This window comes from Qipengyuania profundimaris (genome assembly GCF_030717945.1).
In the GTDB taxonomy this organism is placed as follows: domain Bacteria; phylum Pseudomonadota; class Alphaproteobacteria; order Sphingomonadales; family Sphingomonadaceae; genus Qipengyuania; species Qipengyuania profundimaris.
Genome location: NZ_JAVAIM010000001.1, coordinates 2,752,300 through 2,809,110, shown reverse-complemented (window position 1 = coordinate 2,809,110; position 56,811 = coordinate 2,752,300). Strand labels below are relative to the sequence as shown.

Below are 56,811 nucleotides of genomic sequence, written 5' to 3'. Positions count from 1 at the left end.
AAACCAGCTTCAAAATTGCGGGCAAGACGAAGAGGGTCAGAGCGGTAGCGGTGATCAACCCTCCGATGACCACTGTCGCCAAAGGACGCTGCACTTCCGCGCCGGTCCCCGTCGCAATCGCCATCGGCACGAAGCCGAGCGATGCAACGAGCGCGGTCATGAGAACCGGCCTCAGGCGCGCCAGGCCACCGGCCACGATGGCGTCATCGAGCGCCATGCCCCTGTCGAGCCGCTGACGGATCGCAGTCACCATCACGAGCCCGTTCAAGGTCGCTACGCCCGACAGGGCGATAAAGCCTACCGCCGCAGAAACCGAGAATGGCATCCCGCGCAGGGCCAAGGAGAATATTCCGCCTGCCAGGGCCAGCGGGATCGCGCTGAACACGGCGAATGCCGGCACCCAGCCCCCGACCGCCATGTAGAGCAACAGGAGAATGACCGCGAACGCGATGGGAATGACGATCTGAAGTCTTTCCTGGGCAGCCTGGAGGTTCTGGTATTGACCGCCCCACTCGATAAACGCGGCAGCGGGCAGTTCGACCTGCGCCGCAACCCTTTCCTGCGCCTCTTCGACGAAAGACCCGAGATCGCGCTCCCGCACATTGGAGGAGACGATGACCAGTCTGCGTCCCTGTTCCCGGCGTACCTCCGCGAGACCATCCACCACACGGAACTCGGCAACCGAGCGTAGCGGTATGGTTGCCCCGTTCGGGAGAAGCACCGGCAAAGCACCGAGCTGGTCGAAATCGTCGCGGGTCGCGTCCGACAACCGCACAACCACATCGAAGCGGCGATCGCCTTCGAAAACGAGGCCCGCAGGCCGACCGCCCAGTGCGATCGCCACCGATTGCGCAACGTCTTCGACCTTCAGCCCGTAACGGGCAATCGCTGGCCGATCGAAGGCAATATCGAGGGTGGGGAACCCGGTCACTTGCTGGACCTTGACGTCCGCGGCGCCGTCGACATTGCGCAGCACGCCCGCAACCTCGTTCGCCGCCGAGGTCATGGCGCTGAGATCGTCTCCGTAGATCTTGACGGCAACATCTCCGCGAACGCCTGCGATCAATTCGTTGAACCGCAATTCGATCGGTTGGCTGAACTCGTAAAGGTTGCCGACGAGACTGCTGAGGGCGCTCTCCATTTGCGCGACCAACTCGTCCTTGGCGAGGTCGGGATCGGGCCATTCCTCACGGGGTTTGAGGATCACGTACGCATCGGAAGCGTTCGGCGGCATCGGGTCACTGGCCACTTCCGCCGTGCCCGTCCGCGAAAAGACGAGCTCGACCTGCTCAAACTGCTCGAGCCGGTCCTCGACCCGCCTTTGCATCGCGAGCGAACGTTCGAGCGATGTCGAAGGAATACGCAGCGATTGCACGGCGATGTCGCGCTCGTCCAATTGCGGTGTGAACTCGCTCCCGAGGAAGCTGAACACGAAGGCCGCAAAGGCGAAGATGCCGACGCCCATGCCGATGACCGGCCAAGGGCGGGTGATCGCCCTGCGGACCAGCGGTCCGTATCGCTCCTTGGCGATCCGGATCGGCTTGACCTCCTTTTCCGTCAGCTTCTTGTTGAGCAGGATGGCGATCATTGCCGGGACGAAGGTCAGCGACAACACGAACGCCGAGGCGAGCGCGAGCATGACCGTGATCGCCATGGGCGAGAAGGTTTTGCCTTCGACCCCGGTAAAGGTCAGAAGCGGTGCGAAGACGAGAAGTATGATCGCCTGCCCGTACACAGTCGGCTTGATCATTTCCTGCGCGGCAAGCCGCGTTTCCGTCAACCTTTCGCCCAGTGTGAGAAGCCGGCCTTCGTGTTCCTGCCGGGCCGCGAGCCTCGCGACGCTGTTCTCGACGATGATGACGGCACCATCGACGATCAGGCCGAAGTCCAGCGCACCCAGGCTCATGAGATTGCCCGACACGCCGAGCCGGTTCATTCCGATCGATGCCATCAGCATGGAAAAGGGAATGACCAGCGCCGCGATGATCGCTGCCCGGATGTTGCCCAGCAGCAAGAACAGGATCGCGATCACCAGAAGCGCGCCTTCAACGAGATTCTTCTCGACGGTCGCGATCGTCGCATCGACCAGCGAAGACCGGTTGTAGACGATCTCCGCGACAATTCCTTCCGGCAGGGAGCTGCGAACTTCCTCGAGCCGTTCGGCCGCCTGGGCCGACACGGTGCGGCTGTTCTCGCCCGCGCGCATGAGCACGGTGCCCACGACCGCTTCATCGCCGTTCAGCGACGCCGCGCCCGTTCGCAGGTCGCCACCGATGCTGACCGTGGCGACGTCTCCTACGCGAATGGGGACTCCTTCGCGTGTAGAAACGACCGCCTGCTCGATATCCTCGACACTGCCGAGGCGCGCATCAACTCGGGCGAGGAGGGCTTCGCCTGCCCGCTCGACGAAATTGGCCCCTTCGGCGAGATTGGCCGCTTCCAGCGCATCGATCACTTCGTCGAACGATAAACCGTACCCGGTCAATCGCGCGGGATCGGGTTGGACAAGGTATTGCTTTTCGAAGCCGCCGATCGAGTCGACACCCGCCACACCGTCGACCGACCGCATGAGGGGGGCAACCACCCAGTCCTGGATGGTTCGCAGATAGGCAGCCTTGGCAACATCGCTGTCGAGCCGGTCGCCACGTTCGGTCACAAAGCTCCCGTCGGACTGCCAACCGACCGCTCCGCCCAGCGGTGCTTCCTTGCCGTCAGGAAACTCGTACTCGATGGTATACATGAGCACTTCGCCCAAGCCGGTCGAGATGGGTCCCATCACCGGTTCGGCACCCTCGGGTAGGGAGGCACTTATGGGCGTCAGCCGTTCGTTGACCTGCTGACGCGCAAAATAGATGTCGGTCCCTTCCTCGAAAATCGCGGTCACCTGGCTGAACCCGTTGCGCGATATTGAGCGGGTCATCTCCAGACCCTCGATACCGGCAAGCCCGGTTTCAACGGGATAGGTGACCTGCGTTTCGACTTGCGAAGGCGACAGGGCTGGTGCCTCGGTGTTGATCTGCACCTGTACATTGGTGATATCGGGCACGGCATCGATGGGCAGGCGCAGCAAATTCACCACGCCATAGATTGCCACACCGAGCGTCAGTACGACCATCGCCCAGCGAAAGCGCACGGCGACGTCGAGGATCATGCCGATCAGGCCATGGCGGTGGGAGCGATCCGCGTCCTGCATGTGATCAGTGTCCATGCTCGGCCTCCTCCTTCTCGAGTTCAGCCTTCAGCAAAAAGGCATTGGCGGTGGCGATCCGCCACTGCGCTTCGAGACCGGACTCGATGACCACGCGTCCTCCCGAACGCGCACCGGTGACCACCGGACGGGCTTGAAACCCGCGGCGCGTGCGAACGAAGACCACTTCTGCGCCATCGATTGTCTGGACGGCACTTTCCGGCACCGACATGCGGCCTGTATCGACCTCACCCGAGGGGCGGATACGTGCCTGCAGGAAGGCCCCGGGTTGCAGACCGGGGATCGGTCTTGCCAGCGACAGGACCGCCGTAGCGCTGCGGCTTTCGGGATCGAGCGAGGGAGTGACAGACCGCACGCGCGCACCCACTTCCCGGTTGTCCGCGATTTCCAGCGTCGCCTCGTCGCCAGGCTGGATGCGGCTTGCTTCAGCCGACGGGAGGGCAACCTCGACCTGCATGCCGCTCGGATTCACGACCTGATAGAGTTCTTCCCCGGCATCGACGAAGGAGCCGAGAACGATAGGCGCCGAGGTCACTCGGCCTGCGAGCGGGCTCGTGACCGCAAGGGAGCGCCCGTCGCCGCTAACGCCCGCCGCGGAGACTGCCGCCTGGGCGCGCGCAAGTTCCGACTGGGCGACCTGCAGATTTGCTCGCGCGGCCTCGAGATCCTGCCGTGCGGTGACATTGGCCTCGAACAGGCGGCGCTCCCGATCGTAGGCAGCGGACAGTTCGTTGACCCTCACGCGCGCTGCGCTCAACTGCGCTGCGAGAGCAGCCGCGTCGGCGCTCTCGATGCGGGCAATCGTCTCGCCCTGCCTCACGTAATCGCCCAGCGTTTTGCCGACACTGCGGACCACGCCCGCCGCGCGGGCATCGATGCGGGCACTTGCCGTCGGGCTTGCCGCGACGGTGGCCGGGAAGACCAGCTCGACCGCCGATCCCTGGCCGACGGTTTCGACCACTATCTGGGACGCTTCAATTTGTTCGGCGCCAAGCAGGACAAGGCCTTCGGGAAGCTCGACCTCCTCACTCGTTTCCTCAATGTGCTGGTCGGCACTGCCACTTGGCCACAGCATAAACACTGCAGCGGCGATTGAAACGATCACGCCGATAAAAACGGCCAGACGTCTACGGTTCATTTGGAAATACCTCATTGTGCGCCGAGCCAGATCAGCGTCGCCGCCAGGCGGCCACGATCTTCCTGGGCTTGAATCAATGCTTCACGGATGGTGTCGCGCGCTTCGGCCGCAGCCAGAACTTCGATCAGCGGAAATCTGCCGTTGCGGTAGCCAATCCGAACGAGGCGCAAGGCTTCCTCGGCTTGGGGCAAGGACGTCTCCGCGAGGGTCTCGACCCGCGCTTCGGCTGCCAGAAATTGTCCGCGAGCCTGCGTGACCTCGAGTTCGAAATCGGTGCGGGCAATCGCCTCCCGTGCCGTCGCGGCGCGAAGCCGCGCCTCGGCAGCAGCGATGTTTCCCTGGTTGCGATTACTGAACGGAAACGGGATCGAAACGCCTACGAGGAACGCCTGGTCTCTGCTTTCCTCGAACCGTCGGACACCGGCGGATATCGCCGGATCCGGAATGCCTAAAGAGCGTTCCCGGGCGATCGCGGCATCTGCAGCCTCGCGTTCGGCACGGGCGACCTGAAGACGTAAGGCCGAAGGCGAGGCGAGCAGCGTCGCCGGAGGTTCGATCTCGGGGAACACCGAAGGCACGTCCGTAGCAGGTGTTGCCTCGCCCCAAAGCGCGGCGAGCGCAGTCCTCGCCGCACGGTCGGCGGCCAGGGCCGCTTCAAGCTCCGCGAGCGCCTCCGCAAGTGCCGCTTCGGCACGAAGCGAGCGCAGGGGAGGCTCCCGTCCGACATCGACCAGTACGCCTGCGATCCTGGCAAGCTCGCGATTGCGCTCGACTATGTCCCGCGCGAGTTCCAATCGGGCTGCCGCGGAGACGGCTTCGACATAGCGTTCGCGTACCGATCGCCCTAGCTGAGCAACCGAGAGCGCTCCTGAAAGGGCCGCGACGCGCGCTTCCGCCTGGGCGGCGCGGACGCGCGCTCCCCGTTTGCCGCCCAATTCGAGCCGCTGGCTCAGGGACAAAGTGTACTCGGTGGCCTGCAATCCCGAAAATGCGCCGCTTCCGGCAATGTTTTCGGCTTCGAAAGCAATTTCGGGGTTGGGCCGCAGCCGCGCCTGGTCGACCAGGGCCCGCGCCGCGTCGGCTTCGGCCCGCGGTCCGATCAGGCGCGGATTTTCTGGGGGCTCATCTGCGCTGTCGACGATGCCCGCACGAGCGAGCGCAGCTTCGAGCGTCAGAAGCTCACGCTCCTGCGCCGCCACGGTCGTGGCTTGAGCGGCGAGGAACAGCCCTCCAAGGAGGACCCCTCGCCAATGAATGGCTGACATTTTTCGAAAATTCCTCTGCTGACGATCCGAACTGCGCTGCGGCATGCAGCGCGGTGACGGTCGTCAGGCGCGAGGGGGGCGCTTCAGTCGGTCGGCAATTTCGGAAGCGAGCGCTTCGGCGGGAGGCGCATCGGGAACCACGACCAAGTGAGGGACCGAATTCTTCTGCACGGTGCCGGCAAAGCTCGCCCCGTGATGGCAATGGCCGTGTCCACACACGCCGTGTTGCTCGGCCGGCGCATCCGGATCGCCCGGCACTTCATCGGCGGCTGCGGATGACGCAGACGCGCTATCGAGCGAAGCCAGAACGGGCGTGCTTCCGGGCGCCACTTCGGCACCGCAAGCAGCAGCATCCGCCGCCGTCACGAACACCATCGCGACCAGCATGAGCAGGACGACGAAAGGGTGCAGGGCAAGGCGACGATAGCTTGTAGTCATGGATTCCAATGGCTCCTAGCAAACCGCATCAAGATTGCAAGTTCCGTAACACGATGAAGTATAAGTCTTTTGTTATAGTATAACAGTCCTCGAATACTGTTTCGGTCTTTTAGAACGGCGCGATCAGGCCGCGCGAAGCTCGGGATGCGGATGCTCGCAGCGATGAACTTCGATCGTGACGTGCACATATTCTGCATGCTCTGAAAGTCGGCTGGCATAATTGTCGGGCGCGAGCGGATCATCGGCGATGAGCGAGGCGATGACTGCATACTTGCCGGGACCGATCCGCCAGATGTGCAGATCGCCGATCGCGGCGTCCCGGTCCTCGAGCGCCTCGCGCACCTCTGTGTACCGTTCAGAGGCCGCTTCGGCGTCGACAAGCACGGCAGCGGTATCGCGCAGCAGTGACCATGACCAGCGCCCGATCACGAATGCACCCACCAGCCCCATTGCCGCGTCCATCCATGCCCAGCCGAGGTACATGCCGGCGAGAAGGGCCACGATAGCCAGGACCGAGGTCAGGGCATCGGCAAGCACGTGGAAATAGGCGGAGCGCAGATTGTTATCGGCATGCGCATGGTCGTGGTGATGATGATGGTCATGATCATGCCCATGGTGATGATTGGCACCAAGCAGCCAGGCACTCGCGAGGTTCACCACGAGGCCGAGCACGGCGATCCAGATCGCCTCGGTATAGGCAATCGTGAGCGGACTGACGAACCTTTGAGCCGATTCAACCGCGATCCCGATTGCGAAGATGGCGAGGACAAGCGCGCTCGCGAAGCCGGCGAGGTCGCCCACCTTGCCGGTACCGAATGTGAAACGCGGGTTGTTCGCATGGCGCTTGGCAAACCAGTAGGCGAAGGCCGCGACGCCCAAGGCACCTGCATGGGTCGCCATGTGGATACCATCGGCGAGAAGCGCCATCGATCCAGTCCACAGCCCCGCAACAATTTCGATCACCATCATCGCGGCGGTCAACGCGACAACATAGCGCGTGCGCTGCTCATGCGCGTCGTGCGAAGCGCTCAGAAAGTTGTGATCATGGGCGAGCGGTTTAGAGTCGGCGTGGTGCATGCGAGGCTGATAATCGGTATTACGGAAGGGCGAAACCTGAATGGAGCTTTCGACTCCGAGACCGAGGTGAATTTCGGACCTAGTAATTCCTTCCCGTCAGTCAGACCGAGAATCTGGTATTGCGAAAAGTAGGACCTCACTTCTCGCGATATCCGCTGCATTTACTCTCAATCCTACCTGTGCGATGAGCGTCAGCGTTTGAAAATCAACAAGATACGACAGGTATCCTATCGGTCCGATTCTGTTCATCCCGGGAAGGTCACAAGCTGGCCATGAATGCAAAAGTCATCACGAATTTCCAGCTTGGCAGCCGCGAATCCTCCTCGGCGCCGGATGTCTTGCCCTTGGCTACAGAGCATGCGCTGCAATCCGCCGGAGCTGCTTTCCATGCGCTCGCCGACACCATGCCGCAGATGGTTTGGTCGACTCTTCCCGACGGCTCCCACGATTATTACAATGCGCGCTGGTATGAATTCTCGGGTGTCCCTGTCGGATCAACCGACGGCGAAGGATGGGCCGGGATGTTTCATGAGGATGACCAGGCCGATGCATGGAATAAATGGAACCACAGCCTCGCTACCGGCGAACCGTACGAGGTTGAATATCGCCTGAGGCATCACAGCGGTGATTATCGCTGGATGATCGGTCGTGCGCTGCCGATCCTCAACGAGCAGGGTGAGATACAGCGCTGGATCGGCACTTGTACGGATATCGACGAGCAGAAGCGCACCGCCCTCCAAAACTGTTTGAAAGCGTCCAGGTCCTCAACGGCGCCAGCGCCTTCCTGAACGGTGCAGCACCGGGCGGATCGGGACTTGGCGGAAGCGTCAATCTGCAGCTCAAGAGGGCCGGAGACACCGACCTCAATCGCGTAACCGTTTCAGCCAGCGAGAATGCCCACTTCGGCGGCAGCTTCGATGTCGCTCGCCGCTTTGGCCAGAACGGCGAATGGGGCGTTCGCCTGAATGCAGCCTATCGTGACGGCGAAACGTCGATCGACCGTGAAGATCGCCGCACTCAGGTCGTGGGCGGTGCGATCGATTATGACAGTGGCCCGCTACGGGCAGCTCTCGACCTGGCGTTCCAGAATGTCCGGATCGACGCCTTGCGGCCGAAGGTCACCGTCGGAAGCGCAACGATCCCCGCCGTTCCCGATGGCGATGCGAACTATGCGCAGGATTTCACCTACACCGAACTGCGCGATGTTTTCGGCGCGCTGGCCGTGGAATACGATCTTGCCGACAATGCATTGGCATACTTCAGGGCCGGTGCGCGCGACGGGCGCGAGGAAGGCATTTACGGCGGCATTACCGTTCTCGATGCCGGTAGCGGTGCTGCCGGCGGCACGGCGCTGTTCGTCCCGCGGACCGACAATAACGAAGCGGTCGAAGCTGGCATCCGCGTGAAGTTGGGCGAAGCGATCACCCACGAGTTCAATTTCGGCGGCAATGCCAGCTGGCAGGTGAACCGCAACGCCTATGATTTCCGTTACGGGCCTGGTTTTGCCGGCTACGCCACCAATATCTACGACGCCCCGCAGGTCGAACTGCCGTCTTCGGCCCTCGTCGGCGGCGACCTTGAGGATCCCTTCCCGATTTCGCGGACGCGGCTCTGGAGTGCTTTCGCATCGGACACGATCGGGATGATCGAAGACCGTTTGCAGGTCACGGCGGGCCTGCGCCTGCAATCCATCAATGTGAAGAGCTACAGCTATTTCGGCGGCGACCTGGCGACCGAATACGATGAAAGCGCAGTCACGCCCGTAATCGGCGTGGTCCTCAAGCCCTTCGATGGCCTGTCGCTATATGGCAACCGGATCGAGGCGCTCCAGCAAGGTCCGACAGCGCCCCTCGATCCGGCGCTCGTCAGCAATCCGGGAGAGGTGCTCGCGCCCCGCAAGTCGCTGCAGTACGAGGTTGGAGGCAAGCTGGCACTGGGCGATGTCTTCGTCGGTCTCGGCGCCTACCGCCTTGAGCGACCGGGAGAGGGTGTGCTTGCCGACGGCAGCTTCGGATACCTCGGGGATCAGACGCACCAAGGCATCGAGTTCACGGTCAACGGCGATCTGACACCCAGCCTGAGACTGATCGGCGGCGCAGCTCTGACCGATGCGAAGCTCGTCAGCGGCAACGAGGTACCTGGCGTTTCCGAATACACCGCCAATGCAGACTTGGAGTGGGACTTGGGCTTTGTGCCTGGCGCGACGATCACAGCGCGTGCAGTGCACACGGGTCCGCAGTGGGTCGATGCCGCCAACACGCTCGAACTCGATAGCTGGACGCGTATCGATCTCGGTGCGCGCTACGTCTTCGCGGCGGACGACACGCCGGTCACGCTCCGCCTTTCGGCCGATAATATCACGAACGAAAAGTACTGGGCCAGCGCGTTCGACGTCTTTTCTGCCGCACTGCTGCAAGGAACCCCGCGCACAATCAAAGCCAGCATCTCTGCCGACTTCTAAGTTGGGCTGCGATGGGTCCGCTAGTGGTCAGTCCGGTCCTGGTCGACAAGGCGCAGATAGCGGACATTCGGCTTGCGACCCGTGAGCGGACATTGGTCGCATTACACCGCTGTGTGAAAGCAGTCGTTGGGTTGGAATGGAGAGAACTCCGGCGATCGGGTGCTGCTCAACCCAACATAGATCCGGCGTCGGAGGCAGCTGTAGGGTAAGCAAACATAGTCGATTTAATATCGTCCGCATTAAGCCCATGTCGGATGGCTAAGCCGAAGATATTGATCAGTTCGTCAGCGTCAGGGCCGACCAGGTGAGCCCCAAGGATGCGTCCTGTTCCAGTTTCGACCAGCACCTTGTGGCCGTAGATCTCTTCGTTCAGCCGCCTTGCCGAAAACCAACCTGGGTGCGATCCAGCATTCACCGTGAAATCCAAACCTGCCTCGTGCGCCTCGCTTTCCAGCATTCCGACCCGCGCCGCCGGCGGCTCCGTGAAAAGTGCACTAGGAACCCCACAATAGTTCGGAGCTCGGCCGCTATCTTCGAGTATGTTCTCAAGAACCACTTTGGCATCATGACTGGAGACCGGAGTCAGTGGCGGACCATTTGCAGCAGCGTCACCCGCCGCGAAGACTTTGGGGTTGCTTTGGCTTCGTAGTTGAGCGGTAAGCACCAAGCGACCCTCGTCACAGGCGACGTCTCCCGCCCCCAGATCGAGCGAACCGATCGCAGGGACTCTTCCGGCAGCGTGCACCACCAAGTCCCCTTCGATCCTGCGGTCGCCAGCATGGACGGTCAGAACGCCGCCTCTCTTCGCTACGCTGTTCACCTCGGCGTCCACGATTTCAATGCCGAGATCGTCGAAACTCGGCATGAGCCAATCGACCGTGTCAGGGTCGAAGGCTTTCAGAATGCGGCCTCGTTGGATGATGGTCACCTTTGCACCTGCCCGCGCCGCGAGGTGGGCAAATTCCGCAGCTATGTATCCACCGCCGACGAATACGATCCGATCTGGAAGGGTTTCGAGTTCTAGGAATGCATCGCTGTGGGTCAGCAACGGCTCGCCTTCGATGCCAAGTGATCGAGGCTCCGCCCCCGTCGCGATAAGAGCGTGGGAAAAACACAGTTCGGTCTCGCCTATCACGATCCGGCCGGGGCCAGCGAAGCGAGCCGTGCCGTGGAAGGTCGCGACGCCCTTTCGCTCGTAGCGAGCTTCCTGCTTTTCAGGGACGGGGTCGGTGAAGCTGCGCTTGAATGCCTGGAGGTCACCCCAGTCAATCGAAACAGAACCTTCGATACCCTTCCCCTTCAATCGCCTGTGTGCAGCGAGCGCTTCCTCTCCACTCACCATCATCTTTTTCGGATCGCACCCTCGGAGCGCGCATGTGCCACCGTAGGGCCTGTAATCGATAACCGCGCAACGCTTCCCGGCGTCGGCCATCTGGTGGACCGCGACCTGCGCAGCCGTTCCCGATCCGATCGCAATGAAATCGAAAGCCTCAGCCATTGCAGCAGTCCCCTTCCTGTATCGGAGGACAGCGAACTGTGCCGTAGGAGCAGAACACGCAGCAATCGCCGTGGAGCGGCTTGAGACGCACGCCGCAGCCCGTGCAAGTGTAGAAGAACATGCAGGCGTTGGTCGGCATTTCCATGTCTTCTTCATGACCGCATTCGGGGCAGCGCAAGCGCGAGATCAGGATCGGATCAGCCATAGAGGAAGGCACCTGTCAGCAGCGCAGCACCGATGGCAATCCCTATGGCGGTCAGCGCTCGATAGGTCGGTGATCCGCATGCACTGTCCGCCGGGCATGTTTGTGCCTGCCTAAACTGCCAGAGCAAACGGAGGGTCGCAGCGAGGAGAAGAGCCGACGCGAGGGTCAGCAGGGGGAGGCGATAGGGGGCTACGACAGGCGAGATGCTGCCAAGCCACGCGGAACCCACACCAACTGACGTAAGCGTCAATGGGAGTGCACAGCAAGCAGCTGCTCCGAAGGCAGCAAAGACACCGCTGCCCGCCGCTAATCCGTTCCACCATGTGCTGAAGCTGCGCACCAGTCGTCCCTTTCCAAAACCCGATTCCCGCAATTATTTACAGTCTGTAGCAACTACAGACTCAAGGGGTTTCGTGTGAAAATCGGTGATGTATCGAAACAGACCGGATGCAAAATCGAGACAATCCGATATTATGAGCGGATAGGAGTCATCGACCCGCCTCCACGAAGGGGCGCTTACCGCGACTACGGTCCTCGGGACATCGAGCGGCTGCGTTTCGTTCGGCGTGCGCGCGAACTCGGCTTCTCCCTTGAAGAGGTGCGGGCGCTGCTCGACCTCACACCGGGGCCCGATGTGCATTGCGATCAAGTGCAATCAATCGCGGAACAGCATCTCGGGAACGTCCGCGCCAAGCTGGCGGACCTCGCGCGCATGGAAACTGCTCTGACAAAATTGATCAGGCAGTGTGGCACTACCAGTGATGATCGGTGCCCGGTATTGGAAAGCTTAGCCGGCGAAGGCTAATCCAGCAGATCCAAGCTACGGACCAACGTTCCATCCAACACTCACAATTGACTCAGCCTGCCAGAGCAGAAAAGCAAGCGGTCCGCTTTCGGGCACCTTGCTATGCGCGGGCTACGTCCAGAATCCGGGCGTATTGTGTTGAAAAACTCTGCCACCCGTTTTGGTCGGTAACACTAGAACTTTGGCACGCCTCGTAGTGTAACAATGATTCAAGCGGCAAGCTCACTCTGAATTTTTGTTGCCCGAAATTAACCTCCGGCGCGGCGGGGCCGACTTTTTCAACACAATACGGGCGTAAAGCTGACATTGATATCGCCAACTCGCATAGGGAGAAATTGAATTTGGAGTCCCGAAAAAGGCATCGAACCAATGCATTAGACGGCTTTTGAGGGCCTTTTGAGGGCTTTTTGGAGACGACCGAATTCCTAGCTATCTGATAACACGTAAAAAATTATTTCGAATGTGATGCCTCTTCTGGGGCAGGTCAGTAACCTGCATCCTCCGGGATGGTCAGGATATTCTTGCCATCTCGCTGCAAGACCCGCGGCAGGACAGGCAAGATCGTGCGCGCCAGCGCGCGATCTACGCAGTCCGCAGCACTGTTCGCCTTGGACAACAGTTCCAGGTTCAGTCGGGTCGGGAAAATGACCGTGCGCTCGCCCGATTTGCCCATCTCCAGAGCACGATTGGGTGACAGCCATTCTGCATCCACCGTCTCATAGCCATCGCACGCGGCAATCTGGCGTTCGGGGGCTCGAGCGACGTAGAACCAGGTGTCAAACCGTTTCTTCATGAAGACCGGGGTAATCCACCGGGCAAAATCGGTGAGACTGTCGAGCCGCAAGATCACATCGGACTGCCGGACGACATCGAGGAACGATCTTTCGCCCTGTTCGACTGCCCTGCGGCTGTCCGGGTCACAGGCCCCTTCGAAAGGGCTGCCATCGCGGTTGACCGCCAGCAAAATGCCAGCCTCCTCGTAAGCTTCGCGGATCGCAGCGATCTTTAAAATTCTCTGGGTCGTATCGACCTGATCCCACCCGTCAGAGTAAGCGGCCCATTCCTCCAAAGAATCATCTGAATGGGGTTTCCCGCCAGTGAAGACCAGTGCTCCAGATGCGAAGTCGATCTGATGATGTCGCTTCACCATGAGAACCTGAAACTCCGGTTCATCCCGCACCAGCAGCATGGTGGCGGCAGGCACCGCCTCGGCAGGTTTCTGCTCGGTCATTTCCACTCTTCTCCCCGGATGTAGCCAATATCGGTGCCGGGCGGCCGTGATCGAAGCGTTTCCAGCGTATGGTCTTATCAGTTCCATCTAGGAATGAGTGCTAATCCCGCGCAAGCCAGAACAATTCCTGCCAGTAACAACGATTGGTCGGCCAGCAAAGCGGCAGAGACGATCAACGCGCCGACCACGGGACCCTTGACGGGGGTGCTGCGGTGCCCTTCCCGCGTCAGATGGTTCAGACTGGCTGGGTCGATGGAAACCTGAATCGTACCCGATCGAGCGACCGAGGTAACGTTCTCGATTAGCTCGGGCAGCGATGCCGAGAAATCCAGCAGGCCACTGCGGACCTTGGCCAAATGATCCCGCGCGGCTCCGATCGAAAATCGCTCGGCAAACAATTGCATCACGATCGGCTTCGTTTCTTCGGCGATATTGTAGTCCGGCGCCAAAGAGCGAACGAAGCCCTCTGCGGTCAGCAGGGTGCGCAGCAAAATAGCGAGGTCGGGCGGCAATACGAGGCGATAATCGCGCAATAATCCGAAAACCCGATCGAAAATTGCCGCGAATTCTATCCCGGCAAGAGCTGTGCCGCTAAATTCCGCGATCAGCTCATCCAGGTCCATCACCAATTGCGCGCGATCCACGAGTGGATTGCCTGCCCAGTCGAGCAGCAGATCGGCCACCTTGTCTATCTGTTCGTTCGCGATAGCGAAAATCAGTCGGACGATTTCCTGACGCCGCGCGCCGCTGAGAAAGCCGACCGAGCCGAAATCGATGAAGCCTACCTGGTTCCCTTCCATCCAGAAGACGTTGCCGGGATGCGGGTCGCCATGAAACTCTCCATTGAGAAGGATCATCCGTAGCACTGCATCGGCATAGCGCTTCGCGAACTGGGCATTCCCTGCCGGATCAGTTGCCGGGTGCCGCGACGCGGGCTTTCCGCCCAGGGCTTCCTGCACATTGATCGTCAAGCCTGTGAGTTCCCAGTGGATCGCGGGCGTCTTCACCCCAAGCATCTCCAGATAACCGCCAATCCTTTCACAGGCACGTGCTTCTGCCGCCAGGTCCATCTCCCGCGCTAAATTCTTGGCGAATGTCTGAAGGAATTCCACGGGTCGATAGCGGGCAATGTCGCTTGACCGACGCTCGGCGAGGCCCGCGAGCCGTGTCAACAGCCTCATGTCCGCCTCGATCCTAGACGCCATGCCGGGTCGGCGGATTTTCACGATAGTCTCGCTTCCGTCCAGCAGGGTTGCGACATAAGTCTGCGCGATAGAGGCTGAGGCGATCGGGTTTCTCTTGAAAGCGGCGAATTCACGTTCCCAGTCGCTGCCCCAAGCCGATACAATCACCGGTTCGATCTTATCGAACGGCAGCGGTTCCACCTGGTCGTGGAGAGTGCCGAACGCGGAAATCCAGGGTTGTGTAAACAGATCGCTTCTGGTCGCCAGGAGCTGGCCAAGCTTTATTCCGACAGGGCCGACATCGCGCAACAGCGCCACCACCGATGCAGGACGCAAGTCCTCGGTATCTGGCTCATTCTCCGAAACCGGCATAAAGCCAAGCAAGCTTCCGAGATTTTTCAGACCGTGCCGGGCGAAAATCTGACCGAGTTCTGCTAGCCGCGTCAGTTCACCGACACTGTTTTCCAGATCATGCTTCATCGGCTTTCTTCGCAAGTGTCAGCCTGCTTCTGATTCTCCGCAACTTTTCGAAGCATCGTACGCAGGAGGTCGATTTGAGGCGCAGACATTCCCTTCCAGAGAATTTCGTGGAGTCGATCAGCCGCTTCGCGCAGTTCCGGCCAGATGGTTCTTACTTGCTCGGTGAGGTGGAGGTTCCAAACTCTTCGATCGTGCGCCGCCCGCTCTCGCTCGATCAAACCTTTTTCAACCAAAACTGCGACAGCCTGTCCTATCGTCGCCGATTCAAGCTCGAGCAGGCGAGAAATCTCGGTCTGTGTTAGCGTAGGTTCTCGCAACAAGGACGCGATGATCCGCCATTGTGTTTGATTGAGGTCGAGCCCCACGATCAGAGCGTCGAAGGTCCGCCGAGCGGTCCTGTTCACCTCTTCTAGCAAATAAAGGATGTCATCCTTTTCGTTGGGGGCGTAATCACGTATCTCATCTTTCGGCATATGCTTATCCATAGCGCTATCTTGGAAGACTCGCGCATGCCTGGCGTGTTCAAGCTCAGCGTCAACCATATTCGCTAGCAGTGCCGCCATGCAAACACTCGCTGATTTCACGCTACAGCAGAAACTGAATCCGATGGTCGCTCAAGCTGATAAGGAACCGAACGGCGCTGGGTGAGTGCGGGGGCTCCGGCCACCTCGCCTGCCACGACTGCCGGGATGTTATGATCGCATGCGCTCGGCGTCCCTCATCTGAGCATCAGACCCCCTGAAGGGCAAACGCGGGCGTGAACGCGGGGCATGGGCTCGATTTCGAGTGATTATGGCTCGCTGCCCAGATTGTCATGCATCCTAGCCAGCGATCCGCGTAAGCGCTCCAGTTCCCCAAAACGGATCCCCCCGAGCAAGCGAGCATACATTGCATCAGCTTCTACTCGCATCTTGGGAAGTAGCTCGATTGCGGCAGGGCGTAAATGAACCCGCCAAACGCGCCTGTCGTTCTTCGCGCCTGCGTCTTTCCACCAGCTCAAGTTCTTCCAGGCGATCAATAGTCTGGCCGATGCTAGCGCGCTCTAGCTTCAGTTCCCGAGCCAGCTCTGTCTGGGTCATGCCTGGGCTCCGAAAGATAAGCCAATATACGCCATTGCGTCCGCGTGAGCCCGAATTGTTCAACCGAAGAATCGGCGGTCCTGCGCAAACGCCGGGTCACTTCCTCCATAAGAAAGAACAGCCGATCGGTATCGGTGAGGGAACTTGCCCCCCTTTGTATCCGCGTCATAGCCCGTCATGGCAGCCATCTAGGGCAACCTACCATAGCGGATCAGGAAATAAAGCCGTTTACTGTAAATCGATTTACAATATGAGGTTGCGGTATGCAGTCGCAAACTTTCCATATCGGGGGAGATGGTGGCATCTCCATAGCAGCCGAAGCGACCGGAAATGCCGATGCTTTACCGGTCTTACTCGCGCATGGGGGCGGCCAGACCCGTCACGCATGGAAACGTGTCACAGCCGATCTCGCCAATGCGGGATTTCGTCCGATCGCAATTGATATGCGCGGTCATGGCGACAGCGAATGGTCTGCCGAGGGCGCTTACGAAACGCGCGACTTCGCTTCAGATCTCGTTGCGATCGCTTCAAAAATGGACCGCAAGCCAGCGCTCGTCGGGGCCTCCCTTGGCGGGCTGGCCGGACTGATCGCCGAAGGACACCTTGCGCCGGGCCGCTTCGCGTCGCTCACTCTCGTCGACATCGCGCCGCGTATGGAGACGGGGGGCGTTATGCGCGTAGTCGGCTTTATGGAGGAGCACGTGGAGACCGGTTTCTCTTCACCGGACGAAGCGGCAGAGGTCATCGCGCGCTACATGCCACATCGCCGCAAGCGCGGAGCCGGCAAGGGCTTACGGCGCTATCTGCGAGAGAAGGAAGACGGCCGCTACTACTGGCATTGGGATCCGGCCTTTATCCGCAACATCACACTAGCCAAGCGAAGCGATCCGGCTCATCAGGAACGCCAGTTTGATGCGCTGAACGATGCAGCCAGCAGGCTTTCGCTGCCATTGCATATTATTCGCGGCGGATCGAGCGATCTGGTTTCCGAAGACGCGGTCGCGCAATTGCTCGAACTTGTTCCACACGCTGAATACACCGACATCGCAGAGGCAACACATATGGTGGTTGGCGATGCCAACGATGCCTTTTCGGCAGCGATACTCGATTTTCTCAAGCGTAATCACAGTCCGCAGGGAGCCGTTACATGACCGATAATCTGACAAGGATCGATCCTAAGCGCCTCGAAGAGATCCTGCAGATTGCCCCGTTTCACCGGTGGCTTGGCCTCACTTTACGGTCATGCTCGAACGAGCAGCTTGAACTGGAGATGCCTTGGCGCGACGAGATCGTGTCAAACCCGGCAATCGGTTCAGCGCATGGCGGCGTGCTCGCCTCTCTGATCGATTTAACCGGGCTCTACACCTTATTGTCGCAAGGTGCAGGGGCCAAGGCGACCGCCGATCTGAGGGTCGACTACCACCGCCCGGCAACCTCGGGACCACTCGTAGCATCGGGCAAAATAATCAAGATCGGTAAAAATATCTCGGTCGCTGAAACACGTGTATACGGTCCTACTGGCAACCTTTTGGCTAGCGGCCGCGGTGCCTACGTATGCTAACAGCGTTATCCTAATGGAACTAACTGCAGGGCGAAAATTAGCAGGTCTGTTCCTCGAAGACCTGCAAAATAGTCCCACGACTTTCAGAGCGAATTGCGTCGCGATAGCCGCCTTCCAATGAGTGACGTGACCCCCTGATCTTCCCCCAGCTGGGATTAGAGCCGAGCTGCGTTGATGCGTATGAGCGCGGTTGAAGCAATGGGCTGCGCAGCGGAGCCCGTAGGGCGTGGCGAAGCAGGCCATTGCTTATCTAGTTCGGCGGCGAACGCCGCCGGTGTCGCGTAGCCAAGGGATGAGGGCGGTCTCTTTCGGTTGTAGTCTTCCACCTGACCTGCCCCATCAGGGTGGTCCACCGGTTAAGTTAGAGTTCCGGCGGTTGGGGTCGCCCTGCTGGACGGCCTGGAGCGCAGCGTAAGGCAGCATGGCAGGACGAGGCAAGATCGTTTGTGGGGCCGGCGGCTGGTAGCCCAGCGAAGAGGGATTCATGCAGCGAACACCGCTGCCGGCCTCTCCCTATCACATCATCGACGATATTGAGCACACGGAACTTTTGTTCGGACGCCACCAAGTCGTGAGCAAATAAAAGTTCGAAAAAGAGGGCTCGACACAGCGAAGCGCCGAACCCTCTTGCAATTAGCGAGTAAGTTTAAAACTTGCCGCGCACGGTGATGCCGTAAGTCCGCGGTTCCGCAAGAAAAGCGGAGAACGTTTGTTGCGGAGCCACGAAAGGCGTGTTGAAGGCCACCTGCGTATACCCAACGTCAAACAAATTATTGACCCATCCCTCGATCGCGAAGCGATCCGCAATATTGGTCAGACCCACACGCCCGTTCACTACGACGAAGCTGTCCTGTTCCTTGCCGAAGAGCAGGTCGGAGCCGGTGTTGTAATCACCAGCCATACGAGCGTTCACGAAGACCAGGCCTTCGAGCCCACTGTCGCCGATTGGCGGCGTCCACGTAAGCGACGATGTTGCCACGATCTCTGGTGCATTCGACAGGTTGTCGCCTGGCAGCAAGCGTAGTGCGGGGTCGAGCGGTGCCCCGGTATCGTCCCCGATAAGATTGTCTTCAAAGCTCGTATCAGAATAGGTGACGCCAAGGGTAATATCCAAATCACGAGCGGGCCGTAGATAGGTTTCGATCTCGACACCTTGAGCGATCACACCTGGTGCAACTTCATCGGAAGAGCATGCACCGGTTGTCGCGCTTGCGTCTCTGTCGGCCCCGCCGAGATCGCTATCGCAACTATTGACCGTCTGCACAATGTAGAACGCCCCATTGAACGTGTTCAACTGGAAGTTACTGAACTCTTGCCGGAAGCCTGCAATGCTAACCCCGAACTCGCGTGTCGAGTATTTGAGGCCGATCTCATATGCATCGACTGTTTCTTCATCGAACTGCAGCGCGGCTGCCGAGATATTGGCCGGATCGAACGCAAGCGGATTTGACAGTGCAGACCTGTCGAGGTTGAAACCGCCCGCCTTGTAGCCGCGTGAATACGAACCGTAGACTAGCAGATCGGGAGTTGGCTTCCAGCTCAGGATAGCCGTGCCGGTAAACTCCTCTTCTTCGCGCGAGTCTTCGAGAGAAACTCCATCGAGCTCCAATGTCGAATTGCCTTGGCAGGAAAGGCTGATGATACCACCGGCCAGAGGTGCCAAAGTCGGAACACCCAGAAAGCCTCCGAGCAGATTGCGGTTTGTCGGACAAACCGTGTTGTCGTTGCGGAAAGTTGCGTCGAAGTCCTTGGTTTCGTTTGTATAACGAAGCCCCAGCGTCAAATCGAGCGTATCCGTGATCGCAAAGATATTATGCGTGAAGAACGCGAAGTTCTCACTCGTCTGATTGTAGACCTCGCTGACCGTTCCCAAATCGCTGATGCTTGCAAGGTTGTTGATACCTGCGAGGATCGCCGGGGTTGCAGCGCCGAATGCCGGGCTTCCGGTCAGCGTACCGTCCAATGCCGCCACGTTGGCACCCAGGCAATTGGAAGCCCCCGGATTGACCAAAGCCGGGTTGATCGCGATAGCGATGCGGCACGCTACGAAATTGCCGTACTGGGTGCCGAACCGCAGATTGTCACGCACCTGCAGTTCTTCATTGGCGTAATACGCGCCGATCAACCAATCGAGTTTGCCATCGAAGGCCTCACCGGTAAGGCGCAGTTCCTGAGTGAATGTTTCAAAGTCTCGAGCAAGAGCATTCTCGGTCGGAGCGCGGTAGAGAATATCGACAGTAGTGTAATCGGTGTCAGATCCCTGGCTGTTGGCATATTCACGGTAGCCCGTGATAGACGTCAACGTGACGTTCCCGAAATCCCAATTGATCTCAGCCGAAATACCGTAGTCTTCGGTTTCGCCTTCATAGCTTCTGCCCGGCGTAGGGTACAGGTCGCGGTTGAATGTATCCTGGGTGAGGGCACGCGGATCCTGCCCAAGCGCAAGCAACACGGGAACGATCGGATTTGCGGTACTCGTCAGGGCGGCCCCATCCGATGGCCTCGTAAAGGGATCAAATCCAGCGCTGATCCGTGCAAGCGGAGCAAACTCGGGCTGGACGAACGTCGCGGCACAGCACGCTTCGTCCTTTTTGGAATAATCCCCGACAAGGCGAATGGACAGGTCGTCATTGGGTTCGAACAGGAGCTGACCGCGGACCAGATAACGATCGCGATTGTTGATCGTCCCGCCGTTGGTAATATCGTTGTAGAAGCCGTCGCGCTCAAAATACACGCCGTCCACACGCGCAGCTACGGTGTCGCCAAGCGGAGCGTTTATGCCACCTTCGACGCGGATCGCATCATAGTTGCCATAAGTGAAGGCCCCGTATGCGCTGAAATCGAACTCGGGCGGTGCGGTGTAGATATTGATCAGGCCTGCCGATGAGTTCCGCCCGCCCAGAGTACCTTGGGGACCGCGAAGGATTTCGACCCTGTCGATAGGGCCGAGCTCACTCAGGGCGCTTCCCGAACGAGAGCGATAGACTCCATCGACAAAAACCGCGACCGAACTTTCCAGACCAGGGTTGTCGCCGACCGTGCCGATACCGCGAATACGCGCGGAACCGTTAGCTTCGTTGCCGGTGGAAGACACCAGCAGGGACGGTGCAACCTGGTTCAGCTCACGTATGTCGCTGGCGCCCGAATTCTGGAGGGTTTCTCCGGAAACAGCTGACACGGCGACTGGAACATCCGCCAAGACCTGCGATCGCCCTTGCGCGGTAACAATGATTACGTTTTGGTCTTCGACATCGGCCCCTTCAACCAGATCCGCATCGGGTTCGCCAACATCCTGGGCGAAGGCGGCTGTCGGTGTGAAGGCAAGTGCCGCTGCCAATGCACCAAGGGCGCAATGGTGGCGTGATGGAAATCTTTTCATGTGCCTCTCCTCTAAGAATGTGCCCCATCCTAGGCACTAGTCGATGTTAGAAACGATGCCGATAAGCGCGTTTCATTTCAAGACTTGGTAGATGAATTGACGGATTATTTCACATTGTCGACAAGCATGTGGCAAAAATGCCATGCAGGTCACTACATGCAGGTTTCTAGTAGCCAGAAAGCTTGGAAAATCGGTCCTTTAACCAGCTCGACGAACCGAAGCTCTGCTCCAGCACGCGGGCGCGCTTGAGATAGAAGCCGACGTCGTACTCATCGGTCATGCCGATCCCGCCGTGCAGCTGGATGCCCTCGTTTGCCATGGTGTGCATAACGCGGTTGGCTTCCGCCTTGGCGATGGTCGCCGCGCGCGCCACGCCGAAGCCGGCATCGACGGCTTGCAGGCCCGCCTCGACCGCGCTGCGCATCTGGGCGAGATCGGCGAAGAGGTCCGCCATGCGGTGTTGCAGCGCCTGGAAGCTCGCCAGCACCTGGTTGAACTGCACGCGCTGCTTCAGATAGTCGAGCGTGTCGTCGAACACTTGCTGCGCCATGCCGAGCATTTCGGCTGCGGTGAGCACGCGCGCGCGGTCGAGCACGTCATCGAGCAGGCTGTCGCCGCCATTGGCGAGCTTCTCCGCCGCCGCGCCGTCGAAGGTGACGTCGGCATGGCTGCGCTGGTCGGTCAGCTTGCGGGTGGTGAGCGCGACGCCGTCGCCTTTCTCGACCAGGTAAAGCCCGTCCTTCGCCGCGACGACGAACAGGTCCGCACCATGCGCTTCATGGACGAAGGCCTTGGTGCCGCTCAGCTTGCCGTCGGACACACTGGTCTCGATCTTCGCAGGATCGTGGCTCGGCCCTTCGTCGACGGCGAGGGTGGCGATGGCCTCGCCGCTCGCCAGCCTGGGCAGCCACCTGGCCTTCTGCTCGTCGCTGCCGCCAAGAACGATCGCCGAGGCGGCGACGGTGTTCATCACCAGCGGGCTGGCGGTGAGCGTCTTGCCGAGTTCCTCGACGACGAGGCCCGCGGACAGGAAGCCGAAGTCCGACCCGCCATGCTCTTCGGGGATGATGACCCCGGCCCAGCCCATCTGCGCCATCGTCGCATAGGCGTCGCGGTTGAAGGCTTCGGGCTCGCCGCTGGCGCGGACCTTGCGGAATTCGGTGACCGGGCTTTCGTTGACGGTCCATTCGCGCGCCATATCTCGCAGCATTTCCTGTTCTTCGTTGAGAACGGCCATTGTCCTTGCTCCCCTCTCTTACTGGTGGTCGAGCATGCCGAGCACGCGCTTGGCGATGATGTTGTTCTGGATTTCGGTCGAGCCGCCATAGATGGTGGTCGCCTTGCCGAAGAGCCACGCGCGCACGGCCCCGAGCTCGCCGTCCGAAAAGCCGTCGCCTTCCCAGCCGAGGCCCTGCAACCCGCGGATTTCGATCAGCAATTCGCTGCGTTCCTGGCTCAGCTTGGTGCCGAGCTTCTTGAGCACAGAGCTGATTTCGGAGACGCCGCCAGCTGCCTTGCTCTCTTCCATCGCGCGGCGCGCGGTGAGCAGGAAGCTGTTCCAGCGGATTTCGAAATCGGCGATCTTGTCGCGCAGCACCGCATCGGCGAGTTCGCCGTCGGCGCCCGTCGACTGGTACTTCTTGGCGATATTGCCAAGGCTCTGGCCCATGAGTCGGGCGAGGCTGCCGCCGCCCGAGATGTTGGTGCGTTCGTGCTGCAGAAGGCGCTTGCCGATGGTCCAGCCCTGGCCTTCCTCGCCGACGAGATTGTCCTTGGGCACCTTCACATCGGTGAAGAAGGTTTCGCAGAACGGGCTCGTGCCGCTGATCATGGTGATCGGGCGGACTTCGACGCCGGGCGTGTCCATGTCGATCAGCATGAAGCTGATGCCCTTGTGCTTGTCGCTCTTGTCGGTTCGTACAATTGCAAAGCACTTGTCGGCCCATTGGCCGCCGCTGGTCCAGGTCTTCTGGCCGTTGACAAGGTAGTGGTCCCCCTTGTCCTCGGCAAAGGTCTGGAGGTTCGCGAGGTCAGAGCCGGCATTGGGTTCCGAATAGCCCTGGCACCAGCGGATTTCGCCGCGGCAGATCGAGGGGATGTGTTCCTTTTTCTGCGCCTCGTTCCCGTATTCGAGCAGCGTCGGCCCGAACATCATGACGCCCATGCCGCCGATCGGGTTGTAGGCACCCGCCTTGGCGAATTCCTGGTCGATGATCTTGGCCTGCGCCTTGGTGAGGCCGCCGCCGCCGTACTCCTTCGGCCAGGTGGGGGTGCCCCAGCCGCGCGCGCCCACGGCTTCGCGCCACTCGGTCTGCGCCGGCGTTTCGTTGGTGGGGCCGTCCACGCCGGCCAGTGCGTTGGACTGGCCCTTGAGTTCGGCGGGAAAATTGTCCGCCAGAAACTGCTGCACTTCCGCGCGGAAGGCGTCTTCGTCGGTCTGGGTTGCGGGCTCGATTTGTGTGGCCATGGGTGTTTTCTCGAAGAATCAAGGAAAGACAGATAAGAATGTAGGCTACGGGGACGAGGATCCCTCCGTCAGTATTGTTGTTCGGGTAGGTGAAGAACCAATCCATCCAGCATCGGCTTCATCGGAATCTGACAGGCAAGGCGACTGTATTCAGTGGTGCCTTCGGCGAACTGCAAGAGGTCGGCCTCCATTCCATCATGCATAAGCCGACCCACCTTGTCGATCCATTCGGGATCGACATGCACATGACAGGTCGCGCAAGCACATACCCCTCCGCAATCGCCATCGATACCCGGCACGTCATTGTATAGCGCCGCTTCCCTGGCTGTCTCGCCTTCTTCTATTTCGACCTCCCGTCGCTCACCATCGCTAGCCACGAACGTAATTTTGATCATCTTGAACTCCGCATTTCGATCTCGAGAGTCAGCGGGCGTGGAGCCGCACCGGCAGCCTGGTGATTCCGCGGACGAGGTTTGAAAAAAGACGCTCTGGTTCACCTGTAACCTCGACCCGGGAAAAGCGCTTGTGAATTTCTTCCCAGATGATCCGCAGCTGCAGTTCCGCGAGCCGGTTTCCCATGCAGCGGTGAATGCCATAGCCGAATGAGAGGTGATGGCGCGGATTTTTGCGGTCGATGATGAACTGGTCCGCGCGCTCGATAGCACTCTCGTCGCGGTTGCCTGACAGGTACCACATCACCACCTTGTCGCCCTTCTTGATCTGTTTGCCGCCGATCTCCCAATCTTCCAGCGCGGTGCGGCGCATATGAGTGAGGGGGGTCTGCCAACGGATGATTTCCGGAACCATTTTGCTAATGAGCGAAGGATCCGCGTCGAGTTTCGCGTACTCGTCCGGGCTTTGGTTCAAGGCGAGCACGCCGCCGCTGATGGAATTGCGTGTTGTGTCGTTTCCACCGACGATCAGCAGCATAAGATTGCCGAGAAACTCGAGGAACGGCATGTCGCGCGTGGCGGGAGAATGAGCCATCATCGAGATGAGGTCGTTCTTCGGCTCCTCGTTTATCCGTTCGTCCCACAGAGTCTTGAAATACATCGCGCAACCGATGAGTTCTTCGCGCCGCGCCTCGTAGGATTCGACGATCCCGGTTTCAGGTGCCGCAGTTGCTACATCGGACCAGCGCGTCAGCTTGCGCCGCTCCTCCCAAGGGAAATCAAACAAGGTTGCCAGCGTCATCGTCGTCAACTCGATCGCAACCTTATCCACCCAGTCGAAATCTTCGCCAATCGGGAGTTCATCGAGAATCTCTCCCGCGCGCTTGCGGATGATCGGCTCGAGCAGTTGCAGGTTGGACGGAGCCACTGCCGGAGTCACCGCCTTGCGCTGCTGATCGTGCTTGGGCGGGTCCATCGCTATGAACATTTCAAGTTCGAGCGCGCCTTCCACCGAATGCATGTCCTGGATTGCAATTCCGCCTAGCTTCGCTTCCGAAGAGAAGACCTTATGATTGGTGTCCACCGCCATGATGTCGTCGAACTTGGTAATGGACCAGTAAGGGCCGACATAGCTCTCGCGGCAGTAGTGGACAGGTTCTTCGGCGCGCAACCTGTCAAAAAATAGACCGATGGTATCGTTCTGAAACAGGCTTGGCCGGGCCACGTCGATTTCCTCGATCGGAATTGACGCGATCCTCGCCGCGGCATCCGGCTCGGCGATCTGGCTGTCCATAAGAACTATTCCTTCTACATCTCAGGCCTGATCGGCCTTCAGTCATCCTTAAGGGAGACATCTCGTGCAGTCAATAAATCGTATACTCTTTTAGTCCCTTGCAGACACCAATCCCATCGGATAGTGTGCCGATCCAGCGAAGGTTTGCTAATATCCTTATACTGTTTATTCGAGAGGTGCGGGTGTGCTGATGAGTGGCGGATGCCAGCGGTGAAGAAGGCCAAGCGTGCCCTTTCTCTTGCGCAAAGCATCGTGAGGGACATCGAGGCGGGTCGCCATAACCCGGGTGACAGGCTTCCGCGCGAGGATGAAATGCTCGCGCGTTACGAGGTTGCGCGCGCAACTTTGCGGGAGGCTTTGCGGTTCCTGGAATTGCAAGGGGTCATCCATCTCCAGCTCGGCCGTGGTGGAGGTCCCGTCGTAGCCCGTCCGCAGACCGGCGATTTTGCAAGCAGTTTGTCATTGATTCTGCATTTCATGGAAGCCGATTTGCGTGGTTTGCTTGAATTGCGCGAAGCAATTGCTCCCGATGTCGCAGGGTATGCAGCCCAGCGTGCAACTACCGCTGATCTCAGCGCGTTGGCAGGGTGTCTGGCGGAATTGAGGCATCATGAAGCCTCTGATCAATTCGAGGAACTTAATCGCAGATTTCACGACTTGTTGGGTTGGGCGAGCGGCAATCCGCTGTTCGGTTTGCTGACCTCTGCGATGCATCTGTTGACCCGCGAGTTTTCCCATTCGCTGGGATATTCGGCACAGGAACGGGCGGTGCAGATGAAGTTTCTGGTGCGGGTGCTCGAGGCAGTGCGGACTGGCGACAGCGCCGCGGCCCGTCAAGCAATGAGCCGGTTGGTGGCCGGCTCTGCCGTCTATCTTTCGGAGCGCAGTCCCGAGCTGGTCTCGCAGCGGGTGCGGTGGGGGCAGCTGTAGAATTTTCAATAGTTTGAGTGTGCGTTTAGGCAAGTGGCTGGAGAGGAAGAATGGCGTTGAAGAGCCGAATATGCGAAATGCTGGGGATCCGGTACCCGATCCTGCTTGCCGGGATGGGCGGAGCGAGCGTTCCGGCGCTGGCGGCTGCGGTTTCGAATGCCGGCGGGCTCGGGGTCCTGGGTGCCGCGGCGTGTTCGCCCGATCAGTTGCGTGACTGGATTCGCCAGACCCGGGAATTGACCGACAAACCTTTCGGTGTCGATACGCTGCTCCCCGCGTCGGTCAGGCGCGGCTCTGCCCCTCAAAGCGGTGCTGCACCCCAAAATCCCATGGATCTGATGGGTGAATATCAGCAGTTCGCGCGCGACTTCATGGATCGTGAAGAGCTTCCGGAGGTCGATGCTGCCGCCGCCATGCGGGCGGCGGGCGCGCCTGAAATGGGCAAGGGCGGCCCGCAGTTGTTCTCGAAGGAATTCTTTGAGGCGCAGATGGAAGTGGTGATCGAGGAAAAGGTGCCGGTTTATGCTGCCGGCCTTGGCAATCCTGAACCGTGGATGGATCGGCTCCATGCCAATGGCACCAAGGTCATGGCGGTGATCGGCAAGGTCAAGCACGCCGAACAGGTCGTCGGGTCGGGCATCGACATGATCGTCGCGCAAGGGCACGATGGCGGAGGTCACAACTCGCCGATCGGGACTATTTCCTTGATTCCCCAGGTGGTCGACGCCGTTGGCGATCGTGTTCCTGTCCTTGGGGCCGGCGGTATCTCGGATGGCCGGGGTGTTGCCGCTGCGATGATGCTGGGGGCAGAGGGCGCGTGGGTCGGCACGGCATTTCTCGCGACCGAGGAAGCGGGCATCGAGCGCTTCCAGAAAGAGGCGATCACCGAAAGCGGCGATGCCGATACGGTCGTTAGTCGATCGCTTACCGGCAAACCGGCGCGCATGATCCGTAACAAATGGGCCGACGCCTGGGTGCAGGCCGGAAAGGAGCCTCTGCCGATGCCCTATCAGTCGATGATCTCCGGCCCGGTCATGGCCTCCGGGATCAAGGCAGAGCGCAAGGATGTCATCCCCGGCTTCGCGGGGCAAGGCATCGGCCTGATCGATTCGATCCGGCCTGCCGCCGAAGTGATGCGCGACCTGGTCGATGGAGCCGAGAAGGCGTTGGCGTCCGCTGGCATCTACAAGTGAAGCGCAGGAGGCAAGAAGATGGCTTACGCCAAAGGTCATGAATTGCGCCGCCCCGTAGAGCCTCTCAGAGCGCTGGGGCAATGAGGCAGTTGATTGCCGACAAGGAGGATACGGCGCAGGTGTTCCGTATCGTCAAGGCATTGTCGGGCAATTCCTATTATCGGAATTTCAATCGCTTCATGAAGTCGAGCGATGGGCGGCGTATCGCTTCCGACCGGGCCGACCTACTTGAAACCTTGTGCGATCGCAAACGCCTTGCGACCTGTGCGTCTGGCACGCTTGGCCGAGCCTACCTCGATTTTGTTTACGGGGAGGGTCTGACAGCAGAAGGTCTGGCGGAAGCCAGCGAGGCCGGAGGTCTGGAGGACCTCGGCGACCCCGATGTTTCCCTCTATCGTCGGCGCCTTCGCGATTCGCATGACCTGTTTCATGTCGTCACCGGATACGGCAGGGACGCACTGGGCGAATTGTGCGTGCTGTCCTTCGGAAACGCGCAATTCTATAATCACGGGATCGCTTTCATCGTGGGCGTCGGCATTCCCAAGATGAAACTGGAAGCTGCCCAGTTGCCAGTGGCGCGCGCTGCATTTGAAGCGTGGCGCCGGGGCCGGGCTGCAGCCGATCTGACCACCTTCTACTGGGAAGAAAATCTCGATCGTCCGTTGGAGGATGTCCGCCGCGAGTTGCGACTGCGTCCGCCGGAGACCTATCAGAGGGTGCGCGCTCTTTCCGAACAGCTCGAACGCGATTACCAGGCGGTCAGGCAGGCATGAGCTTAAGCGACAAATCGGCCATCACCGGAGTGGGCGAAACCGCTTTCGTGAAAGGCACCGAGAAAACCGCGGTCGACATGATGCTGGAAGCATCGCGCAAAGCCATAGCAGATGCAGGGCTGAAGCCGTCGGATATCGACGGCATGGTTCCTCCGCCGATCTACACCACCTCGGAAGAGATGGCGGCTAACCTCGGTATCGAAGTTCTGCGCTATGCCTCTACGGTCCACATGGGCGGGGCGAGCCCTACCACGGCACTCCAGAACGCCGCGATGGCAATTGCCAGCGGCTTATGCGACCATGTGCTGGTGACGCTCGGGTGGAACGGTTATTCCGCCTTGCGGCCCAAGCCTGGCGCACCGCCGACGCGGCCGATGAACATGAACACCCTGACGAATACGATCCAAGGCTATTACATTCCGTATGGCGTGTTCCTGCCGGTGCAGATGTATGCCTGGCTCGCCACCCGGCACTCCCGAATTTACGATATCGGCCCGGAAGCGATGGCGGCCGTTGCACTGGCGTGCCGTCGCCATGCGCAGATGAATCCGCAGGCCTTCACTTATGGCCGGGAACTGGATGCCGAAACCTACCATTCCGCGCGCTGGATATCCGAACCCTTTCGCCTCTACGATTGCTGTCTGGAGACTGATGGGGCATGCGCAGTCGTGGTTTCGCGAATAGACCGCGCCAGGGACATGCCGCATGTTCCCGTGAGCATCGCCGGTGCGGCTGAAGGGCATCCTTACCCCGCCGACGATATCCCTTCGCGTCCCGACCCCTTCAAGATCGGCCTGAGCTACGCCGCGCCGCGCGCGTTCGAAATGGCGGGGGTCGATCGCGAAGACATGGATTTTCTGCAGATCTACGACTGCTTCACCTACGTGGTTCTCCTGCAGCTGGAGGCCCTGGGCTATTGCGAACCAGGTGGACAGGCAGAGTTCGTCGCGAATGGCCAGATCGAGCTGGGCGGGCGCTATCCCGTCAACACCCATGGCGGCCTGCTGAGCGAGGCCCATGTTTGGGGACTGAACCATGTCGTCGAGGCGGTGCGTCAGTTGCGCCACGATTGTGGGGAGCGGCAGGTCGAAGGCGCCCAGACCGGCCTGGTGACCGGCTGGGGCGATCTGGGTGACGGCAGTATAGCGATTTTGAGGAGGTTTGCGTGAGCGACGAGAAAGATCTGCCGCCCAAGATGCGCCCCTCGGCGCAGGCCGCACCAGCCAAGCCAAAGCCGCGCCCGCAGGATCCGGTGGAGCAGGAATTCTGGAACCGGTGCCAGGACGGCAACCTTTACTTCCAGCAGTGCGACGGATGCGGCAGCTTTCGGCATTTGCCGCGCTATATGTGCGCCCGATGCGGTTCTCCTGAATGGTCGTGGGAGCGTAGCACCGGCAATGGCACGCTGTTTTCCTGGACGGTGACCCATCAGGCACTGCATCCCGCCTTCGCCGGCGAGATTCCCTTCATCGCTGCGGTGGTGGAACTGGAGGAGGGAGTGCGCATGGCAACCCGGCTGGTCGATTGCGCGCTCGACGAGCTTGAGCTCGATCTGCCGGTCACGCTGGATTTCGAGCCGATCTCCGAAGATTTTCGCCTGCCAGTATTCCGACCCGTCTCGATCGCGCGCGCAGAAGGATAGACCAAGATGGATCTCGACTACGGACCCCAGTATGACGCGTTTCGCGAGGAAGTGCGCCAGTTCCTGCAAACCCACGGTCACCGCGCACCCGATGGCCAAGGCCGTGCCGCGCGCCCTTCCCCCGAAGCCGTCGAATGGCAAAAGCTGTTGATCCTGCATGGTTACACGGCGCGTACGATTCCCAAGGAATACGGCGGATACGGAGCCGAGCCGGACATCCTGAAATCGCGGATCATTGCCGAGGAATTTTCGCGCGCTGGCATCCCCGCAGGCCTTGCGAACCAGGGCATTTCCATGCTCGTTCCCACGCTGCTGGAACTCGGAACCGAAGCCCAGAAACGGCAATGGATCGAGCCGACCCTTAATGGCGAGATAGTCTGGTGTCAGGGATATTCGGAACCTGGAGCGGGATCGGACCTCGCCGCGCTCAAGACCAGCGCCCGCGTCGAAAATGGCGACTTTGTCATCAACGGACAGAAGATCTGGACCAGCACGGCCAAGCAGGCGGACATGATCTTTTGCCTTGTTCGGACCGAACCGGACGCGCCCAAGCACGGCGGCATCTCCTACTTGATCTTCTCGATGGACACACCAGGGATCGAGGTCCGACCACTCAAGACCATGACCGGTCATGCCGAGTTCAATGAAACGTTCTTTACCGACGTGCGGGTTCCCCTGGACCAGATCGTCGGGCAGCGCGGGCAGGGGTGGTACGTGGCCAATGCCACACTGGGCCATGAACGTGGCATGCTGGGCGACCCCGATGCACTGGAAAACCGGCTCCAGGCGCTGGTCAGGCTGATGCAAAAAGAACGCATCGGCCAGGGTTGCGCAATGGACAACGCCGTTCTGCGTGACCGGCTGGTTGCATTGCAAGCCGAAGTCGCGGCGATGAAATTCAACGGCATGCGCATCCTGTCGAACAGCCTTAGGGGGGATGCCGGCGGCATGGCGAAACTTGTCGTGAAGCTGCAGAGCTGTGAGCTCGCCCATCAGATTTCCGCGCTCGCGATCGACGCAATGGGCGAGATGGGCATACTTTATCACGGAAGCGAGCGCGAGCGCGAAGACGGTGCCTGGCAGTGGAACTACATGTTCCAGCTTGGTCTGATCATCGGTGGAGGCACCGCCCAGATCCAGAAGAACATCATCGCCGAACGCGGGCTGGAAATGCCGCGCGAACCCAAGTTCGCAACGCCTCCCGCGGCCGAACAGGCGACGGCCGTTGCAAGCGGGCAGAATAAGGGAGCCGCCTGATGGATTTCGGACTTTCGCAAGACCAGGAGATGCTCTGCGACGCGATCAGCCGCACTCTTGCTGATACTTGTCCGCTCGATCATGTGCGCGAATGCGCGGAGGGCTCGGTTCCCTTCAGCGACAACGTGCGTTCGGCGCTGGGCGAAATCGGCATTTGGGGAATGATGGTTCCCGAGCAACATGACGGGCTCGGGATGACAATGCTCGATGCCGCCGTTGTGGCCGAGCAGCTCGGCTATGCCGTCGCGCCGGTGCCTTTTATCGGTGCCCATGTACTGGCACCCCTTGCGCTGGCACAGGGCGGTAGCGAGGAGTTGAAGGCGCACTGGCTGCCGAGGATAGCGAAGGGCGAGGCGCAAATCGCCGTCGCGATCGCGGAAACGGTGGAGATCCGGGACCGGGCAGGCGTGGACTTCGACGGCGCAAAGCTCGACGGAACGGCTTTGTTCGCGCTCGACTTCCTGGAAGCCGACGCGTTTCTGGTAGCCGATACCGCCGGTCGTATGCACTTCGTAGCTGGCGATGCTGCGGGTCTGGAGAAGGTTGCTCTCAAAACGATCGACCGCACCCGGAGCGTAGGGGAGCTGCGGTTTTCTGGCGTAGCGGGCGAGGCTCTCGCGGACGATGGTGGGGCCACAGTCAGGCGCCTGCGGGACGCCGGCCGGGTGCTCCTGGCCGCCGATAGCCTCGGTGCGGGCCAGGCTATGATCGAAAAAGCGGTCGACTATGCCGGGCAGCGCGAACAGTTCGGACGAGTGATCGGCAGCTTCCAGGCGGTCAAGCATATGTGCGCGGAAATGGCTGCCCGCCATGAACCATCCCGTTCGCTGGTCTGGTATGCCGCCCATGCGTTCGATGCGACGCCCGACGAGGCTTCGCTGGTGGCATGCCATGCCAAATCACATACGGGCGAAGTCCACCGTTTTGTCGCCCGAACCTCAACCGAGGTGCATGGGGGGATGGGTTTTACCGATCTCCTAGGTCTGCATTTCTGGTTCAAGCGAATCGGTTTCGACCGCCAGGTTCTGGGAGGTCCCGAAGCGGTCCGGGCCGAAGCAGCGGCCTTGCAGGGGTGGACGCAGGTCGCATGAGACGATGAATTAGGCGCACGCTACCGACAAAATCGTGGCCACCAAGGAGAGAGGAATTAATACGTGATCGACTGGAACCTTGGCGACATCCTTGATGCAATCGAGCCTGCGGTCCCGGAAGATGCTCCGGCGCTGATTCACGGCGACCGGATCATTACCTGGCCCGAAATGTCGAAGCGTTCGAACAATTTGGCGCGCAATCTGCGCGCGCAAGGTGCAGGCGACGGGGCGAAGATAGCCTTCTACATGCGCAACCGTCCCGAATACGGGGAATTGATGGCCGCGTGCTTCAAGGGCCGCCTCACGCACGTGAACATCAATTATCGTTACCGTCCCGAGGAGGTTTTCTACATCTTCGACGATTCCGATAGCGAGGTAATTGTTTACAGTTCCGAGTTCCGCGACTGCATTCTTGAACTGAAGGAACGGTTGACCAAGGTTCATACATTTGTAGAAATCGGCGATGCTTCGCAGATCGCTTCCTTCGCGCTTCCTTACGAAAAACTTGTAGAAGGTAACGGCGCGCCTCTCGATATCGAGCGTTCCCCCGATGACCTGCTGTTCATATATACAGGCGGTACCACCGGCATGCCCAAGGGCGTGATGTGGCGACACGATGATATGCGCAAGGCTCAGCTCGACGCGCAAAAGCTGCTGGGTCCGGTTCCCCAGACCATGGAGGAAATGGTGGCCCTGGTGAAGCAGGGCGAGCTTGCGCGCATCACTTTGCCGGCGTGCCCGCTGATGCATGGAACCGGGTTCATTACTGCTATCGGCACGCTCATGTCGGGCGGGGCCATCGTCACGCTGTCCGATCCATCCTTCGACGCGGAAGAATTGTGGGATGCGGTGGACCAGCACAAGGTGCAGAGCATCGCCATTGTCGGTGACGCTTTTGCCAAACCCATGCTGCAGGCGCTGGACGCCCACCCGAAGCGCTGGGACACGAGCAGCCTGATTTCGATCATCTCGTCCGGCGTCATGTGGAGTAAACAGGTAAAGGCGGGCCTGTGCAAACATATCCCCCAGGTCATCCTCATGGACAGTTTTGGCGCTTCGGAAGGGCTGGGCTACGGCTTGTCGGTGACGACCGCACAGGGCGGCACCAACACCGCGAAATTCGGGATCGGGGAATTTTGCGACGTATTCGACGAGAACGACCGGAAGGTCGAGGCGGGGAGCGGCGTGCCCGGCTTTATTGCCCGCAAGGGCGCAATCCCCACAGGATACTACAAGGACCCGGAAAAGTCGGCCAAGACTTTCAGGACGATCGATGGCGTGCGTTACTCCATCCCGGGCGACTGGTGCCGGGTGGAATCCGATGGAAGCCTGACCTTGCTGGGCCGCGGCAGCGTCTGCATCAACACCGCAGGTGAAAAGGTTTACCCCGAGGAGGTGGAGGAAGTGCTCAAAACCCATCCCGCCATTGCCGACGCGCTTGTCGTCGGGGTGCCTGACGAAAAATGGGGCGAAGCGGTGACCGCTGTGGTGCATTTGACCCAGGATGCGGACTTCGACGCGCAAGCGATCAAGGATCACGTGCGCCAGCAACTGGCAGGTTACAAAACGCCCAAGGCGATTTGCCCAACGCAAACCGCCTTGCGCGCGTCAAACGGCAAGGCGGATTATACTACGGCTAAAGACATCGCGAAAGCGGGTGCCGGGGCCTCGTGAGCCATTCGCCCCTTCCTGACTATGATGTCGTAATCGTCGGGGCCGGGTTCAGCGGAATATACCTGCTTTACAAGCTGCGTCAGGCGGGGTTCGATGTTCTGCTGGTAGACGCAGCGGAGCAGCCGGGCGGAATCTGGTACTGGAACCGCTATCCGGGAGCACGGGTCGATTCCCAGGTTCCACTTTACGAATTTTCCATTGCGGAAGTATGGAAAAGCTGGACGTGGAGCGAACGATTTCCAGGCTGGGAAGAACTGCGCGCCTATTTCCTCCACGTCTGCGATACGCTCGACCTCTGGCCGGCAATGAGAATGAAAACACGGGTCGAAAGCGCGCCGTTCGATGAAGACACCGCCTGCTGGCGATTGAAGCTCGACGATGGCGGAAAAGTAAGCGCGCGTTTCCTCTTGCCGGCCCTGGGGTTCGCCTCGAAACCCTACATTCCCGATATCCCGGGCCTTAGCGATTTCGAAGGCGAATGGTGCCATACCGCCCGCTGGCCGCAGGAAGGCATCGACCTTTCCGGCCGCCGGATCGCCCTGATCGGCACGGGTGCCAGCGGCGTACAGGTGGCGCAGGAGGCGGCAAGCTGCGCGGAGCAGCTGACGCTTTTTCAGCGAACCCCGATTCTCGCCCTTCCCATGCGGCAGGAAAAACTGGACGCTGATCGTCAGCTTCGCGAAAAATCCGAATATCCCGCTGTCTTCCAGAAAAGGCTTACGACAAGTGGCGGTTTCGAATGCCAATCGCTGGACATTTCGGCCCTGGCTGTGACCGAGGAAGAGCGGACTACGCATTTCGAGGATTTGTGGCAGCGAGGAGGGTTGCGCTTCTGGTATCATAATTTCGCTGACATACTGACGAACGAGGACGCCAATCGCCACGCCTACGAGTTCTGGCGTGACAAGGTGCGCGAGCGGATCTGCGACCCGACCATTGCCGAGAAGCTCGCTCCCGATGAGCCGCCACATCCCTTCGGGACCAAGCGACCATCGCTCGAACAGAATTATTACGAGATCTTCGCACAAGACAATGTGACGCTGGTCGATCTGAACGACACCGCGATCACTCGCGTCACCGAGGCCGGGATAGAAACAGCCACTGGCATGATCCCGTGCGATCTCATTGTCTTCGCGACCGGCTTCGATGCCGGTCGTGGCGGGCTCATCGACATGAACATCACCGGCCGCGGTCGGCTGGCGCTGGCAGAAGCATGGAAGAGTGAGATCAAAGCCTATCTGGGCATGGCCGTCGCCCAATTTCCGAACATGCTGTTCGCCTACGGCCCGCTCAGCCCTTCAGGCTTTTCCAACGGTCCGACAAGCGCCGAAATCCAGGGTGACTGGATCTGCGATTTCCTGATCTGGCTGCGCAATAACAGGATCGGCCTTTTCGAAGCCGATGCGCTGGCCGAGCGAAGCTGGACCGATATGGTCGCCCAAGTAGGGTCGATGACGCTCTTCCCCAAGGCTGAATCGTGGTACATGAGAGCCAATATTCCCGGCAAACCCCGACAACTGATCAATTTCCCCAGCGTATCTGGTTACGCCGATCTATGCCACGATGTCGCACGGCACGATTATCGTGGTTTTATCAGGAATACACTATCCGGTATGGAGACTGCGCCGAAATGAATGAAATGAAACCAATCCACGACGGGTCAACAGATATTGATCCCGTATGGGCCGGCGACGGGGCGGATATACCCGAATGGTTCGCCTGGGCGCTGAGCGTGCCCCGTGAGGAAGGCTTCGTAGAGGTTGGTGGCGCGCGGGTGCATTATCTTCGCTGGGGCAGGCGTGACCGGCCCAAATTGCTCATGACTCACGGTTTTCTCGCCCATGCCCGCTGCTTTGCCTTCATCGCACCGTACCTTGCCGAAGACTACGACGTGGTGGCGTTCGATCTTGCCGGTATGGGCGATAGCGAGATGCGCGGCGTGGCCGATATAGCTGCGCGGGGAAAGGAATTTGTCGAGATCAGCGAAGCGCTCGATTTGTTTGCAGATGGAAGCAGACCGACGATCATCGCCCATAGTTTCGGCTCGGGTGCAGCGCTGACCGCCGTTTCCCAATCGCCGGATGCCTTCGCCGGCGTTATTGTCTGCGATCTCATGGTGATGCGGCCCGAAAAGCTGGAGAAATACTGGACCATGGGCAGATCGAGCCCCGGGTCGGGTAATCCTGACAAACCGGTGCGACGCTACCCCACCTACGAAGCGGCGCGCGAGAGGTATATCCTGTCGCCGCCGCAGGCAGTTGGTGAGCCGTTCCTGATGGATTACATGGCCTATCACTCTCTCCGCCGCGATGGCGAGGAGTGGACATGGAAGTTTTCTTCCGAAGTGTTCCGGCGCAGCAACAAGCCCGACGAATGGCTGACAGTAGGCCAGAGGCTGGTCGATGCGCCCGGGCGCAAAGCGATTGTGTACGGCGAGAAAAGTCAGCTCTTTGATCGCGATTCCGCCCGCTATATCCGGGAACTGGGAGGGGGAAAGATACCAATTGTTGCAGTGCCCGATGCACGCCATCATCTCATGCTGGATCAGCCGCTCGCGTTCGTCGCTGCGCTACGGGCGGTACTGGCCTTTTGGAGCCTCTGAGATCCCCCATACTAAGAGGCTGGTTCCTGGTCAGAGGCCAGCGAGATGGGGGCAAAGGGCGTCCATATTCATCTTGTACTATATCCGAACTATTGTCGCCGTCGGCACGGCGAACGCTTCGTTGGTCTCGATGCCAGCTGGGGCAAAAGCTTTATCGGGAGCAACTCGCTTAGCACGCCAACCATTGCTGATCTTTAGCAAACGTTCACTCCGCGTGCGATCTGGATCGTGGCCCATGGGGTCAAAAGATAAGGCGCTTTACTAATATCACGCGGATGTATATGCCCATGGACGGGGATTGGGCTATTTCTCTCCCTCTCCTCTCCACAGACTAAGGGGCGACCCTCGAGGTCGCCCCATTTTGCAGTAAGCGGCGGAGCCAATTATCGTCGCACTGAAGAGATGGGAAGGGATGCTATATGACACTGAGAGCGATGGTGCTCGCCACTTCGGCCATCTTGGCTTGGCCGCAGATGGCTTTAGCGCAGGATTCCACAACTGATGAGGCGGAACCCCAAGGATCCGTAATCATCGTGACGGCCCAACGCCAATCTCAAAGTCTGCAAGAGGTGCCGATCGCGGTCAGTGCCTTCGATGCTACGGCTCTCGAAAGCCAGCAGATCGAAAACGCTGCTGACCTTCAATTGACGCTCCCGAACGTCTCATTCTCGAAGGGCAACTTCACCGGGTCGTCCTTCACCATCCGTGGTATCGGCGATCTTTGTGTTGGTGTGACGTGTGACGCAGCGACGGCTATCCATATCAATGGTTCCCCTCTTTTTGGTACCCGGCTGTTCGAAACAGAATATTTTGACCTTGAGCGAATTGAGGTCCTACGGGGGCCGCAGGGCACCCTCTTCGGCCGCAACGCTACCTCGGGTGTTGTCAACCTTGTGACAGCCAAGCCTGACCTCGGTTCTTTCGGCGCGGCCGGAGAGTTCGAATATGGGAATTACAACAGCATCAAGGCCGAAGGGATGGTCAATGTCCCGATCGGCGATTCTATCGGCGTTCGGGTAGCCGGATTCTTTCTGAATCGCGACGGTTACACCACAAACCTTTTCGACAATTCGGATGTCGACGACCGAGACATGTACGCTGTTCGTGGTTCTCTTCGTTTTGAACCCGGTGCCGATACCACTCTCGACTTCATGGCATATTATTTCAGGGAAGATGACACCCGTTTACGTAATCAAAAGCAGGCCTGCCAGCGTGACCCGCTCGGCGTGCTGGGTTGTCTGAACAATCGCCGCGACTTTGACATCACCAATGCCAATTCCACAGTCGGCGCAACGCTCAGTTCGCAAGAGTTCTTCGCTATTCAGGGAATTCCCTCAGTACTGGGATTGGGAAGCCTGTACGGCCCCGATGCATTTGCAGGATTCGATAAGCCCGACGATGTGCGCACGGTAAACACGGCGTATACTCCATTCTATTTTGCCGATGAAGTGCAGCTACAGGCCCGTCTCGAGCAGCGCATCGGAGCTATGACACTGACTGCAACCGGTCTTTATCAGGACACCGAAGTCGATTCCCGGCAGGACTACTTTCTGGGCATTCAGGATCGTACCGGCTTTGCTACGGCCTTGAACGTGTTGTCCGGCTTCGCGGCCAACGGTTTGCCTACCGGCCTCCCCGCACCTGCACCGGCGTTCGTGCCAGGTTCGTCGGCGTATTTTACCCCGATTGTGGAGGCTCTCATCCCCAATGGCCCAGGGGGCGTATTGTGCACCTCCGATAACGATGATGGGAACAGGGGCGCGTTCGAAGGTAATGTATTGTGCGGCGAAACGCCGCTATCCTTCGACAGGTCTTCAGAGCAACGCGAATCCTGGAGCGGCGAAATACTCCTTTCCAGTGATTTCGACGGAGCATTCAATTTCCTGCTCGGAGGGATCTATGCAAAGTCCAAGACTACCGACAACAGTTACTATGTAAACTCATTCGCGCTTGACTACGCCAGTGCCATTCTGGGATCGTTTGGTACTTTGGCAGGCGGTGCACCGCCATCCTACTTCGCAACATCCATGTACCGCAACAATTCTCTCGAGGCTAATCTTGAGAGCTTCGGTGTGTTCGGGGAGATCTACGTCGACCTGACCGAGCGTCTGACCTTCACCGGAGGTTTGCGGTATAACGACGACAAGAAAGACGTGACTGCGCGCACGACCTTGATTAGCTTCCTCAATCCTTACGCGAATGACGGGGAGCCGTTCGACAGCCCGATCACTCCCTTAACCGGTCCCTCTGGTCTTTTTGATGCCGATCCTGGTACGCCAGGTGAGCAGCTCACGCAATTTAGAGAAGTAGGTTTCGATGAAATAACCGGGCGTGCGGTGCTCGACTACGAAGTTACGCCTGACAATTCGATTTACGCATCTTATGCTAGGGGCTATAAATCCGGGGGTATCAACCCGCCCCTTTCGCCCGTTTTCGATGTGGCTGAAAGCTTCGGATCAGAAACCATCGACGCATTTGAAATCGGATCGAAAAATACCTTTGCGAATGGCGCACTGCAATTAAACGCTACTGCATTCTACTATAAGTATAGCGGGTTGCAGCTTAGCCGCATCGTCGCCCGTACCTCAGTTAATGATACTATCGATGCCGATATCTGGGGTGTGGAACTAGAGTCCGTTATCCGGCCCGATCCCGATTGGCTTGTCAACTTGACGTTCAGTTATCTCAACGCGGAAGTTGCCGGCGACCAGTTCTTCTCCAATCCGCGCGACCCGGGTGGCGGCGATCCTGATGCCGTCATCATCAAGGATATCAGCAACGGTGCTAATTGTGCCGTAACCGGGCCAGCCCCCGGCGTGGCCGACGCATTCGTCGCCGGAGTGAACGCAGCTCTGGGTCTTCGTGGTCCCGAAGAATTTCCTAATGACGGCAATCTTGCGTCAAGCGGCGCATTCAGCATTTGCGATGTCTTGGCCGGAGCCGTTCCGGCGGGCAGCGGCCTTGCGGTATTAAGCCCTGGCGTAGAGGTCAACATAAAAGGGAACAAGTTGCCGCAGGCCCCCGAAATGAAGGTTTCGATGGGTGTGCAGTACACCGCCACTTTCGACAATGGCATGACTCTGGTCCCTCGCGTGGACGTAGCGCTGACTGGTGAGCAATACGGCAATATCTTTAACGGCAGGGTCAACCGGATCGAGCCATTCGTGCAAGCCAACGCGATCGTGCAGTTGAACAGTGCGGATGAGCGTTGGTTCGTGCGCGGATTTGTTCAGAACATTTTCGACAGCAGCTCGGTGACAGGATTGTACTTGACCGACGCATCCTCGGGGAATTTTACCAATATCTACACTTTGGATCCTCGTAGATATGGTGTTGCTTTGGGGTTCAGTTTCTAACAGGTCCAGATCGTGTTGGCGGGGAGATCGGTGGTCCTCCCAACGACCCGAACGGACAGTGCCAGCTAGTTCGTATTTCGACCCATGACTTTATAGCTTTTCCAGAGCGGCGTAATGCTCGATGACCGCCTCGTAAGCCTACCGACGAGGCGGTCATCGAACCGGCCAAATGCGAGCTGCACTCGAAATGCCTGTACGATCGCTCGTTGATGTCGCTACGAGATGCTCGCGGAAAGCTTAAGGCCTTACATAGAAACGACAATGAAGAGTCACCGAATAGTGCAATCGGGATATCCGATGGTGATACTGGCAAACGCACTCTGCGAAAGGCGGAAACATGCTGACCCCTATGATCCAAGATTGGGTCGCAGTGCACGAGGTGCTGACGCGCTAGGAAAAGTTGGAAGGGGCTGCGGGGCAGACTTCTGAGAAAACTTATCCTAACTCTGTTCAGGTTTCATAACTGATTTTCGATCGACCGGAGCTGGCTCAACCGACGTGCGATTGTCGCGAGACAATTCGACCCATCCCAACCCAAGCGACTTCTGGATCGCGATCCAGCCATTTGTCATGGCGGCGATCGCCCGATCGAGATTTGCTCTGGCCTGTTCGCCCTTGCGGATCGAAGTGTCGAGTTCGCCTTGCGAGATTACCCCCGCGGCGCGGCGTTGCTCGTTAAGCTCCGCAGCCGTGTCGGCCTGCCGACTGATCTGCGCCAGCGCGGCTACGTTGGCTCTTTGTTGCCCGAACCGAGCAAGCGATTGTTCGGCGTCGCGTAGTGCGCCCAGGACCACTTCAAGATAGCGCGCTTCGGCCTCGTCGCGCGCACTCTCGGCCTGATCGATCGATGCTGCCGTGCGGCCGAAATCAAGCAGGTTCCACTGCAGCCGCGGCAAAGCGATTGCCGATAAGTTGCCCGGGTCCAGGATGTCGTCGGGCTCCGATCCGCCCAAACCGAGAATCCCCATGAAGGAAATCTTGGGGAAGCGAGCAGCCTCTGCCACGCCAATGCGCGCATTCGCCGCGGCCAGCATGCGTTCGGCGGCTCGAACATCCGGCCGCCGCGCTATTAGCGCTGCGGGATCGCCCACCGCGACCCGTTCGGGGGGAAGCGGAATTTCGGCCGGAGCCGCCAGGAGCCCGTCGAGTGCGCCGGGCGCTTCGCCCGTCAGCACCGCGAGCGTGTCTTTGAATACATCGATGTCCGCTTGAGCTTCCGCGATCTGCGACTTGAGCAGTTCGAGCTCGGCGTTCGCGTTACCGACCGGGAACAGCGCGAGAGCGCCCTGTGTATAGCGCTGATAGGTCAATTCGAGAATTTGCTGCTGCAAGTCGCGCTCTCGCTGGACAAGCTCGAGCCGCCCTTGCGCTTCTCGCAGGCTCACATACGCCCGCGCGATTTCGGCGGCGAGCTGGACTTTCGCATCCTCGGCGTTCGCCACCGAGGCCGCAGCCTGAGCGTTAATGGCCTCGACACGCCGTGCCTGCCCCCCAGCGAAATCGATCTCCCAGTTTGCATTGAGCCCGACGTTGTAGACGCTGAGGCTGTCCTGCTCTTCGGTGTCTGCAGGAGCGCCGGGCGATCCCGGGGGCGGGCCGCTGCCGATATCTAGCCCTGGGATATTCGCCTGGACCGCAGTCGCCTGCGCAGCCACGGCGGGTAGCCGGTTGGCGCGCTCCTGGCGGACAGAAGCCCTTGCCTGTTCGATGCGAGCGCGCGCCGCGGCCACGCCCGGATTGCCGACCAGCGCGCGCGCCTCCAGTTCATTGAGAACCGGATCGCCGAGCAGCGTCCACCAGTCGCCGGCAATCGGCGCAAACGGATCGATTTCGGGGCCGGCGCGTACGAACGCATTGCCTGCGGCGGTCGCAAGTTGCGGGGGACCGGCATAGTCGGGACCGGACATGCAACCCGCGAGGAGCGCCATGGGAGCGAGGAGGGTTAGGGTCTTGCGCATAGAGTTCTCAGTGCATCGAAAGGGATAAGTTCTTCGGGAGAGGCTTGAGGAACAGTACCAGCGGCACCGTGACCAGGGTAATCGCGCCCATGGCGAAAAAGACATCGTTGTAGGTCATCACGAACGCATCGCGCTGAATGATGCCGGAAAGCATCTCCAGCGCGGCCTGTGGGCTGCCCAGCGACGCCGTCATGCCGTCCAGGTATTCCTGTAGCCGGGGGCTGTTGGCGTTGAGGGTTTCTTCCATGCGTCGACTATGATGCCACAGGCGCTGATCCTGGAACGAGGCAAGCCCCGCGAGCGCGAACGAGCCCCCGAGGTTTCGCGCCGCGTTGAAGATCCCGGAAGCATCGCCGGCATCCTCCTTGGCAACCGAAGCTACCGTCGCCTGGTTGAGGAACATCATCGTGAGGATCATGCCGATGCCACGCAGGAACTGGCTTTCGGTGAACACTCCACCTCCCGATTCCGCTGTCAGATTTATGCTGACGAAACAGCTTAGCGCCATGATGAACATGCCCGCGCCGACCGCAATGCGGATGTGAATCCTGCGGATCATGAACGGGAGAACGGGCATCAACAGGAAAGCCGGAACGCCCATCCAGAAGATCACAAGTCCGGTCTGCAAGGCATTATAATCGGAAATTATCGCGAGAAATTGCGGGATCACGTAGGTCGAGCCATACATGACCATGCCAAGCGCCAGTGCCATCACCACGACGCTGGCAAACTGCCTGCTGAGCATCAGGCGCAATTTGAGCACGGGTTTGCGCGCGTAAAGCTGTCCGTAGGTCAGAAGTGCAAAACCCACGACCGTCATCAGTGTGAGCTGGACAATCAGCGTGGAATCGAACCACTCCTCACGGTGGCCTTCTTCCAGAACGATGGTCAGCCCACCCAACCCAAGGATCATACCAGCTATTCCCGCCCAATCAGCCTCGCGCAGGTAAACCCAGTCGGGCTTTTCATGGGGTAGCCCGATGAATAGTAAAGCAAGGAGCAACGCGCAGACGGGCACGTTGACGAAGAAGGCGTAGTGCCAGCTCAGGTTCTCGGTAAGCCAGCCCCCCACCAACGGGCCCATTACCGGCCCAAGAACCACGGTCATTCCGAAGAGCGCCATGCCAATCGGCTGTTGCGATGGAGGCAGTCGCTTTGCGACGATGGTCATGGCGGTTGGAATAAGCGCGCCGCCCATGAACCCTTGACCGGTGCGACCGATGATCATCGTCGTCAGATCGGTGGCAATGCCGCACAACACCGAAAAGGCCGTGAAGGCAGAAACCGCGACGATGAGCAGCGTGCGAAGGCCGAGCAGTCTTTCCAGCCACGCGCTCAGAGGGATGATGATGATCTCGGCAACAAGGAAGGCTGTCGCGATCCAGGTGCCTTCGGTTCCGGTCGCGCCGATTTCCCCCTGGATCGTCGGCAGCGCCGAATTGACGATCGAGATGTCAAGCGTTGCCAGCATCGCCCCCAGCGCACCGGCGGCTACGGCGATCCAGGCCGTAGCATCGGCCTTTTCGACCGGCGGCGAAACCGCTGCAGCGGCGCCTGCCATCGGTCAGTCTCCGGCCGCGTTGCGGATCGAATCGAGTTGGTCTCTAGCGGCGCGCGTATCGACACTCGCGACAACAGACATGCCCGGCACCAGCAGACGCAGGATCTCGGGCGAAGCCTGAATGGATATGCGCACCGGGACGCGCTGAACGATCTTGGTGAAATTACCCGTCGCGTTTTGCGGAGGTAGGATCGAGAATTCTGCCCCGGTCCCGGGGGCGATGCTTTCCACTCTTCCTAATAGCTCGAGGTCCGGCAGCGCGTCGATTTCCAAGGTGACGGGTTGCCCCGGGCGGACAAGTCCGAGCTGCGTTTCCTTGAAATTTGCTGTCACGTAGAGGCGGTCGGTCGGTACGAGGCTCATAAGGCGTTGGCCAGGCTGGACAAATTGTCCAGGTCGGACCGTGAGGTCACCCACCCGCCCGGAAATACTGGCCTGGAGCGTGGTCGATGACAGGTTCAGACGGGCGGCCTCGAGTTGCGCACGAGCGGCGTTGGCTTGCGAATTGGCCTGGTCTATCTGCTCGCTAAGCGTGTTCTGTCGGCGCTGTGCCGCCGTGAGCGCGGCGCGCGCTGCCGCGACTTGAGCCTGCGCTTCTCTGGCCTGGGCCTCCAGCTGATCGAGCCTCTCGCGCGGCTCCGCTCCCGAAGCGGCAAGGGGGCGGTACCGGACAACCTGCTCAGCAGCGAGACCAGCCTGTGCAGATGCTGCTGCGAGCTGTGCACGGGCCTGGGCAATTGCCGCGTCCTGCTCTTGTTGCTGGGCGCGTACCGTATCTGCTCCGGCGAGCGACGCGGCGATCTGGGCTTCGACCTGGTTCGTTTGGGCACGATAATCTCGCACGTCCAGCTGGACAAGTGCATCGCCCGACGCGACCGTTTGATTCTCCGTCACTAATACGCGCTCGACGTAGCCCGCAATTTTGGGGGAGATGATGACGCTGTCGGCGGCAATATAAGCGTTGTCGGTGGACTGCTGGAATCTGCCGTACGTCTGATGATTGTAATACCAGTAGCTCCCGGCGAGCAGGACCAGAATGCCGGCGATCAGCAGACCCAGCCGGACCCGCGGACTGGACAACCCCGTCGGACGTGCGCCTTCATCGCTAGCCCCTGCTGTCTCGTCCGCCATGATTATTTCGCTCCTCGCCATCGTTTGAGCCGCTGCGCGAGCGATATAGCGGCCAAAACAAAATGCGAAAGTCCTTTACTATTTTTCTCCGATCGATAGGAATGTCTCATGCCAGAAGATGAGGGCACTCTCGCACTCGACAATGTCATCACCCACGATGATCGAGCGATCTTCATGATGGACCAGATCAGCCGCGCCGCGCGCAAGGCATTCGATGACCGAGCACAGCCGCTGAGCCTCAATCCTACGCAGTGGCGTGTGTTGGCGCAGCTCATCAGAGCTCCTGCCCTGAACCAGACGGACATCGCCAGGAGACTTGAAATCACATCCTCCAGCAGCGGCCTGGAAGACATGACGCCTTCGCGCTTGAGTGACCGGACGCGGCTTGCGCAAGTCATAGCAATATTCGGTCGCCACGGGCGGGGCGGCATCACGCCCGTGTTGGGACTAGGCCGATCTCAAACCAAAACACATTCGACGCGCCCGGATGCCCCGCTCGTGGCGATTGCGCCAGGGGACGAACCTCGGTCATGTTCTATAGCGGACAACCGAATGGAGCATGCGGGACGCGAACTTTCATTGCACCGGCCCTCTGCCGGACGAACAAACCGCTGGCGGCGTGCTAGATGGAAACTAACGCAAACTTCTCCCTAGTGGCGTGGATCGTTGGCATTCTGATGCTTACGACCATCGCTTTCGCGATGTGGCTAATCGATCCCAGACCAAATCAGGAAACATATCAGATCAAGTTTGATCGCTCCGTGGAAGGCCTTCAGTCGGGATCGACTGTAACACTATCGGGAGTCCCTGTGGGACAGGTAACATCGGTCCGTCTGGCGGAAAATGAACCGGAAAACGTGGTCGTTGTTCTGACTCTCGATCCTTCTGCGGCGAAAGTCCACGGCCTTGAAGCGACAATCAGCACGGATCTGATAACTGGAGAGGCTGCGCTCGTGCTCGAGGGCCGACGGGGTCGTCAGGGCATTTACACCGACAAGTCAGGAAAAAAGATCATTCCCGCCGCGGACGAAACCGGACTATTGGGGAGGGATGCGACCGCCACTGTAGAGACCGTGGCAAATAGCATTCGCGCTCTGAACGAAGGACTGGAGCCAGAAAAGCAACGGGTGATCACCTCCGATCTTGTCCGGCTTCGAGTCACGACGGCCGCACTCGCATCGGACGCCGAAGGTTGGGACGAACGATTGGCCTCAACAAAAGGAAGATTGTTAGACTTAGGGCAAAGGGTTGGTGGATGGGGAAATAATCTTCGAGATGCAGATCGGCGGATCTCAGGGCGGAGCGCTTCTGCTATCGCGCAACGACGCCTTCGCCAATTCAGGGAGGGGGTGCAGAACGCTGAAAACAAACTTTCCCAGATAAGGAGTGGCATTCCGGCGGTCGAAGATTCTTTGGTTGAAGGTGAAACGGACCTTCGCGAGCTTAGTCGCGAACTTGCTCCTCTCAGTGAAAAAATCGAAGATATTCAGGTTGAGGGAATTACATCAAATCCTCCCCTCCCAGACTATCGGCCAAAAAGAAGAGAAGCTGGAACGAATATCGATGATTTAAAGTAAACCGAACGGATGACTGCTTCCGGGCAGAGCGCGCAGCCCGTAGAATAGCGGAGATTGGAGCGCAAAGCGGATAACGACCTACTCCGCGGTCAAGTTTGAAATTGAAATTCCGAGTCCTAAAAAAGGCATCGAACCAATACATTAGAGGGATTTTGCGGGCCTTTTGCGGGCTTTTCAGCTTGACCGAAATATCTAAACATCAGAAATTAAACGGAAAAGAAGTTCGAATGTGATGCCTCTTCTGGCACCATTTTTCTAAAAGATCAGATTTCCGCACAGTCGAACGCGTAGATCGTCCGGCTTGCGAAGCTGCGTCCGGGGCGCAGGATCGTGTCGGGGAAGTGCGGCTGGTTGGGACTGTCGGGGAAGAATTGCGTCTCCAGTGCGACGGCGCTGCGAGGGGCGTAGTTTTTCCCGTGTTTGCCCATCGGCTTGTCGCCGAGGAAGTTGGCGGAATAGAGCTGTAGACCGGGCATGTCGGTATGGACCGTCATGCGGCGACCGCTGGCAGGATCGAACAGCGCGGCGGCTTTTCGGACGCCAGCGCCGTTTAGCGCGAAGCAGTGATCGTAGCCCTCGCCGAGCGCGAGCTGTACGTCCGGGGCGTCGATGTCGCGGCCGACCGGCTTGGGCTCGCGGAAATCGAACGGCGTCGATGCGACATCGGCCAATGCGCCGGTCGGAATCAGGTCTGGCGCCACGGGAAGATAATGATCGGCGTGGACCTCGAGGACGTGGTCGAGCACGCTAGGCGCGCCCGCGCCAGCCAAATTCCAGTAGCTGTGCTGCGTCGGGTTGAATGGTGTCGGCGCGTCGGTTTCTACCGCGTAGTCGATGACGAGCCGGTTATCCTCGGTCCAGACGTAGCGCACGGTGGTGCGTAAATTGCCGGGGTATCCTTCGTCCCCGTCCGCGCTGTCCAAAGTGAAAAGCGCGCCGTCGCCCTCGCTCGTGGTGCAGGCTTCTCCGCTCCAGACACGCTTGTCGAAGCCTTGCCGTCCGCCGTGAAGAGCGTTCGGCGGCTGGTTTGCATTGAGCACATATGTGCGTCCGTCCAGCATGAAGCGCGCGCCGGCGATGCGATTGGCGAAGCGTCCAATTACCGCGCCGTGGTAGTGTGGATCGGAGAGATAGGTCGCGGCGCTGTCGTAGCCGAGGACAACGTCGGCAAGCTTACCGTCGCGGTCGGGCACTTCGAGCGACAGGATCGTCGCGCCGAGGTCCATCACCGTCAGCCCCGCGCCATCCGCGCTTTCGAGCCGCCAACAATGGACGTCTCGGCCGTCCGGCAGGGTCTCGAAGAACTGCTTTCGTACCATACCTACCAGCGCAGCAGATCACCTGCGCAACGACAAGCGCGAAGTGCGGATGGGGGCGAAAATGCCTCGCGGCTTGAAAAACGGCCCCAAACAGTGTGCTGCATGAAGCGACGCAAGAAAGAGGCAATCGCGATGAAGATGCGGTCATGGCTGTTCGCGCCGGGGGACAGCGAGAAGAAGATGGGCAAGGCGGCCGATGGCGACGCCGATGTCGTGATCTTCGACCTCGAGGATGCGGTCGCGCCGGAAAAAAAGCCTGCGGCGCGCGGCATGATCCGTGACTATCTCGACGCCCATCCGGACAAGCGCGCGCGCATCTTCGTGCGGGTCAATCCGCTCGACGGGCCCTACACGCTGCACGATCTTGCGGCAGTGATGCCGGGGCGGCCGGGCGGGATCATGCTGCCCAAGGCCTATGGCCGGCAGGATGTCGAGGCGCTGGACAAGTACCTCTCAGCGCTGGAGGCAGCGAACGATATCGAGCTTGGATCGACGCCGGTGATCGTGCTGCTGACCGAAGTGGCGGAGAGCATGTTCCACGCCGGCGACTTCAAGGGCGCGCCGCGGCTGATCGCGTTGACCTGGGGGGCGGAGGACCTTGCCGACAGCATCGGGGCGGCGAGCAATCGCAATCCCGACGGCAGCTTTGCGTTCACCTACGAGCTGGCGCGCAGCCTGTGCCTGCTGGGCGCGGCCACGGCAGGTGTTCCGGCCATCGAAACGATCCAGGCCGACTTCCGCGATCTGGATGGGCTGAAGTCGCGCGCTGAGACCGTTCGCCGCTCGGGCTTTCGCGGCATGCTCGCGATCCATCCGGCGCAAGTGGAGGTCATCAACGAGGCCTTTACGCCGAGCGCGGAGGACATTGCCGAAGCCGAGGAGATCGTCGCGATTTTCGCTGCCAATCCCGGTGCGGGCACGATCGGCTGGAAGGGCGGCATGCTCGACCGCCCGCATCTGTCGCGGGCGCAGCAATTGCTGGCGCAGGTCGGGAAGAGGTCCGACTGAGGTCCTGACCTTGGGCGCTAGTGGTCGGAGCGTCCGAAATCGGGCCGCGCATCGTCCTGCCCTTCCTCGATGATCGAGCGGCGGATGGTACGGGTGCGCTCGAACAGCTCGAAAAGCGTGTCGCCGTCACCATTGCGGATGGCGCGCTGGAGGGCGGTGAGGTCTTCGGTGAAGCGGCCCAGCACTTCGAGCACGGCGTCGCGATTGGTCAGGAAAACATCGCGCCACATGGTCGGGTCGCTGGCAGCAATGCGGGTGAAATCGCGGAAACCCCCGGCCGAATATTTGATGACCTCGCCGCGCGTAACGTCCTCGAGGTCGCTGGCCGTGCCGACGATGGTATAGGCGATGAGGTGGGGGATGTGGCTGGTCACCGCGAGCACCAAGTCGTGATGCGCGGGCTCCATGATTTCGACCTTCGCGCCGAGGCCCTGCCAGACTGCCGCAACCTGCTCGACCGCTTCTGCGGGCGTGGCATCTTCGGGGGTGAGGATGCACCAGCGGTGGCGAAACAGCTCGGGAAAGCCCGCCTCGGGGCCGCTCTTCTCCGTCCCCGCGACAGGGTGAGCCGGGACCACCACGGCATCGGGCAGCGCCTTCGCGATGGCCTGCGCGACGCTATGCTTCGAAGAGCCGACATCGCTGACGATCGCACCGGGCGGCAGCGCGCCGGCAATGCTCTGCGCCGCGGCACCCATCGCGCCGACGGGTACACATAGGATGACGAGCTGGGCGTCGCGCACTGCGTCGTCTGCGCTGTCGGATACCTTGCCGACCAGGCCGCGTTCCGCAGCTTTTCGTCGAACGTCGCGGTCCGCATCCCAGCCCGTGGTTGCAATGTCAGGTAGCATCTCGCGCAGGGCGAGGCCGATGGAGCCGCCGATGAGGCCAAGGCCGATGATCGCGATCCGCTCGATGCTCACGCCGATACTCCGCATAGGTCACGCAGGACGGCGGCGATCGCGTCCATCTGCTCCGGCGTGCCGACGGTGACCCGCAGCGCTTGCGGGAGGCCCTGCCTGGGCAAGTGGCGCACGGCATAGCCCGCCTCGGCGATCGCATCGAGCGCAGTCGTTGCGGCGAGGTCGCCTTCGAACACGACGAGGACGAAATTGGCCTCGCTCGGCAGGGCGCGCAGGCCGTGATTGCCGAGCGCGGCGATCTGATCGACGAAGCGCGCGCGGGCAGCCGCATTGGCATCGCGCGATTTCGCAACGAAGTCTTGATCGGAGAGCGCGGCCAGCGCCGCCCGCTGCCCGCTCGCGGTCACGTTGAATGCGCCGCGCAAGCGGTTGAGGGCATCGATCAGGTGCGGCGCGCCTGTTGCCCAGCCCACACGCTCGCCCGCAATGCCATAGGCCTTTGCGAAGGTGCGGGTGACGAGGACATTGTCGTGCCGCGCAGCGAGATCCATGCCGCCGTCGTCTTCGCCCTCGGGAAGAAATTCGGCATAGGCCTGGTCGACCACCAGCAGCACATCCTTCGGCAGGCCGGCATGCAGGCGCTCGACCTCGGCACGCGGCAGGAAGGTGCCGATGGGATTGTTCGGATTGTCGAGCAGCACCACGCGCGTCCGCCCGGTGACGGCGGCGAGCATGTTGTCGACATCGGGTGCGTAGTCGGCGTCCTCCGCCAGCACCACCTCGGCCCCGACCTTGTGTGCGAGCAGCGGGTAGAGGGAGAAGGAGTAGAGCGAAAACAGCACTTCGTCGCCCGGCCCGGCGAAGGCCTGCACTGCGCCATGGAGGCATTCGCCCGAGCCGGTGCCGCAGACGATCCGCGCCGGATCGATGCCATGCAGCGCGCCGATGGCCTCGCGCAGTTGCGTGGCGTCGGGGTCCGGATAGAGGTTCGGCTCGTGCCCGCCAGCAAGCGTCTCGATCACCTTCGGGCTGCAGCCGAGCGGGTTCTCGTTGGCCGACAGCTTGACCAGCGGGCGGCCATCGGCAGCCTTCGACTTGCCGGGCACATAGGCATGGATCGCCTCGATCCACGGTTTCAGGGTAGGACGGTCTGCCATCTTGCGTCTGCGCCATAAAGAATTACGGCCCTTCGACAAGCTCAGGGCGAACGGTTAGAGCGCTGAGTTCTAAATCCGTTCGTGCTGAGCTTGTCGAAGCACCGTTCTTTTTGGCGAATGAAGGCTTCGTTTGAGCAGGACCTCGCAAACGTTGACATTGCCCGCACCGCTGCCGCTCGACGGCGGGGGCGAGCTGTCGCGTGTCGAGATCGCCTACGAAACATACGGCGCGCTCGACGAAGACCGCTCCAACGCCATCCTGCTGTGCCATGCGCTGACCGGCGACCAATATGTCGCCAGCCCGCATCCGATCACCGGCAAACCGGGCTGGTGGGAACGGATGGTCGGCCCGGGCAAGCCCATTGACACGGATCGCTTCCACGTCATCTGCCCCAATGTCATCGGCAGCTGCATGGGCTCTACCGGCCCAGCGAGCGAGGCATCGGACGGACAGCCCTACGCCATGCGCTTCCCGGTCATCACCATCCGCGACATGGTGCGCGCGCATGTCGGTTTGCTCGACGCGCTGGAGATCGCGACGCTGCACGCCGTGGTCGGCGGATCGATGGGCGGGATGCAGGCGCTGAGCCTCGCGGCGAACTGGCCGGAGCGCGCAGACCGCGTCCTCGTTATCGCTTCGACCAGTCGCCACTCGGCGCAGAACATCGGCTTCCACGAGCTCGGGCGGCAGGCGGTGATGGCCGATCCGCGCTGGAACCAGGGCGACTATTACAGCGGCGAGGCACCCGACAGCGGCCTCGCCGTGGCGCGTATGGCGGCGCATATCACCTATCTGTCCGAGGAAGCGCTGACCGAGAAGTTCGGGCGGAACCTGCAGGACCGGGAGGCCAAGACCTTCGGTTTCGATGCCGATTTCCAGGTCGAGAGCTACCTGCGTTACCAGGGCAGCGGCTTCACCCAGCGTTTCGATGCGAACAGCTATCTCTACATAACCCGAGCGATGGACTATTTCGACCTCGCCGAGGAGCATGGCGGCAAGCTGGCGAATGCCTTCGCCGGAACGCAGGCGCGCTTCTGCCTCGTCAGCTTCGACAGCGACTGGCTCTATCCCACAGCGGAAAGCCGTCATGTCGTCCACGCGCTCAATGCAGCGGGCGCGGCGGTGAGTTTCGTCGAGCTATCCGCCCCGCATGGCCACGACAGCTTCCTGCTCGACGTGCCCGCGCTCGACCGCGTGATCGGGGGGTTCCTGGGATGAGCACCACGCGAGACCAGATACGCCCCGACCTCGCCGTTATCGCCGGACACGTGACGCCGGGCAGCCGCGTGCTCGATATCGGCTGCGGCGACGGGGCGCTGATGATGGCGCTGCGCGAGAAAGATTGCGACGTGCGCGGGATCGAGATCGATGGCGACTGCGTCGAACGCTGCGTGAGCCAGGGCCTCAGCGTGGTGCAGGGCGATGCCGACCGCGACCTCGCCGACTATCCCGACAAGGGCTTCGACTACGCGATCCTCAGCCAGACGCTGCAGACCGCCGCGCGGCCCGACCGCATGCTCGACGAACTGCTGCGTGTCGGCACCCGTGCCTTCGTCAGCTTCCCGAATTTCGCCCACTGGCGCACCCGCGCCGCCCTGATGTTCGGCGGCCGCATGCCGGTAACGCGCGCGATCCCGGTAAGCTGGTACGCCACCGAAAATATCCATCACGTCACGGTGAAGGACTTCCGCGACCTCGCGAAAGACAAAGGCGCGCGCATCGAACGCGAGTGGTTCTTTGCAGGGGAACGGCAGTTGGGCCGTGCGGGAGCCAACGGCCGCGCGGAGTTCGCCGTCTTCGAACTGAGCCGCTAAACCCCCAACCGCTCCGCATGCCAAGCGACATGCTCGGCCATGAAGGTCGAGATGAAATAATAGGAGTGGTCGTACCCCTGCTGCATGCGGATTTCGGGGCGCATGCCGGCCTTGGCGCAGGCCATCGATAACGCGCCGGTCTTGAGCTGCTCCTCCAAAAAATTGTCCGCCGTGCCTTGGTCGACCAGCAGGTGATCGAGCCGCGCGCCGTCCTCGATCAGCGCGACTGCGTCATACTCGCGCCATGCCGCGCGGTCCTCGCCGAGATAGCGACCTAGCGCTTTCTCGCCCCATGGCACCTGGCTGGGCGTGACGATCGGGCTGAAGGCGCTGACCGAGCGGAAGCGGCCGGGATTGCGCAGGCCGATCGTCAACGCGCCGTGGCCGCCCATCGAATGGCCGGTGATCGACTGGCGTTCCAGGTCGACGGGAAACTCCGCCGCAATCACCTCGGGCAGTTCCTGCTCGATATAGCTGCGCATGCGATAGTGTGTCGCCCAAGGCTGCTGCGTCGCATCGACATAGAAGCCCGCACCCTTGCCGAAATCGTATTCGTCCCCGGCATCGGGCACATCCTCGCCGCGCGGGCTGGTGTCGGGCGCTACGAAGACGATCCCGTGCTCGGCGCAGGCGCGGCGATACTCGCCTTTCTCGGTGACGTTTTCATGCGTGCAGGTAAGGCCGGAGAGATACCACAGCACCGGCAGCTTGATCCCCGGCATGTGCGGCGGGACATAGACAGAGAAGGTCATCTCCGTCCCTGTCTCGCGCGACTGGTGAGAGCAGACGAATTGCTCGCCCTCATGGGATCTGTTCTGCGAAAGATAGTCGAGCGGCATGGGTGAGTTTCCTGTGGGATCGAATGTTCGGCCCGCCCCAATACGCGAAGGGCGCAGTCGGCCAAGAACCGCTGCGCCCAAAGCACCCCTGTGCGGGATGATGTGATCGGTTGCCCTTAGCCCGGGCGATACATCGCGCAAACCTTGTTGCCGGCTGGATCGCGCAGATAGGCGAGATAGAGCTTCATGCCCGCGCCTTCGCGGATGCCCGGCGGATCCTCGATCTCGGTACCGCCGTTCTCGCTGCCCGCCTTGTGCCAGGCGTCGGCCATGTCTTCGCTCGTCGCGGCGAAGCCGATGGTCGAACCGTTGCCGCAGCTAGCCGGCTGGCCGTCGATGGGCTTGGTCAGGAGGAAGATGCCGCCATTGTGCATGTAGATGACCCGGCCCTTGGGATCTATCTGGCCTTCGTTGCCGCCGAGCGCCTTGAAGCAGGCATCGTAGAACTTCTTCGAGGCGTCGATATCGTCGGCCCCCAGCATGACGTGACTGAACATATATTTTCTCTCCTTTACGTTTCGATTCGCTACCTTAATGGGACCCTCCGGTCGCGCAAGCAGTCAGACGTCGACCGCGACAGTCGCCGTGTCCGGATCGCCCGTATTGGGCGCTTCGGCAGGATCCAGCATCAGCAGCTGGACTTCCCCGTTGCGCGCAGCGGGGCGGTGATCCTCGCCCGTTTCAATCAGCAGCAGCTCGCCCGGCAGCAGCGTTTCCGTGCGATCGCGGAATTCGACCTCCAGCTCGCCGGAGATGCACAGGAAGAGCTCGTCATGGGTGTGGCGGTGCCAGTCGAATTCGCCGTCGAGCTTCGCGATGCGGACTTCGTGCCCTTCGTATCGCGCGACGATGCGCGGTGCCCAATGCTCGGTGAAGGTGGCGAATTTGTCGGCGAGGACGACTTTCTCCGCCATCAATAGACCACGACCGCGCGGATGCTTTCGCCGGCGTGCATCAGGTCGAAGCCTTTGTTGATCTCCTCGAGGCTGAGCGTGTGGGTGATCATCGGGTCGATGGCGATCTTGCCGTTCATGTACCAGTCGACGATCTTGGGCACGTCGGTGCGACCCTTGGCCCCGCCGAACGCGGTGCCGCGCCAGTTGCGGCCGGTCACCAGCTGGAAGGGGCGCGTCTCGATCGTCTTGCCCGCTTCGGCCACGCCGATGATGATGCTGGTGCCCCAGCCCTTGTGGCAGCATTCGAGCGCCTGGCGCATCACGTCCGTGTTGCCGGTGCAGTCGAAGCTGTAATCTGCCCCGCCGTCCAGCAATTCGACCAGATGGGCGACGACGTCTTTCGTTTCCTTCGGATTGACGAAGTCGGTCATGCCGAACTTCTCGCCCCATTCCTTCTTGGAAGGGTTGATGTCGACGCCGACGATCCGGTCCGCGCCCGCCATCTTGGCGCCCTGGATGACGTTGAGGCCGATCCCGCCGAGGCCGAAGACGACGACATTGTCGCCCGGCTTCACCTGCGCGGTGTTGACCACTGCGCCCACGCCCGTGGTGACACCGCAACCGATGTAGCAGCTGGTCTCGAACGGGGCATCGGGGCGGATCTTGGCGACGGCGATTTCCGGTAGCACGGTGAAATTCGAGAAGGTCGAACAGCCCATGTAGTGGTAGATCGCCTCGCCCTTGTAGCTGAAGCGGCTCGTGCCGTCCGGCATTAGCCCTTTGCCCTGCGTTTCACGGATCGCGCTGCATAGGTTGGTCTTGCCCGAAAGGCACATTTTGCACTGGCGGCATTCGGGCGTGTAAAGGGGGATGACGTGGTCGCCCGGTGTCACGCTGGTCACGCCCGCGCCGACTTCGCGCACGATCCCGGCACCTTCGTGGCCGAGTACGCTGGGGAACAACCCCTCGCTGTCCAGCCCGTCGAGCGTATAGGCATCGGTGTGGCAGATGCCGGTTGCCATGATCTCCACCAGCACCTCGCCCGCCTTGGGGCCCTCCAGATCGAGTTCGACAATCTCGAGCGGCTGTTTCGCTTCGAAGGCTACGGCGGCGCGGGTCTTCATAGTTCATGTCTCCTGTTCGACCGCGGACCTAGGCAAAGCGGCGTGACCTCGCAAGCACGGTTGCCCGCCATTCAGGCGAGGAGATATAGAGCCGCGGCATGACGAAACTGCTTCTCGCCGCCGGCCTCGCGCTCGCATCGCTCCCGCTCGCCGCGCAAGATGCGCCTGGTGCTGCCCCTGCCACTGCCGAAGCCGCGCTGCCGACGCTCACGCTCGAACAGCGGAGCAGCCTGCGCTGCGGCGTCGCTTTCGGCCTCATCGCCAAGGGCCAGGCGGAAGGCGATGCGCGCGCCGCCGCCTATCCCGCGATGGAGCCGCGCGGGCGCGAATTCTTCGTGCGGACGATGGCCGGGCTGATGGACGATCACGACCTTACCCGCGAACAGGCGAACAGGCTCGCTTTCGAGACTACGATGACGCTAGTGAACGAGGGGCTGGAAGCGCGCGAGGCGATGATGCCGAACTGCCTCCTGCTGCTGGAGGCTTCGGGCGTTTGAGCCCGTTCATGGCAGACTCAGCGCAAATGCGGTAAACACCGGGCGACGTAATTTCGGGGAATGACCATGCGTAACGCCATCCTGCCTCTTGCCGCCGCGCTCGCGGTCACTGCCGCGCCTGCCGCCGCGCAGGATTACGACGCGCCGGATATGGACGCTGCGCCCGAAACCTTGCCGCTCGCCGACATGGCCGACGATATGCGCGATCCCGAGCGACAGCGCGATATGGCGCTGATGCTCCAGACCATGACCGAAGTGCTGCTCGACCTGCCGATCGCTCCGCTGGCCAAGGCCGCGGCTGATATGGCTGGGGAGAAGGCCGAGGAAATCGATCCCGATCTCACCCTGCGCAAGGTTGCGCCCGATGCGGGCCGCTTGAGCGAGGAAGTCGCCGTTGTCGTCCCGCGTGCGATGCAGGCCATGGGCGGGCTCGCCGAAGGGCTGTCCGAGATGACGCCCGCGCTGCGCGACATGGCCCGCCGGATGCGCGAAGCGCTCCCGAAAGACTAACCAGCCACCGATCCACTGGAAATTTAGCGTCTTCGCGCGCCGCCGTGGTGGACGCGCGAGTCGCACTGGTGCATGAGCGGGGGACCGATGTGGCAGCTCTACCAGTTCCCCCTGTGTCCCTTCAGTCGCAAGCTGCGCCTGCTCATGAGCGAGAAGAACGTCGCCTATGAGCTGGTGCGCGAGAACCCGTGGGAAGGGCGCGACGAATTCTGGCAGCTGAACCCGGCGGGCCGCACGCCTGTGCTCCATGATCCCGACCGCCGCATCGCGCTCGCCGACAGCCGCGCGATCTGCGAGCTGCTGGAAGAGACGGTCGATCGCAATCCGATGATCAACGGATCGGCGCTGCAACGCGCGGAAATTCGCCGGCTGGTCGCGCTGTTCGACGAGAACCTCTATGCCGACGTCACCGCGCCCGCGCTGCACGAGAAGATGAAGAAGCGCATCGTCCTGCGCCAGTCGCCCGATGCGCAGGTGCTGCGCCAGATGGGCCGCCTGCTGCACGGGCACCTCGACTATATCGACTGGCTGGTGGACACGCGCCAGTGGCTCGCAGGGCCGACGCTGAGCCTTGCCGACCTCGCCTGCGCGGCGCAGCTTTCGGTGGTGGAATATCTCGGCGCGATGGACTGGAAGGGCCACGAACAGGCGCACGACTGGTACATGGTGATCAAGAGCCGCCCGAGCTTCCGCCCGCTGCTGGCCGAAAAGATGGAAGGTCTGCCTCCGCCGCGGGAGTATGCGGCGCTGGACCTCTAATCACCGGAGAGGTCTCCGAGATCTATCGAGAAAATTGCAACTGCAAATCCATTCTTCTCGACTTCCGCCAACGCAGCTTTGTCGGCACCAGCGGTAAAGGTTGGCCCATCAGTAGAG

The 56,811-nt window shown here is 60.5% G+C and carries 51 protein-coding genes and 2 pseudogenes (2 of these 53 cut by a window edge); 24 read left to right on the top strand and 29 right to left on the bottom strand.

The annotated features are described in order from the left end of the window. The 5 genes from Q9K02_RS13900 to dmeF form a co-directional block, all read right to left on the bottom strand. Window positions 1-3,160, bottom strand: the 5' portion of a protein-coding gene (locus tag Q9K02_RS13900; protein WP_305933521.1) for an efflux RND transporter permease subunit. Its footprint begins 104 nt before the window's first position; the window shows 3,160 of its 3,264 coding nt (coding positions 1-3,160); its start codon is at window positions 3,158-3,160; its stop codon lies beyond the left edge, outside the window. Between the two features lie 37 nt (window positions 3,161-3,197). Next, window positions 3,198-4,346, bottom strand: a complete 1,149-nt coding sequence (locus tag Q9K02_RS13895; RefSeq protein ID WP_305933410.1) for an efflux RND transporter periplasmic adaptor subunit — start codon at window positions 4,344-4,346, stop codon at window positions 3,198-3,200. 11 nt (window positions 4,347-4,357) lie between these two features. After that, complete coding sequence (locus tag Q9K02_RS13890) at window positions 4,358-5,611, bottom strand: TolC family protein (protein WP_141457928.1); 1,254 nt, start codon at window positions 5,609-5,611, stop codon at window positions 4,358-4,360. 63 nt (window positions 5,612-5,674) lie between these two features. Further along, on the bottom strand, window positions 5,675-6,049 hold the full coding sequence (locus tag Q9K02_RS13885) for a hypothetical protein (protein WP_305933409.1): 375 nt from the start codon (window positions 6,047-6,049) through the stop codon (window positions 5,675-5,677). 123 nt (window positions 6,050-6,172) lie between these two features. Beyond that, window positions 6,173-7,126 carry a CDF family Co(II)/Ni(II) efflux transporter DmeF gene (dmeF, locus tag Q9K02_RS13880; RefSeq protein WP_098104448.1) on the bottom strand — a complete coding sequence of 318 codons (954 nt, stop codon included), beginning with the start codon at window positions 7,124-7,126 and terminating at the stop codon, window positions 6,173-6,175. A 383-nt stretch (window positions 7,127-7,509) separates the two neighbouring features. Between dmeF and Q9K02_RS13875 the strand changes: the two are divergent. Together Q9K02_RS13875 and Q9K02_RS13870 are read left to right on the top strand one after the other, a co-directional pair. After that, a pseudogene (locus Q9K02_RS13875) lies at window positions 7,510-7,851 on the top strand (PAS domain-containing protein); the annotation flags it as partial. After that, window positions 7,827-9,587 carry a TonB-dependent receptor gene (locus tag Q9K02_RS13870; RefSeq protein WP_305933408.1) on the top strand — a complete coding sequence of 587 codons (1,761 nt, stop codon included), beginning with the start codon at window positions 7,827-7,829 and terminating at the stop codon, window positions 9,585-9,587. The pseudogene Q9K02_RS13875 and the gene Q9K02_RS13870, both read left to right, overlap by 25 nt. A gap of 166 nt (window positions 9,588-9,753) precedes the next feature. Here Q9K02_RS13870 and Q9K02_RS13865 read toward each other — a convergent pair whose 3' ends face one another. From Q9K02_RS13865 to Q9K02_RS13855, 3 genes are read right to left on the bottom strand one after another with little or no spacing between them, the layout of a single operon-like run. Then, window positions 9,754-11,085 (bottom strand): dihydrolipoyl dehydrogenase family protein, encoded by a 1,332-nt coding sequence (locus Q9K02_RS13865; protein ID WP_046903607.1) that lies wholly within the window; start codon window positions 11,083-11,085, stop codon window positions 9,754-9,756. Next, window positions 11,078-11,290, bottom strand: a complete 213-nt coding sequence (locus tag Q9K02_RS13860) for a GDCCVxC domain-containing (seleno)protein (RefSeq protein WP_053833516.1) — start codon at window positions 11,288-11,290, stop codon at window positions 11,078-11,080. The genes Q9K02_RS13865 and Q9K02_RS13860 overlap by 8 nt, the downstream gene beginning before the upstream one ends. Beyond that, window positions 11,283-11,630 carry a mercuric transporter MerT family protein gene (locus Q9K02_RS13855; RefSeq protein ID WP_082347936.1) on the bottom strand — a complete coding sequence of 116 codons (348 nt, stop codon included), beginning with the start codon at window positions 11,628-11,630 and terminating at the stop codon, window positions 11,283-11,285. The genes Q9K02_RS13860 and Q9K02_RS13855 overlap by 8 nt, the downstream gene beginning before the upstream one ends. Window positions 11,631-11,705: 75 nt before the next feature. On the opposite strand from Q9K02_RS13855, the gene Q9K02_RS13850 reads away from it, so the two are divergent. Beyond that, window positions 11,706-12,095: a MerR family transcriptional regulator gene (locus Q9K02_RS13850; RefSeq protein WP_046903606.1), complete on the top strand. Its 390-nt coding sequence runs from the start codon at window positions 11,706-11,708 to the stop codon at window positions 12,093-12,095. 484 nt (window positions 12,096-12,579) lie between these two features. Here Q9K02_RS13850 and Q9K02_RS13845 read toward each other — a convergent pair whose 3' ends face one another. From Q9K02_RS13845 to Q9K02_RS13830, 4 genes are all read right to left on the bottom strand, one after another. Then, the gene (locus tag Q9K02_RS13845) at window positions 12,580-13,326 is read right to left on the bottom strand and encodes an NUDIX hydrolase (protein ID WP_103025102.1); all 747 of its coding nucleotides are present in this window, start codon (window positions 13,324-13,326) and stop codon (window positions 12,580-12,582) included. Window positions 13,327-13,403: 77 nt separating this feature from the next. Then, window positions 13,404-14,990 carry an ABC1 kinase family protein gene (locus Q9K02_RS13840; RefSeq protein WP_160673265.1) on the bottom strand — a complete coding sequence of 529 codons (1,587 nt, stop codon included), beginning with the start codon at window positions 14,988-14,990 and terminating at the stop codon, window positions 13,404-13,406. Then, on the bottom strand, window positions 14,987-15,553 hold the full coding sequence (locus Q9K02_RS13835) for a MarR family winged helix-turn-helix transcriptional regulator (protein WP_160673262.1): 567 nt from the start codon (window positions 15,551-15,553) through the stop codon (window positions 14,987-14,989). The genes Q9K02_RS13840 and Q9K02_RS13835 overlap by 4 nt, the downstream gene beginning before the upstream one ends. 330 nt (window positions 15,554-15,883) lie before the next feature. Then, window positions 15,884-16,069, bottom strand: a complete 186-nt coding sequence (locus Q9K02_RS13830) for a MarR family transcriptional regulator (protein ID WP_228135198.1) — start codon at window positions 16,067-16,069, stop codon at window positions 15,884-15,886. Between the two features lie 263 nt (window positions 16,070-16,332). Between Q9K02_RS13830 and Q9K02_RS13825 the strand changes: the two genes are divergently transcribed. Both Q9K02_RS13825 and Q9K02_RS13820 read left to right on the top strand, forming a co-directional pair. After that, a complete protein-coding gene (locus Q9K02_RS13825) occupies window positions 16,333-17,220 on the top strand; it encodes an alpha/beta fold hydrolase (RefSeq protein WP_011415890.1) in 888 nt (295 codons plus the stop codon). Further along, window positions 17,217-17,630, top strand: a complete 414-nt coding sequence (locus Q9K02_RS13820; RefSeq protein WP_305933407.1) for a hotdog fold thioesterase — start codon at window positions 17,217-17,219, stop codon at window positions 17,628-17,630. The genes Q9K02_RS13825 and Q9K02_RS13820 overlap by 4 nt, the downstream gene beginning before the upstream one ends. A gap of 155 nt (window positions 17,631-17,785) precedes the next feature. On the opposite strand, the pseudogene Q9K02_RS13815 reads toward Q9K02_RS13820, so the two are convergent. The 6 genes and pseudogenes from Q9K02_RS13815 to Q9K02_RS13790 all read right to left on the bottom strand — a co-directional run. Further along, a pseudogene (locus Q9K02_RS13815) lies at window positions 17,786-17,965 on the bottom strand (IS3 family transposase); the annotation flags it as partial. Between the two features lie 311 nt (window positions 17,966-18,276). Then, window positions 18,277-21,009, bottom strand: a complete 2,733-nt coding sequence (locus Q9K02_RS13810; RefSeq protein ID WP_305933406.1) for a TonB-dependent receptor — start codon at window positions 21,007-21,009, stop codon at window positions 18,277-18,279. 166 nt (window positions 21,010-21,175) lie between these two features. Next, window positions 21,176-22,246 (bottom strand): acyl-CoA dehydrogenase family protein, encoded by a 1,071-nt coding sequence (locus tag Q9K02_RS13805; RefSeq protein ID WP_063511640.1) that lies wholly within the window; start codon window positions 22,244-22,246, stop codon window positions 21,176-21,178. Between the two features lie 18 nt (window positions 22,247-22,264). Then, entirely contained in the window at window positions 22,265-23,476 is a 1,212-nt protein-coding gene (locus Q9K02_RS13800; RefSeq protein WP_160673252.1) for an acyl-CoA dehydrogenase family protein, read from the bottom strand. Window positions 23,477-23,544: 68 nt separating this feature from the next. Next, window positions 23,545-23,871, bottom strand: a complete 327-nt coding sequence (locus tag Q9K02_RS13795) for a 2Fe-2S iron-sulfur cluster-binding protein (protein WP_006834191.1) — start codon at window positions 23,869-23,871, stop codon at window positions 23,545-23,547. 28 nt (window positions 23,872-23,899) lie between these two features. Continuing rightward, window positions 23,900-25,162 (bottom strand): cytochrome P450, encoded by a 1,263-nt coding sequence (locus tag Q9K02_RS13790; RefSeq protein ID WP_160673249.1) that lies wholly within the window; start codon window positions 25,160-25,162, stop codon window positions 23,900-23,902. A gap of 201 nt (window positions 25,163-25,363) precedes the next feature. Between Q9K02_RS13790 and Q9K02_RS13785 the strand changes: the two genes are divergently transcribed. The 11 genes from Q9K02_RS13785 to Q9K02_RS13735 all read left to right on the top strand — a co-directional run bounded on the left by Q9K02_RS13785 (window position 25,364) and on the right by Q9K02_RS13735 (window position 39,680). Next, window positions 25,364-26,092 (top strand): FadR/GntR family transcriptional regulator, encoded by a 729-nt coding sequence (locus tag Q9K02_RS13785; protein WP_011415894.1) that lies wholly within the window; start codon window positions 25,364-25,366, stop codon window positions 26,090-26,092. Window positions 26,093-26,142: 50 nt separating this feature from the next. After that, window positions 26,143-27,285, top strand: a complete 1,143-nt coding sequence (locus tag Q9K02_RS13780; RefSeq protein ID WP_006834188.1) for an NAD(P)H-dependent flavin oxidoreductase — start codon at window positions 26,143-26,145, stop codon at window positions 27,283-27,285. An 80-nt stretch (window positions 27,286-27,365) separates the two neighbouring features. Then, complete coding sequence (locus Q9K02_RS13775) at window positions 27,366-28,058, top strand: Coq4 family protein (RefSeq protein ID WP_063511645.1); 693 nt, start codon at window positions 27,366-27,368, stop codon at window positions 28,056-28,058. Continuing rightward, the gene (locus tag Q9K02_RS13770; protein ID WP_006834186.1) at window positions 28,055-29,227 is read left to right on the top strand and encodes a thiolase C-terminal domain-containing protein; all 1,173 of its coding nucleotides are present in this window, start codon (window positions 28,055-28,057) and stop codon (window positions 29,225-29,227) included. Before Q9K02_RS13775 ends, Q9K02_RS13770 begins: the two co-directional genes overlap by 4 nt. Beyond that, window positions 29,224-29,700: a Zn-ribbon domain-containing OB-fold protein gene (locus Q9K02_RS13765; RefSeq protein WP_160673246.1), complete on the top strand. Its 477-nt coding sequence runs from the start codon at window positions 29,224-29,226 to the stop codon at window positions 29,698-29,700. Before Q9K02_RS13770 ends, Q9K02_RS13765 begins: the two co-directional genes overlap by 4 nt. A 6-nt stretch (window positions 29,701-29,706) precedes the next feature. Continuing rightward, window positions 29,707-30,957 (top strand): acyl-CoA dehydrogenase family protein, encoded by a 1,251-nt coding sequence (locus Q9K02_RS13760; protein WP_011415898.1) that lies wholly within the window; start codon window positions 29,707-29,709, stop codon window positions 30,955-30,957. Next, window positions 30,957-32,048: an acyl-CoA dehydrogenase family protein gene (locus tag Q9K02_RS13755; protein ID WP_160673243.1), complete on the top strand. Its 1,092-nt coding sequence runs from the start codon at window positions 30,957-30,959 to the stop codon at window positions 32,046-32,048. Before Q9K02_RS13760 ends, Q9K02_RS13755 begins: the two co-directional genes overlap by 1 nt. Window positions 32,049-32,111: 63 nt before the next feature. Next, window positions 32,112-33,722 carry an acyl-CoA synthetase gene (locus tag Q9K02_RS13750; RefSeq protein ID WP_160673240.1) on the top strand — a complete coding sequence of 537 codons (1,611 nt, stop codon included), beginning with the start codon at window positions 32,112-32,114 and terminating at the stop codon, window positions 33,720-33,722. Then, window positions 33,719-35,356, top strand: a complete 1,638-nt coding sequence (locus Q9K02_RS13745; protein ID WP_305933405.1) for a flavin-containing monooxygenase — start codon at window positions 33,719-33,721, stop codon at window positions 35,354-35,356. Before Q9K02_RS13750 ends, Q9K02_RS13745 begins: the two co-directional genes overlap by 4 nt. After that, the gene (locus tag Q9K02_RS13740; protein ID WP_160673234.1) at window positions 35,353-36,324 is read left to right on the top strand and encodes an alpha/beta fold hydrolase; all 972 of its coding nucleotides are present in this window, start codon (window positions 35,353-35,355) and stop codon (window positions 36,322-36,324) included. The genes Q9K02_RS13745 and Q9K02_RS13740 overlap by 4 nt, the downstream gene beginning before the upstream one ends. Window positions 36,325-36,743: 419 nt before the next feature. Beyond that, entirely contained in the window at window positions 36,744-39,680 is a 2,937-nt protein-coding gene (locus tag Q9K02_RS13735) for a TonB-dependent receptor (protein ID WP_041685421.1), read from the top strand. Between the two features lie 440 nt (window positions 39,681-40,120). Here the strand turns inward: Q9K02_RS13735 and Q9K02_RS13730 are convergent, their stop codons facing one another. From Q9K02_RS13730 to Q9K02_RS13720, 3 genes are read right to left on the bottom strand one after another with little or no spacing between them, the layout of a single operon-like run. Next, window positions 40,121-41,608 carry an efflux transporter outer membrane subunit gene (locus Q9K02_RS13730; protein ID WP_160675506.1) on the bottom strand — a complete coding sequence of 496 codons (1,488 nt, stop codon included), beginning with the start codon at window positions 41,606-41,608 and terminating at the stop codon, window positions 40,121-40,123. Between the two features lie 37 nt (window positions 41,609-41,645). Beyond that, window positions 41,646-43,199, bottom strand: coding sequence for a DHA2 family efflux MFS transporter permease subunit (locus tag Q9K02_RS13725; RefSeq protein WP_050599572.1), 1,554 nt, complete (start codon window positions 43,197-43,199; stop codon window positions 41,646-41,648). A 3-nt stretch (window positions 43,200-43,202) separates the two neighbouring features. Then, entirely contained in the window at window positions 43,203-44,330 is a 1,128-nt protein-coding gene (locus Q9K02_RS13720) for an HlyD family secretion protein (RefSeq protein WP_063511170.1), read from the bottom strand. Window positions 44,331-44,438: 108 nt separating this feature from the next. On the opposite strand from Q9K02_RS13720, the gene Q9K02_RS14570 reads away from it, so the two are divergent. Together Q9K02_RS14570 and Q9K02_RS13710 are read left to right on the top strand one after the other, a co-directional pair. Beyond that, window positions 44,439-44,984 carry a MarR family winged helix-turn-helix transcriptional regulator gene (locus tag Q9K02_RS14570; protein WP_160673231.1) on the top strand — a complete coding sequence of 182 codons (546 nt, stop codon included), beginning with the start codon at window positions 44,439-44,441 and terminating at the stop codon, window positions 44,982-44,984. A 23-nt stretch (window positions 44,985-45,007) separates the two neighbouring features. Next, the gene (locus Q9K02_RS13710; RefSeq protein WP_082850750.1) at window positions 45,008-45,907 is read left to right on the top strand and encodes an MlaD family protein; all 900 of its coding nucleotides are present in this window, start codon (window positions 45,008-45,010) and stop codon (window positions 45,905-45,907) included. Window positions 45,908-46,170: 263 nt separating this feature from the next. Here Q9K02_RS13710 and Q9K02_RS13705 read toward each other — a convergent pair whose 3' ends face one another. Then, window positions 46,171-47,226, bottom strand: a complete 1,056-nt coding sequence (locus Q9K02_RS13705) for an aldose epimerase family protein (RefSeq protein ID WP_305933404.1) — start codon at window positions 47,224-47,226, stop codon at window positions 46,171-46,173. Window positions 47,227-47,328: 102 nt separating this feature from the next. Here Q9K02_RS13705 and Q9K02_RS13700 point away from each other — a divergent pair, with 102 nt between their 5' ends. Next, window positions 47,329-48,234, top strand: a complete 906-nt coding sequence (locus Q9K02_RS13700) for an HpcH/HpaI aldolase/citrate lyase family protein (RefSeq protein WP_305933403.1) — start codon at window positions 47,329-47,331, stop codon at window positions 48,232-48,234. Between the two features lie 17 nt (window positions 48,235-48,251). Here the strand turns inward: Q9K02_RS13700 and Q9K02_RS13695 are convergent, their stop codons facing one another. Beyond that, complete coding sequence (locus Q9K02_RS13695) at window positions 48,252-49,157, bottom strand: prephenate/arogenate dehydrogenase family protein (protein WP_305933402.1); 906 nt, start codon at window positions 49,155-49,157, stop codon at window positions 48,252-48,254. Beyond that, entirely contained in the window at window positions 49,154-50,254 is a 1,101-nt protein-coding gene (locus Q9K02_RS13690; RefSeq protein WP_305933401.1) for a pyridoxal phosphate-dependent aminotransferase, read from the bottom strand. Before Q9K02_RS13690 ends, Q9K02_RS13695 begins: the two co-directional genes overlap by 4 nt. A gap of 151 nt (window positions 50,255-50,405) precedes the next feature. On the opposite strand from Q9K02_RS13690, the gene metX reads away from it, so the two are divergent. Together metX and metW are read left to right on the top strand one after the other, a co-directional pair. Further along, window positions 50,406-51,473: a homoserine O-acetyltransferase MetX gene (metX, locus tag Q9K02_RS13685; protein ID WP_422785435.1), complete on the top strand. Its 1,068-nt coding sequence runs from the start codon at window positions 50,406-50,408 to the stop codon at window positions 51,471-51,473. Further along, on the top strand, window positions 51,470-52,069 hold the full coding sequence (gene metW / locus Q9K02_RS13680) for a methionine biosynthesis protein MetW (protein WP_305933399.1): 600 nt from the start codon (window positions 51,470-51,472) through the stop codon (window positions 52,067-52,069). Before metX ends, metW begins: the two co-directional genes overlap by 4 nt. On the opposite strand, the gene fghA is transcribed toward metW, so the two are convergent. The 4 genes from fghA to Q9K02_RS13660 all read right to left on the bottom strand — a co-directional run bounded on the left by fghA (window position 52,066) and on the right by Q9K02_RS13660 (window position 54,928). Beyond that, window positions 52,066-52,908, bottom strand: a complete 843-nt coding sequence (gene fghA / locus Q9K02_RS13675) for an S-formylglutathione hydrolase (protein WP_305933398.1) — start codon at window positions 52,906-52,908, stop codon at window positions 52,066-52,068. The genes metW and fghA overlap by 4 nt on opposite strands. Before the next feature lie 116 nt (window positions 52,909-53,024). Next, window positions 53,025-53,405: a VOC family protein gene (locus Q9K02_RS13670; protein WP_305933397.1), complete on the bottom strand. Its 381-nt coding sequence runs from the start codon at window positions 53,403-53,405 to the stop codon at window positions 53,025-53,027. A 63-nt stretch (window positions 53,406-53,468) separates the two neighbouring features. After that, window positions 53,469-53,822: a cupin domain-containing protein gene (locus Q9K02_RS13665; protein WP_305933396.1), complete on the bottom strand. Its 354-nt coding sequence runs from the start codon at window positions 53,820-53,822 to the stop codon at window positions 53,469-53,471. Beyond that, window positions 53,822-54,928 (bottom strand): S-(hydroxymethyl)glutathione dehydrogenase/class III alcohol dehydrogenase, encoded by a 1,107-nt coding sequence (locus Q9K02_RS13660; RefSeq protein ID WP_305933395.1) that lies wholly within the window; start codon window positions 54,926-54,928, stop codon window positions 53,822-53,824. The genes Q9K02_RS13665 and Q9K02_RS13660 overlap by 1 nt, the downstream gene beginning before the upstream one ends. 98 nt (window positions 54,929-55,026) lie before the next feature. Between Q9K02_RS13660 and Q9K02_RS13655 the strand changes: the two genes are divergently transcribed. The 3 genes from Q9K02_RS13655 (at window position 55,027) to Q9K02_RS13645 (ending at window position 56,694) form a co-directional block, all read left to right on the top strand. Continuing rightward, window positions 55,027-55,425 (top strand): hypothetical protein, encoded by a 399-nt coding sequence (locus Q9K02_RS13655; protein WP_305933394.1) that lies wholly within the window; start codon window positions 55,027-55,029, stop codon window positions 55,423-55,425. A gap of 60 nt (window positions 55,426-55,485) precedes the next feature. After that, window positions 55,486-55,935 carry a hypothetical protein gene (locus Q9K02_RS13650; RefSeq protein ID WP_305933393.1) on the top strand — a complete coding sequence of 150 codons (450 nt, stop codon included), beginning with the start codon at window positions 55,486-55,488 and terminating at the stop codon, window positions 55,933-55,935. 87 nt (window positions 55,936-56,022) lie between these two features. Then, window positions 56,023-56,694 (top strand): glutathione S-transferase family protein, encoded by a 672-nt coding sequence (locus Q9K02_RS13645; RefSeq protein ID WP_278329064.1) that lies wholly within the window; start codon window positions 56,023-56,025, stop codon window positions 56,692-56,694. On the opposite strand, the gene Q9K02_RS13640 is transcribed toward Q9K02_RS13645, so the two are convergent. After that, on the bottom strand, window positions 56,691-56,811 hold the final stretch of the coding sequence (locus Q9K02_RS13640; protein WP_305933392.1) for a hypothetical protein. 128 nt of this gene lie beyond the right edge of the window; the window shows 121 of its 249 coding nt (coding positions 129-249); the start codon falls outside the window, past its right edge; it ends in the stop codon at window positions 56,691-56,693. The genes Q9K02_RS13645 and Q9K02_RS13640 overlap by 4 nt on opposite strands.

Excerpts from the sequence above, each read along its gene's own strand:
- Q9K02_RS13895 (WP_305933410.1), bottom strand. The coding sequence starts at position 4,346 with ATGAACCGTAGACGTCTGGCCGTTTTTATCGGCGTGATCGTTTCAATC.
- Q9K02_RS13890 (WP_141457928.1), bottom strand. The coding sequence starts at position 5,611 with ATGTCAGCCATTCATTGGCGAGGGGTCCTCCTTGGAGGGCTGTTCCTC.
- Q9K02_RS13885 (WP_305933409.1), bottom strand. The coding sequence starts at position 6,049 with ATGACTACAAGCTATCGTCGCCTTGCCCTGCACCCTTTCGTCGTCCTG.
- dmeF (WP_098104448.1), bottom strand. The coding sequence starts at position 7,126 with ATGCACCACGCCGACTCTAAACCGCTCGCCCATGATCACAACTTTCTG.
- Q9K02_RS13865 (WP_046903607.1), bottom strand. The coding sequence starts at position 11,085 with ATGGCTGAGGCTTTCGATTTCATTGCGATCGGATCGGGAACGGCTGCG.
- Q9K02_RS13860 (WP_053833516.1), bottom strand. The coding sequence starts at position 11,290 with ATGGCTGATCCGATCCTGATCTCGCGCTTGCGCTGCCCCGAATGCGGT.
- Q9K02_RS13845 (WP_103025102.1), bottom strand. The coding sequence starts at position 13,326 with ATGACCGAGCAGAAACCTGCCGAGGCGGTGCCTGCCGCCACCATGCTG.
- Q9K02_RS13840 (WP_160673265.1), bottom strand. The coding sequence starts at position 14,990 with ATGAAGCATGATCTGGAAAACAGTGTCGGTGAACTGACGCGGCTAGCA.
- Q9K02_RS13835 (WP_160673262.1), bottom strand. The coding sequence starts at position 15,553 with ATGGCGGCACTGCTAGCGAATATGGTTGACGCTGAGCTTGAACACGCC.
- Q9K02_RS13830 (WP_228135198.1), bottom strand. The coding sequence starts at position 16,069 with ATGACCCAGACAGAGCTGGCTCGGGAACTGAAGCTAGAGCGCGCTAGC.
- Q9K02_RS13825 (WP_011415890.1), top strand. The coding sequence starts at position 16,333 with ATGCAGTCGCAAACTTTCCATATCGGGGGAGATGGTGGCATCTCCATA.
- Q9K02_RS13820 (WP_305933407.1), top strand. The coding sequence starts at position 17,217 with ATGACCGATAATCTGACAAGGATCGATCCTAAGCGCCTCGAAGAGATC.
- Q9K02_RS13810 (WP_305933406.1), bottom strand. The coding sequence starts at position 21,009 with ATGAAAAGATTTCCATCACGCCACCATTGCGCCCTTGGTGCATTGGCA.
- Q9K02_RS13805 (WP_063511640.1), bottom strand. The coding sequence starts at position 22,246 with ATGGCCGTTCTCAACGAAGAACAGGAAATGCTGCGAGATATGGCGCGC.
- Q9K02_RS13800 (WP_160673252.1), bottom strand. The coding sequence starts at position 23,476 with ATGGCCACACAAATCGAGCCCGCAACCCAGACCGACGAAGACGCCTTC.
- Q9K02_RS13795 (WP_006834191.1), bottom strand. The coding sequence starts at position 23,871 with ATGATCAAAATTACGTTCGTGGCTAGCGATGGTGAGCGACGGGAGGTC.
- Q9K02_RS13790 (WP_160673249.1), bottom strand. The coding sequence starts at position 25,162 with ATGGACAGCCAGATCGCCGAGCCGGATGCCGCGGCGAGGATCGCGTCA.
- Q9K02_RS13785 (WP_011415894.1), top strand. The coding sequence starts at position 25,364 with ATGCCAGCGGTGAAGAAGGCCAAGCGTGCCCTTTCTCTTGCGCAAAGC.
- Q9K02_RS13780 (WP_006834188.1), top strand. The coding sequence starts at position 26,143 with ATGGCGTTGAAGAGCCGAATATGCGAAATGCTGGGGATCCGGTACCCG.
- Q9K02_RS13775 (WP_063511645.1), top strand. The coding sequence starts at position 27,366 with ATGAGGCAGTTGATTGCCGACAAGGAGGATACGGCGCAGGTGTTCCGT.
- Q9K02_RS13770 (WP_006834186.1), top strand. The coding sequence starts at position 28,055 with ATGAGCTTAAGCGACAAATCGGCCATCACCGGAGTGGGCGAAACCGCT.
- Q9K02_RS13760 (WP_011415898.1), top strand. The coding sequence starts at position 29,707 with ATGGATCTCGACTACGGACCCCAGTATGACGCGTTTCGCGAGGAAGTG.
- Q9K02_RS13755 (WP_160673243.1), top strand. The coding sequence starts at position 30,957 with ATGGATTTCGGACTTTCGCAAGACCAGGAGATGCTCTGCGACGCGATC.
- Q9K02_RS13740 (WP_160673234.1), top strand. The coding sequence starts at position 35,353 with ATGAATGAAATGAAACCAATCCACGACGGGTCAACAGATATTGATCCC.
- Q9K02_RS13735 (WP_041685421.1), top strand. The coding sequence starts at position 36,744 with ATGACACTGAGAGCGATGGTGCTCGCCACTTCGGCCATCTTGGCTTGG.
- Q9K02_RS13730 (WP_160675506.1), bottom strand. The coding sequence starts at position 41,608 with ATGGCGCTCCTCGCGGGTTGCATGTCCGGTCCCGACTATGCCGGTCCC.
- Q9K02_RS13725 (WP_050599572.1), bottom strand. The coding sequence starts at position 43,199 with ATGGCAGGCGCCGCTGCAGCGGTTTCGCCGCCGGTCGAAAAGGCCGAT.
- Q9K02_RS13720 (WP_063511170.1), bottom strand. The coding sequence starts at position 44,330 with ATGGCGGACGAGACAGCAGGGGCTAGCGATGAAGGCGCACGTCCGACG.
- Q9K02_RS14570 (WP_160673231.1), top strand. The coding sequence starts at position 44,439 with ATGCCAGAAGATGAGGGCACTCTCGCACTCGACAATGTCATCACCCAC.
- Q9K02_RS13710 (WP_082850750.1), top strand. The coding sequence starts at position 45,008 with ATGCTTACGACCATCGCTTTCGCGATGTGGCTAATCGATCCCAGACCA.
- Q9K02_RS13705 (WP_305933404.1), bottom strand. The coding sequence starts at position 47,226 with ATGGTACGAAAGCAGTTCTTCGAGACCCTGCCGGACGGCCGAGACGTC.
- Q9K02_RS13700 (WP_305933403.1), top strand. The coding sequence starts at position 47,329 with ATGAAGCGACGCAAGAAAGAGGCAATCGCGATGAAGATGCGGTCATGG.
- Q9K02_RS13690 (WP_305933401.1), bottom strand. The coding sequence starts at position 50,254 with ATGGCAGACCGTCCTACCCTGAAACCGTGGATCGAGGCGATCCATGCC.
- metW (WP_305933399.1), top strand. The coding sequence starts at position 51,470 with ATGAGCACCACGCGAGACCAGATACGCCCCGACCTCGCCGTTATCGCC.
- fghA (WP_305933398.1), bottom strand. The coding sequence starts at position 52,908 with ATGCCGCTCGACTATCTTTCGCAGAACAGATCCCATGAGGGCGAGCAA.
- Q9K02_RS13670 (WP_305933397.1), bottom strand. The coding sequence starts at position 53,405 with ATGTTCAGTCACGTCATGCTGGGGGCCGACGATATCGACGCCTCGAAG.
- Q9K02_RS13665 (WP_305933396.1), bottom strand. The coding sequence starts at position 53,822 with ATGGCGGAGAAAGTCGTCCTCGCCGACAAATTCGCCACCTTCACCGAG.
- Q9K02_RS13660 (WP_305933395.1), bottom strand. The coding sequence starts at position 54,928 with ATGAAGACCCGCGCCGCCGTAGCCTTCGAAGCGAAACAGCCGCTCGAG.
- Q9K02_RS13655 (WP_305933394.1), top strand. The coding sequence starts at position 55,027 with ATGACGAAACTGCTTCTCGCCGCCGGCCTCGCGCTCGCATCGCTCCCG.
- Q9K02_RS13650 (WP_305933393.1), top strand. The coding sequence starts at position 55,486 with ATGACCATGCGTAACGCCATCCTGCCTCTTGCCGCCGCGCTCGCGGTC.
- Q9K02_RS13645 (WP_278329064.1), top strand. The coding sequence starts at position 56,023 with ATGTGGCAGCTCTACCAGTTCCCCCTGTGTCCCTTCAGTCGCAAGCTG.